Genomic DNA, 57671 nt, shown 5'->3' with positions numbered 1-57671 from the left:
GGCCTTGTCATGGACGATGCGCACCGGCGCCTGGCCTTCGTCTTCCACTAACGCTTGGCTCAGTTCATCACAGACTCGAATCACTTCACTAATGGAGCCTTCGAGTTCAAGCCGCCCTTCAACAAACGCAGTGCCCAAGAGGTCAAGGCTGGGATGCGTAAACTCAGACACGATTTGTGGGTCCTTGACCACAATGGTGACACTGGGTGAAGGACCGAGATTGAACTCAAGTCCGTCCCAAAGCTTTAGGCGTAATGGAAGCTGAAGTTTCTGTAAGGCTGGTGGCAGTTGCGCGAGCATCAGTGAGTCCTCCTTCATTCAGGCATTGAAATTATAGGGTAGCCGAAGAACTGTAACTGTCAGTGTCATGTAGCCTAAAGCCGTATGTTAGAGCCTGCGTTTAGTCCGCTTGCTTCATTAACAGCTGTGCCATCGCGTCAAATGCTGGAATGGTCACCGGGTCGTTTGCTGAGTTGCTGGCGATAGGATTGGAGGCATAACGCACGATGACCATCTCGGCTTTGGGGTCGATGTACGTGCGTTGTCCGTAAACGCCGCGGGCCATAAAAGCACCATCGGGGTTATGAGTGACCCACCACATATCGCGATAACTGCCACCTTTGAGCAAGTCATAACCGGCTTTGGCGAAGGCCGCTTTATCGCCACCGGCACGAATATCATCCACCACAGCCTTGGGCACGATTTGCTGACCAAGGTACTGGCCGTTATTGCGGATCATCTCGCCAAATCGGGCCATGTCTCGCAGCCCGGTATTCAACCCACCTCCAGCGAAAGGCGTGCCAATCGAGTCAACGGTGAAATAGGCAGACTGCTCAGCCCCCAGCCGCTGCCAAATTTTTTCTGACAACAACTGCGCAACATTCCGGCCAGTTACTCGGGCAATCACCCAACCCAGCACATCCGTGTTAACCGTTTTATAGGCAAAGGCTTTGCCGTGCTCACCCAATGGTTGGACGGTTTGCAAATACTCCATATAGGTTTGCGGGCCGGTGTAATCCTTGGGCTTTGGCAACGGGTTGCCGGCCATAGAGTGTTTCCAAACCTCAGCATCCGGGTCGGCATAATCTTCGCTGTAATCAAGGCCTGTGGTCATGTCCAGCACCTGACGAACAGTCGCATTACCAAACGCAGACTGAGCCAACTCGGGTACATAGTCCGCAATATGTTTATTGGCATCCAGCGTGCCATCGGCGACCAGCATGGCACCCATAGTTCCCACGACTGATTTGGTCATCGACATTGCCGCGTGTTGACCTTCCGGGTTGAGTACACCGAAATAACGTTCGTAAACAATTTTTCCGCGATGCAACACCACGATGCCATCGGTGTAATTGGCTGCGAGCGATTGCTCCCATGTCATGGATTGCTTGCTGCCTAAGGGAGTGAACGTCAATTGATCAATATCGGTGCGTAACGCCTGCGCTAACGGTTCCGGAGCTCCCAGACCTCGTGAAACATTTGTAGTGGGCATTAATTGACGGAAATTTGAAACGCTCCACCTCATAGCCGGGAACTTGAAATAACTACCATCGGCAAAACGAATGATACGATCCGGCGGTGGTGGCGCACCGACCATCCACCCCATCGTCGCAGGGTTGCTGGCAGCAGCATCTGGATACGTCGTGTTATCGGCGGCGTTAGCCACTGATGCGGCAAGGCATGAGATTAAAAAAATAGCACTGGAGCGTGCCTGCTTAACACTTTTTATGAACATACGAATGCCTCTGCATGGAAACTAAACGCAGGCGAATCACTGAAATGAGCCATCCTTTTCAGTTAGTCGGTTCGCCCTAATCGAAGTAGCGTAGACGAATTTTTTCAGAGGCCAGAAAGACTGACTACGTAACTGAATTATTTCAGTCAATTCTGATACCAAAAACCTGCGTCATAGGCAATCGTTATGCAGGTAGTATCTGCATATTCAGGAAGACTGATTAAGCGTTGAGCAACAGAAACACATGCCGCTGCGGTATAGCCAATATAAATTCCGGTTAGCTGGTGAAACCATCCTTGTGCGGTCAGCATTTCGGTATGTTCCACCTGACTCCGCCGATCAACTAATGACCAATCCAAAAAGGGCGGTGAAACTCCGACTGCCATACCCTCAAACCGGTGATCTGTGAATAACCCCTCTTTAGAATCGCATCCAAAAGGTTCCACTAGAACAGTCGATACATCGAAGCCATATTCTTTGAGCCCTAAAGTAATACCTGTGAAACTCGCGCCCGTGCCCGCACAGCCAACAAACAGCAATTTATTGCCTACCCCCGCGTCTATAAGTTGGCAGGCCAACTCAGAAGCCGTCTGATAACGATGAGCATCAATACCTATTGGATTATTAAACTGGTCGGTGTAATAGTAGCTTTTACCCAACTGAACCTGATTTTCCAAGTGAACGCTAACCACGTCTTTTGGAGAAACGCCAGACAGTAAAAGGTGTTTGCCGATGAGCTGAGCACCTACGCATTCAAGGAGATCTCTTTTAGCTTGGCTGAAGCCTAAACCAACAACCAGCTCTACTGGGATTCCATATGGATGACAAGCGGCTATTAAACCAAACCCAAAGTTACCACCGGTTTTTTCTATCACCGTAGTGACACCTGGAATAATGCTACCTTTACGAAGTGCATCTTCAATAATTAAACAGGCAGCCCGGTATTTGTGACTACTGCCAAGGTTATTAATTTCTAACTTGGTGAACAGTCGATCAATTACTTTAATAATCGTGTTCATTTGCCGCCCTGCTCTACAGCGCTCAGGTCACGTGTTTTTTTATTTAATAGAACACAAATAAGCACCAACAGTATTGTGCATAAAACCATGCAAATTGCATTAGTACCTTTCCAACCAACCGTTCCAAGTAATAAGGATGGGGTAAAAGCTCCAATGGTTGCAAATATAGCAATAACTAAATCATTTCTACCTTGCATCTGGATAGCAACAGGATTGTTCTGAAGGGATTGCGCAAGTAATGCCCCTCCCCCAACATAAGTGAGATTCCAACCAAGCCCCAGAAGGATTAGTGACAACGACAAAACACTATAGTTATTTGCCCCTATGTTTAGAACGGTGCAGACCAGCAAAATAATCAGTCCCGTGCAGATTGTATTTTTCATGCCGATTTTTTGAATAATATTACCGGTAAAGAAAGACGGAGCAAACATGGCAAACACATGCCATTGAATAGCGAGACGGACGTCAGAAAAGCTTTCGTGCATGTGTTTCATGTGCATCGAAGCCTGGATCATCAGTACGTTCATGACGCCATAACCCAATGCAGCTACCGCCATAGCAATCACAACAGGTGTGGTATATAAAGATTTGTCTTGGGCGGAGACTTTATTTATATTTATTTCTGCTTTAGTAACAATAAAGTCGTGCGGCAGACAAATAGCAATCAAAAAAGAAATAGCGGCCAATCCAATAAATGAGGCATAGCACAGTGAAAAAAGCGCGAAACCGCCCAAGTCTCTGAGGATTTCGGTGAGTGTGGGACCAACTGCTGCGGCTATGACGCCACCAGCAACCACCAACGAGATGGCTTTAGGTTTTAATGTTTGATCGACATTGTCGGTGGCGGCAAACCGGTTAAAGTTCGCAAATGAAATATAGATCCCCAGTGCAGAGTGACTAATGATTAACATCAAAAAGCTCTGCTTTTCGACTGCCAAAAAACCTATACAGCCAGAGAGCGCAAGAGGCAAAGATCCGAGCATAAACGATTTTTTTCTACCGATTATGCTCATTAACCTGGAAGCCGGATAAGTAGCCAGCATCACGAAAAGAAACTGGAAGCCATAGGGCACTGTGGACAACATGGTTGTAGGCGCCAATGCAGAGCCAACAATAGCTGACATCGTGACAGACATCACGGCGGTTGTTAAGTTGATGGATTGAGCTGTGAAATAAAGGTAAGTGCGTCGAGGAAGTTTGCTCATCGTAGATCACATTCGTGGTAGCGGGATACGTCTATTACAGCGTTGGGAAATTCGCATATAAGCCGTTCTTTTGCTTTCCCTAATCGTTTTCTTCTAACCTTCAGATGGCCAATTAATAAGGGGCTCTCCAGATGAGTACCACCACAAGGAATATTGATTCCTTGGTATGTCCACATCCGCGCGTCCTCGACCTCTTGAACCGCCGTGTGTTTAATGACCTCATTACAAGTAATCAACACATTGGCTCTTCGTTCTATTTCGACAATCTCATCAGAACTAAGAGGATCTTCGACAAGAAAATCAAAGCGTGAAGAATCTTCTTTAATATGGCAGCCAAGGGTCCATTGTTTAAGCTCTTCGCGCAGACTGATGGCTGCGGCATATAAGAAATGACTAGCCGTGTGTGACAAGGTCAACCGTTGACGACGGAAGATGTCAATAGTAACTCGAACATTCATACCTTCCATTACTTGATCAAGGAAATATAAATCATCTGGATGAATAACATGCAGAATGACTCCACCCAATGTCCCCCCTTTGAATCCATCTAGTCTGATAGGTGTCCCGTACAGTTTTTTTACCCAAATAAACCGCATTGTACCGATTGGAAATTCGATGGATCCAAAATCCGCCTCTTGTCCGCCTCCTTCTGGGTATGCAATCGTACTATATAATTCAACGGACTCTGAATTAACACGCACTACTTTTGTATGCGTGGACCTTAAATACTGGTCTTTGTAATAGAGTTTATGGGTACTGCGTAAAATGCTGTTAGTCGGAGTATTCATTTTCTCAATACCACCTGTAATGATGTCTTAACCTGTACCCGAGCACCTGGAGGAATATCTTGAGTAACGATGCAGCCAGGTCCGATTAAGACATCATCGCCAATATCAATGAAGCCTAAAACGCTCGCAAATGCACCGATCTGAACACGGTTTCCAATTTTGGGATGACGTTGAACGGAGGGATTACTACTGATCCCTCTAGCGCCTAAAGTAACCCCTCCGAGTAAGTAGCAATCATCTCCAATAATTGACGTTTCACCAATCACTGTACCGACGCCATGATCAATTATAAATCTGGCACCTATATGGCAACGATAATTAATTTCCGCGCCAGAAAGTAATTTCCCTCGCCTGGAAATGATAGCAGCAAGACATTGTTCAAACGAAGCGAGATATATCCTTGAATTAATATAAACCCAGTTTGCTAAACGATAATGCAGGACTGCAGCGAAGGAGGTGTATGTTTTTGCAATAAGCATAGGGTCGCCGGAAGCGGCAGGGTCCTTGCCCGCAAATGCCATTAAATCTTCAAATACTTGCCTCGTGACATATGCAAGCATTGAGGTATTTCTAAGATGACCAAATTCTTCATGCGAGCAACATTCGAGTAATGCAGCAAGGATAAGATTATGCACCAGCTTAATGGGTTCCTGATCAGATGTTGCTAGGCATTTAGAAGTTGTTACAAACTGTATATCCATAAACGGCCTCTACTCAATATCCAGATTCTGAGTTCCGAGGGCTAGCGCAGACTTTCCCCCTACCATCGTGTGTGCAGGTAACTACATCCTCGCATTAACGTAGCTCCCATAAACACACAGTCGACACGCTTTTCGATTAACTGTTAGGCTGCATTTCCTATCAGTTGGTTAGAGCGATCATGAGTAAAGATGCCCTATATCAATCGCTTAAACAGCGTATAAATGACGGTGAATGGCCAGCTGGACAACGCATGCCGTCGATCAGAAAACTAGCTTTAGAGGCCACGTTCACTTATCACGTTATCGTATCTGCCTATATGCGCTTGGTGAGCGAAGGGATATTGTCTGCCTCTCCAGGAAGAGGTTATTTTGTTGCCAGCAGGATAGGAAAAAACGCTAACAGTCCTGAAACCGAATGTATGGCGGGGGATTCATTATTCAGGCTCTTACAAGGCGGTCCGCAATACACCAAGCTGGGTTGCGGCTGGCTCCCACCTGCTTGGCGAGATACGCAAATGCTGGCCAAGGCTATTCGGCGTACAGCTAGGTTGGAGCAGAGCTCATTAGCAGAATATGGCGACATATCTGGCTATCTCCCCATGCGTAAGCAGCTATGCGTACACATAAAACGCATGACCCGTGTTGACCTTCAGCCTAATCAGATACTGACTACCCTGGGTGCGACCCAAGGTTTGGATTTAGTAACGCGGTTACTGATCAAACCTGGAGATCATGTATTTGTGGACGAGCCCGGTAATGGAAATTTGATTCGGTTGATCCAATTAGCAGGAGGGACCGTTATCGGCATCCGACGTACACAAGATGGGCCGGATATTAATGAAATGGAAAGCCATCTAGCTCAGCACAGCGTTAAAGCTTTTTTCTGCAATAGCACCTTTCACAATCCAACAGGCGGCAATATAAGCCCGCATAACGCATTCAAGGTTCTACGCTTAGCAGTACAGCACGACTTTTTTGTAGTAGAGGACGACGTGTACGGTGATTTCAGTCCTGCCGTTCGCCAAACGTTTGCTGAGCTCGACAATATCGAGAGAGTTATTTATATAGGGAGTTTTTCAAAATGTTTATCTGCTTCCTTGCGCGTAGGCTACATTGCCTGCTCGCAGGAACTGATAGAATCTCTAACCCGCCTGAAAATGTTAACGTGTGTTGCGGTACCAGCTTTTTGCGAACGCTTCGTTAACACCATTCTTACGGATGGTACGTATGCACGACACATGAAAGACGTACAGCAGCGCTTGATTAAACAACAAGTTCTTACACAACAATTATTGCTTGAACGGGGTTGGCAGTTTGATATCACGCCACAAGGCGGAATGTTCATTTGGGCCTATCACACAGAACTTCCGTGTTTACAGCCTTTGATGGATAAACTTGAAAAAGAGAAAGTTTTGTTGATGCCGGGTTCTGCATTTTCAGTGACACGCAATTATCAGAATTATGCACGTATCAACTGCGCACACTTTTCTGAACAACTTGGCCACTATTTTTCGATTTAATTAAGTGTATTTACAATATAAATCAGTCGTTACGCTTATTACGTTTTCACCTTTAATAGTGAAGAATGAAAACAAACAGGAGCCCATAGATGAAAAACTTCCTTAACCGCTATCAAGCATAGAGATCCTAAGGGATCTCTATGCTGCGGCAGTTTTGAAGCTACGAAATAAAGTCTGTCGGAAATAAATAAAGTCTGTCGCTGCTACTGACTGCTACCAGAACAGCCCCCCGGAGACGGTTAGATCGACTAGCCGCTCGCGGCTGTTCTACTGGTGAAATCGTACAGGGACGCTTGGGCGAGTATAGAAATGATCCACATCTTGGAAGATGAGGCGATTGACTGCTTTGCGTATCGTCTACGGCTCGTCTCACCTGAGTTGTTTCGTACTGGTCCATGGAGCGGGCTGAATGAGAGACACTCTGATGGTCTGAAGCTCATCTCCGCTGGGTTGGGGTGGAGAGGCTGCTATGGTTTCAATAAATTGCTGCACATGCATACGAATCACTCCGTTGGCTGGTTGTTGCACCAGCCAACGGATTTTTCGTTTTCAGGAGATCTCTACCATCGCTCGAGCGTGATGATTAAACATGCTGAATTTTGGAGCATAGCGTTGTGTTATGGGTGCATCCTTGAGGATACCAATATGCTCGGGTTCATATATTGGAGGCGCAGTCATCAATGGGGCGGTACTGTTTGTGCTCGCCATGAAATGAAGCTTGTTAAACATTGCTTTACGTGCGGGCAGAATTTTTATCTTGAAAGTCTAAAGTTGGGGCTTTGGCAGCCTTGCGTATGTAAAGAATGGATATCAAAGGATGTAAACTATCTAGATTTTTCCATCTCCGATCTTAGCTACGCGCGTTTGTGGAATGACTTTTCGAAATTTAATTTCCAAATTCCTGTTCATTATGTATCCCGCGCGCTCAAGGAGAGGCTCAAGTTCATGAGCGAGAAGTCACGATGTTGGTCTGATCATGTTACTGACTTAGGCGCCGGGTCAGATACTTGCTCCTTGCACAGCTTATTTATTGGAATGAGTGAATGGTGGAAATACAGTGGTAATGATTTACTGAATAGCGTTCCATTAATTTATCTAGTTCATATGATGTTTAACTCTTTCGATGATTTTTTGAAATCAGTTAACTGCCCGCCCGATGAGCTAGTGTCAATCTCGACTAAATGGTCTAATCATTTGACCGATGTTTAAGTTATGGGGCATGTCATATTTTTTACTAACTGAATTCGATCTGAACCGTTGGAGGCGCTGCTGATTGATATCAAGCATTGAAGCAAGTGCTCCGTGCTGGAGAGTGGCACGATGAGTCGTAGATCAGAGCTCACCTTCATGTTCTCTCTCGTTAAACGTACGGTGGTAGTCGACCGGCTTCACATCCGTGCCAAAGAAAGCTAGCCGCCAACCCAAACCTGAACCGGTGATGGAGTCACCTCCCCGGCATATGCAGACGGAATAAGCTTTGTGAGATATTGGTGCCTAGTAACGGTTGAGCCGGCACCTGAGCAATTGCACCGCCTGCTTGCGGTGAGTGCGCAAAATAGGCCTGTAGTCACATATAAACGCCGTACTCAATCCTTAGAAGTACAGCTAAAACCTCAGCGTAGCCATTAGATTTGGTCAGGAGTCTGCAAGGGCTATCGCGGTTAAGCGCTCGTACGAGGGAGATAAGCAGCTTTGCGCGTGCTGGTGATTACCTAGAGTATGGGTCGCTTGGATCAAGATCTGCTCTTTTCTAAGCTCGTAGCATCGATGCAGGCTGCTCCAGCACGCGGGGCGGCTCAACGGGGCAGCTCCATAGATTTTTGCTGTGTTCATGTATTTTCACCCCCGCCTAGCTTGTGGTTGTAATCCATTGAGCCTGATTGTCCCAGCACTGTGAATAAGTATGCTCTGGAGATTGGATAGCGGTCCCGATTTTCTAAGCAAGACGAGAGTATGGGAACCCTGGCGTACAGCTCGATCTTAGTCACCGGACCGCGCTGCAGTGCTGCGATCGCCTCACAGGCCGTTCGTAACATGCTAAGCAGCCGAGAATCCCGGGCCTCCCAGTCAATGGGGTGCTTTTGCGCGTGGGCAGGTTTTACGAAGGTTTGCTTTTCGCCCATCAGCCATGCTCTGTCGTTTCTATAAAGCCAAGCATAGAGAGAAGGGATTACGTTTCTCAAAGCTTGGACTCCCAGCTCAGGATGCAAGCCGTGCAGGTATTGCCATTGTGCTCTGTGCTCCGATATTTCTCGGGCGCACCTAGCTTCAATAGCCTGGGCATTGATAGCTGGATGGGTACGCAACAGCTTGTTGATCGTCGAAACAGTGATCTGAAACTCTTCACAAAGCTCTTGTTTAGAAACGCCTTTGCCCAGTTTTAACAGCAGATCCTCTTTGAGCTGGCCTTTTAGTCGTTTGGGCCTGAGAGTGCTTTTGGTTGGAGACGCAGCGCTTGAAAGCGAGCCTAGCTCATCAGTTTCTCGCGATGGAGTGCTTGCGACTTGCTGGGCTGGCCTGGCCACTTCAGCGTTGTAGGCCTCTATAAACGAGTGCAGGTCATCAAATAGCCAATCAATCAGCAATAGATGCTTCAGAGGATGAATACTTCTTCGGGGGGGGCGGATAAGCTGGTTCACAAATGATTCGGCGCTTTTCTCGACTGCGGGCAATGATTCGAACAGATGAAAGCGGCGAATAGGTTCGATGCGGTTGAGCAGTGATGCAGATTCGCCCCTTTGAAGTACTGCTGTTCGATAGACCGCAGCGACGGCGCAAGACTCGAAGGACTTTATTCGGCCGATGGACGCAAGATCGATGACATTGTTTGCCAAGGCCAAAAAAGCCGGGCGTGACCAAAGTTTCTGAGATGAGGCCTGTTTGATCAAGGAGTCCTCGGTAGGTAGCGACCATTCAAACCTACCCGACCACCGTCTACTTTTGGTGGATGCCATGAGCCAAGCTTGGTGGCGTGGACAGATCAGCACACCTGGATATTGGTGTGTGAGGTGCCAGTACGCTATGCCATGGGCGTACACATCCTCACGCATGCAGTACGGGCATGCTTTCAAGGGGTGTTCAGCGCCAAAGCCACCTGATACCAAGCCAAGTCGATATTTGAGTGAATCAATGCGATCGCCTTTTATAGTTTTTATCGCATCTTCAATTTTAATTTTATTTTGAAACGGAACAAATACTGAAAATATTGTGTGTTGAAGGAGAATCGACTCCGCACTTCCCCAATAAAGAAATCCAGTTTGCTCCAAGGCCGCGATACCACAGGGAATATCATGTTTTATAAATTTTTCAGATAGGCCAAGCACGGCAGTCGATGTGGTCGCAGGGGCTAGGTTACCCATTACTAGATGCTGGCGACTGCACAAGCTGAATAGTGTTTCGTCGGGGAGCCAGTCCAGCCGAGGGAATGGACCTATCACCCTTTTCTGAACTGAAGCGGCGCTCATGAAGCCTCCGAACCGAAACAGGTGATATAAGGATAGCGACCGACTAGTCGTGCTACGGATCAATTTGACCTAAACAGGCGGACGATTATTCGCTAATAATAGGTCTTATATATGGTGGGATTTACCAAAAGTTTTTTATTACCTGGCTATATAGGAGTGCCGATTTTTGGCCCTCCAAGCACCGGAAACACTGGAAAGTCAGTAAAAAACCGCCGGCGGAGGCGGAATTTAGCTGTTTTATTCCAGTTGTCAATCGCCATTTTTCGGCGGTACCATGCAGCATAAAGTGACGTTTACTAATGGCAGTATTGGAAACTGAAGATACATTAAAAATAACTAATTTAACTTTTGTTTGATTAACGCAGAGATTGCTGAAAAAGCGCAGTTAGCTGGAAAGATAAAGTTTGCTGGCCTATTACTGAGACCTGAGGGAATAATATGGAATCTGGATAAAAAAACCAGGAGCCAGATAGACAAAGGCCCAAGTGTGACCTTGGGCCTCTGAGGATAAGTCAGATTTCGACTCCTGACGAATCCATTGTCCATTCACTCGCGTAGGGCGTCAAGTCCTGCACGGCTCCGCTCATCCCGAGAAAAGTAAATTGTGCTAGGCGTTGTTATCGGTGTGCCAGAGCGCTATTGGACAACTTATTCATCTGATGCAGCTGGACTGTTAGTCATTACCTGCTAAAGATTGAATGGACGATGGATAACATTGTGGATCTTAAAAAATCGTTACTCCGAATTATATATCGACAAGGCCGCTTCAAGTGGGGAGATAAGTACTTGCCCGGAATTTATGCAGTCCCTGGCGAAGCTCCGAAGGGCTCTCGTATTTGCCGTCTTAATAGCAGGAAGCTTGGCCGAGCATTGCATCTTCTTTCTACGCCTGAAAGGGTCTTCGCCCAACTGGCCCTTTATAATCCCGATGTATTCGAGTTGCACGAGCAGAAAATGCTCAGCCCAATTCCACATGTTCATCCACTTCAAGGGCACCCCATAGCTGCTGGACTGGAACTTCTGCCTGTGAAGGGAACATCACTGGTAGCAGAGGAAATTGGGCTTAAGCACGCGACTGTAGTCGTTACCTATGGTGATGGTGAACGCCAGAGGGTTCCCCACCCCTACTTGGGCGATCTGCTTCTATATATTCAACCGCAGGGCTCGGTCCCCTACGCTGTGAACTGGACAGTTAAGTTGAGTGCGATGGATTTTGATGAGGTCGCTCGGGGAAGCTTGAAAAGTTTAGCGAAACAGAAGGTAGACCGCGAAAAAGCTTGCTTGCGGCATACCTTAGAAGAGATTTACTACCACAGTGCAGGCATCAGAACTGTGAGGGTTTCCAGGGATCTGCTGAATCCAGTCCTAGTGGCCAACTTGGATCTTCTGTATGGCTACCATGATCGCGAGATAAGCCTCGAATCAAATCTTCTCGAGGATTTCTCACACCACATCGAAGACTGTGTCATTCATGGGAGACCAGTAGCGTCCGTTGCCTTGATGTACGGACAGCGGTGGGGGCGGCGTGATCTGTTTCTGACGAAGATCTACAAAGACATATGGGAGCGCAAGCTTCCGGTCAGTTTGTTTGACCCTATCCTTATTGATCATCCATTGGTGACGGATGCGCCGGATGTCCTGCAGGTCTATAGCTCACTTTTTGCAGGACTGCCCGAATGATCACTGGTTCGAGGCTGAGAGCGCCTGAAGGGTTCAAAGGGCTGACGAAGGATGTCGAATACTATTTCCTCGCTAGTGACGGCATGGCAAACAGGGCACGCCTTGTATTTTTTGATGAAGAAGGCACCACTGCGAGTTTGCTAACATTTTCCCGGCCTGAATTTGATCTGGCCCTAACCAATGGTGATCTTGTGGAGTGCGGTAGTGACGCTACACCTCCTTGGTTAACGGCCATCCGGGGCATTTCAGTGGATCAATTGGAAAAAGATCGGGTAAGGGCAACGAAAAGCTATGATGAAATGGTTAACAAGCGTTACCTCGCCATAGCGGATTTGGTAGCCCATGCCGAAGAGATCCTGTCTAGCGACAATCCCGAATCGATCATCAACGCCCATGCTGCCAATCAGTCACCTTCTCAGAATGCAGCCCGGTTGAGGTTTTGGTTTTTTAGCTATCTGGTGTTCGGCCGCTCGAAGTGGGCGCTTATGCCCAAGTTCGACCGCTGCGGCAGAGGCAAAAGGGAACAGACCGCAGACGGGAAAATGTTGGGAAGGCCGCCAAAGTCAGGCCGCAAATCCCGATCTCCTGCTACGCCCGAAATGCAGACTTCTATCCTGGACGGATTCATCAAATACAATGATAAAAGTAAATCTGACGCTGAAATCTTTGGTGCCGTGCTGGTGGGTGAATTTGGTTGTATTCCTTTTACAACATCGACAGGAAATAAGAAGTTCTATCACCCCGAAGGTAAGCCTTTCCCCACAAAAGGACAGTACGATTACTACCTTGGTCAGGCGATAAGCACCAAGGCATATAGGAAGGCACGTAGAGGTACCAGTGGGGCTCGAGCTAAGTCCGGGTTTGTTGGAAGCTTTTCCCATGACTTGGTCAATGTAAACCAACTTGTTGAATTTGACGGCTATAACCCCAAAGGCAAGATATCTGGCTTGCTCGAAGGATCCGCTATGGATTCGGCCTGTATAGTTCGAGGGGTGTGTGGCCAGTCTGGTGCTGTAGTCGCCTTGGGTTTCTCCGAAAACAAAGAAAACATGGAAGCCTACCGCATGGCCCTGTTCTCGATGGCCATTAGCAAGGTCAAATTTGCCTCGTTGTTCGGCCTAACGATCAGAAAAGAAGCCTGGCCCACTTACGGTCTGCCGCAGAACATCGTCTTCGACCGTGGGCCAGGCTCTACTATGGGCGTACCGATCCGTTCAGAAACATTGGCCCGTGGCGAAATGATGAGTTGGTTATCCAGACTTGAGCTGACTCCTACCCACTCGGGTCAGTCGAAAGCAACGGTTGAATCGTCACACCCTCGGACCAAGTCTAACAATGATCAGCCAACACATTTTCATAGTTCACTCAACTTTGTGGATATATGCAAGCGGCATATTCTACAAGCTATTTACGATAACGATTCTTCAGGTTCTGAAGGGAAGATGACACCGGAGATGCTGGATGTGGGCTTCAGCCCAACCCCACATAACATTTACAAGTTCTATAGTGATCTTGGTTATGATTCCGGCACGGAGGTAAGTTTTGACTTCGCTGTGAGAGAATTCCTGACACTTCACCCGGCGCACATCAAAAGGGGTGGGGTTTATTTTTATGGTCGTAAGTACAATTCATCGAAGCTAATTGACTCCGAGGTTTTTGACCGCATTGCGCTCAATGGCCAGATACCGGTCACAGCTTATGTGATGACCATGTGTGTCAGACATATCTGGATCGAATTAGAAGGCGTTTTGTACGAGCTGGACTTTGTAAAGCCAGCGAGCGTCCATCCCAGCAGCGTCGACATTTCGCTGTCGGATCTTCAGGCTCTCAATGAGAATCGGCTGCGCGGCAATGCGCAGCTTCGTGAAGAGCAGCCCGCAATCCTTCAGGATCGCAATGCCCAATTTCTTCATGCCACAGGTAAAGCTTGGGACAGTGGTACCCGCAAGCCTGGGCGTCCTGCGAAGGACGGAGCGGCTGAGCGTGATGTCGCTGACCAGCAGCGGTTGATGGGGAAAGGCCATGATTAACATCTTTTCTGCGCGCTTTGATGGATTGGACGCGCTGGCTGATATCCGGCGTTTGATTACAGTGCAACCTGATCCGGTGACCGGACTTGAGGATTTGAGTCCAGCGTTGGCTGCTGAGCGCTTGTCAGAGGTACTGAAGGCGATTTTCCTTCCTAACCAGTTTTCTTTGGACTTCATCAAAGACTGCGTTGATCGTGCACGCAGCTTTTCAACTGAGTGTTTCTCGACGGACCAGCAATATCAGCGGCGGCTGTATCACCCCCCTGAGAACGAGACGTTTCCTATCTGCCTCACCGGCCTTGCAGGTGTTGGGAAGAGCCAAACTATCAGTGCGCTGATGAAGGTGATGCCTGGTCCTGCACCTTATGCATCCGCTCATTACCACGAACCTCATATATTAATCTCGTACTGGTATGCCAGCGCCAGGGGTAAGGCTGGCGGCAGGCAGCTATTGGAAGACTTCCTCGGTGGCGACGCGACGGGAGTTAGAGCGAATACATCAAAGCTACTGACGGAGTGTCGACGTAGGGTTAATCGTGATGGAGTATCGCTAATGATGCTCGAAGAGATGCAGCATCAGAGCACTGGTCAAGGGGTGGCCCGCGTTACTGATATTCTCCTCACCATGGCCGGGCTCGGGGTTCCGATGATCTATGTGGCCAACTACAGCCTGGGTCACAAATTGCTGACAAGGAACAGTGAGGACAAGCAACGGCTTCTCTCTGAACCCCGTGTCATGCTACCGGACCATCCTGACTCGAAGGCCTGGAAGGAATATGTTCTAGAATGCATACGGGTGAGCGGGGGGCGCGTATCTGCAGATCCAAGTGCCCTTGTACATGAGCTGTATCGCTGGACGTTCGGTATAAAGCGTCTAGCGGTTCAACTGATCAAGGTGGCGTATCTTGAAGCTCGTGAAGCCCGTCGCCATGCGATTACTTTGGAGGACGTCAACAAGGCATATCTTTCAGCCGCTTACTCCAGCAGTAGGGACGACGTCGAGGAGCTAATTCGCCTCAGCGTTCATAAGAGCAAAACCGGGGGCAGGCCAGACCTTCGTTGCCCGTTCCCGGTGCCGATGCCTTCAAACGTCTTGAGCTTTGCCAAGGACGATCGTGCTTCACGTGTGAGCGAGAAGGTTTTTGTTTCATCCCTTACAGCCGAGGAGCGCAAGACTTTCGAGCAGCTCCATCCAGCTGGCTCACCCTCTAACCCATCGTTGAAGCCCAAACGCGAAAAGAAACCAGCTTTACCTGAGCAAACTCGGGAAGGCTTGGAGGATGCGTATAGCCGGCTGCTCTTTGAGTCCAAAGGGTCGCCAAAGCAGCGAGGTCCCGTAAAATAAGCGCTATATTGGCTTGCCCAGGTTATTGCAGAATTATCCGCGTCGCGTTAGCTCAAAGTCTACCAACCCTTACACCTACCGATTTTGGATATCCTGACTTGGAGCCATTATCGTAAGCGTCCGGCCAATTTACCTACCGAACTCCAGCATTAAGGGCGATGGTGTCCGCGTATTTTTAAGCGAACGCGATCACCCTTATCGTTAGGATTTCCATGCGCCAACGTAGCTCTTATCCCAAACCGTTCAAAGTCCAGGTCGTCCAGAAAGCGCAGTGCGGCAAGGTGTGGTTGCGCGGCCATTTTCGGTTAATATTTTCTGAGTGTTCGGCGCACATTTTAAGAAAATCTTGGCGCGGTTAAGAAAATCTAGCCAACGACAAGGGAAAAATGGGAAATCTAATGAGGTTACGCCCATTAGATCAATGCGATGGAGCTACCCACTGGTGCGGCAGCAACCGTCCTATTTCACGGGCCCTCTGTGTCGGCAGCCTGGTAATGCCCTGAGAGCGTTGGTGTGAAATGCAGTTAGCCGCACACGTCTGCCTACTCAGCGAGCGAGTGGAATTGATTAGTTGCTTCCGCATAAATCAGCCAATTCAATCACGCAAGGAGTGATACCCAAACGCATACGATTGTCGGACGCTTACGATTAGTTGACCACTACATCAATTCAAAAATTAATCTGGCCGTAAGGAAAAGAAATCCTTCCTTTAGTGGCTTAAAACAGTGTTAAAAGAAAGAAAACCTTCCCTTGCGCGACCAGTGCACCGCGAGTGAAGGCTGTATGACGGTAAGAGGATGGCGAACTCACCTACTGAATCGTCCTCATGGCTGGGATCAGGTAGGTGAGTTCGCCGGATGGTTACGTTTGTCTTCATCTACAAAAGGCTTCACTTGCAGTTCGTCATGCCCTTGGCTGGTTTGCGGCCCAAGCCTTGGCCAGCAATGATCCAGGACTGTTAAAGATCTACCGGCAGCATTTCGTTACGCACCCGATGCAGGAATTTGCGGAGCCTCATAAACGCGAACAACGCAAGGCCGACAAAGCAAAGGTCAGGTGAAAGCGCTGTCTGTTGAGCCCCCTCCGCCCCCTGCAAGCCCTCCAGCATCTGAGGTGTATGCGGGATTCATGCATGCCTAGCTACCCCCAAAGCGAATAGCCCCCTCAACCACTTCCGCTAGGTACAGAAATGTCTAAACCAGAAGTGCTGATGCAGATGTGGAATCCACACCGAGAATTTCTGATACAGCAGCATCGTTTCTACGTAAATGAAGCCCGTACGCGGCTCATGGGCCAGTTCGAGAATATCAATGCTGATGCTGACGAGGCAGCAGAGGAATGGCTTGAGCGCCGGGGTAAGTTTTTTGACCCGGACCGAGACGATGAAGGCTCCATCTATGAAGAAGCTGAAGGTGTTGCTATCGAGTTCTACCGCCAACTGGATGAGATGCGAGAACAAACAAGGCTTAGCGTCGTCGCGGGGATGTTTCATGCCTGGGAAAAAAACCTCCGAAAATGGATAACGGATGAATTGCGCCGCTGGCGACTCGGCCCCCGCACGATAGCAGCTGTATGGGGTGCAGACTTCCCGAAGCTCATGGAGCTATTGGCGAGCCTAGGCTGGTCGATACAGGATACAGATTACCTAGCTGTGTTAAATCAATGCCGCTGTGTCGTAAACGTTTTCAAGCATGGTGATGGTAAATCGCTCGATGAGCTAAAGCGCAGTTTCCCCAAATACCTAATAGACCCCGTTAATCCTAGATTTGGTCTAGATGCTACGGAAATAGCATGGCTGAACTACAGCCATCTGCATGTGACAGAAGCCCAGATACAGGAATTCTCGGAGGCCATAATAGAGTTCTGGGAGAGCGTACCTGAGAATATTTATAACCAAGAAGAAATAGAGCTCCCCTCCTGGTTCGTGAAGACCGTTGACCAAGACCGTAAGGCGGATCGCCGTTAAGCAATGTTTTAGAGGTTCTGTGGTGTGAGCGAATCTAGACCGTATAAAGCTGCGACGCCGTAGTAGACCAGTGAGGTTAGTATTGGTCTCGTAGCGAAGGATGGCTTTTTCGCGGACTCTAGCCACTGAGGTGGGAAATGAAAGGGCGCCGAAAAATCAAAACGGACAAGTGGCTGATTCAGGAGCGGATGATCAACGACGCCCGAGAAAAGCTGGTTTCTCGAGCGGGAGTAATCGGGCGCTATCTAGAAATTGCTGCCTATACCACTTTAGAAGAGCCTACCGGATTGCTCGCTGGAGGCCATGGCCCACCCACGCAATCAACTCCAAACATACGCAAGCGAAAAAGTCCGCCTGATTAATACGGAAGGCTGCGAAAGGCAGATGGCATTCACGGCGACAGTTTTTGCTTGAAATTAGGTGTGCGCAGGGAGCGATGGTTCCGTTAATAAATAACGTTCTGATGAGATCTCGCTTTTTGCTAGATGTACCTATGATGGTTGAAGGCGAATGGCTATTGCCACCGTGCTCTAGAGAACTAAACGGTGCGCCGCCGGCGGATTTTGTCATTACTCACAGATGACCTTCAGAAGGATACTGGTCGGTGAAAATCAGAAAGATCGTGGTCAACAACTTTCGCGGAGTAAAAGCGCTTGATTGGAACGTGCCAGCAGCTGACATTTTTTGCCTGATAGGGAAAGGTGACTCTTCTAAGTCCACTATCTTGGAAGCCATCCGATACGTATTTCATCCTCAATGGAACCTAGCCCTCAGCGACTCAGATTTCTACCAGTGCAAGATCGCTGATCCCATCACCATTGAGATCACGATTGGGTCATTGGCAGCAGACTTTTCGGCACTCAATAAGTATGGGCTTTACCTTCGGGGCTGGGATGCTGCAGCTCAGAAGCTGTTTGATGAGCCTGATGATCATCTGGAAAGCGTATTGACTGCCCGGCTAACCGTCGAGAAGGATTTGGAACCGAAATGGGCAGTGGTGTGCGATCGCAACCCAGACGGGGTGCCCTTTAAACAGGCAGATAGAAATAAGGTGGGGGTTGGCCTCATTGGCGTCTTCAGCGAACGAGAGCTTTCTTGGGCCAACGGAACTGCTCTTGCCAAGCTTACAGCGGCGCAGAGCTTGAGCGAGCTATTGGCCAATGCGTCGAGAACCGCCAGAAGCTCGCTCGATATCGACCGGGCTGTCACCCTGACAAATTTCGACACGGCAGCGACCAAATCGCAAGAGATAGCGAAACTCCTAGGTGTTCCTGTACTTGATGCCTATAAGGCCCATCTCGACTTGGCGTCCATCAACCTGAAAGTCGGCGGTCTTTCCCTGCATGACGGAGAAATCCCGTTACGGCAGTTAGGCCTAGGGTCTCGCCGCATGCTTCAGTGTGGAATCCAGAAAGCAGGTCTGGAGGAAGGCCATATCACCTTGTTCGATGAGTTGGAGTTCGGTCTGGAACCCCACCGAATCACACGGCTCATCAAGCACATCAAAGAGGATATGCGCGGGCAGTATTTTCTGACCACTCATTCTCCCATGGTGCTTCGCGAACTCACAGTGCAGGACCTTCATATTGTCCATAGCAAGGGCGGGGTGGTGACGATCGTCTCTGCTGCCGAGAAGGGCCTCGAAGAGCATAAGGTTCAGGGGAAAATTCGCTCAAGCGCTGAAGCGTTCTTGGCCAAAAAGGTCGTCGTATGTGAGGGCGCTACCGAGGTGGGATTTCTAAGGGGCTTTGATGATCACCAGCTCGAAGATGGGAAAGACCCATTGTCTTATCACGGTGTGGCGCTGTTGGACGCCAAAGGGGCTAGCAATGTGAAGGGCATAGCCATCGCCTTCAAAAAGCTTGGTTATGACGTGTCGGTGCTAGCTGATGGTGATGCCGAGAAACAGTTTTCAATCGCCGATGCTGCTGGGCTTTTGGCGATGGGAATTCCTACCTGTGTTTGGAGCGACAAACTTTCGCTTGAGGAGCGGGCTTTTGTGGATCTGCCCTGGGCTTACGTACTCGCCAGTTTAACGCTTGCTCAAGTCGAACTCCTCTACCCGGTATACGATCAAGTGCGCTCGCAGTTTCAGGAAGTTTTGGACCCAGATATCCGCAATTGGCCGGATGGTCCCAAGCTACGAACTGCTATCGGTGCTGCAGCAAAGAGCGCGGGGTGGTTCAAGGACACCACTAGAGGTGACCTATGGTTCAAGGCAGTTAGTGCAGCTTTCAATGATCCCTTGTTCGTAAAAACAAATCTTGCCGTAGAGTTGGGAAGGCTATGGGAGTGGGCGGAACATGTCTGAAGACCTTGCAATCAAGCTCAACGACTGTACCAGCAAGGGCTATGTTATCGCGCCTGCAGGGTTTGGAAAAACTCATCTCATCGCGATGGCGGTGCGAGCGTCCAGTGGCCGGCAGCTTATCCTGACGCACACTTTTGCCGGCGTGAACTCGATCAAAACAAAAATGGTTAACTTGGGAGTTCGTGCTTCCCAGTACCAGGTCGATACGATCGCTAGCTGGGCACTTCGACTCTGTCTGGCATACCCGAAGGCATCAGGGTGGAAAATTGAAAAACCGACCAGCAAACAGTGGAATAAATTGTACGAGTGCTGCTCCCGTTTGCTGGAGAAGAGGTTCATTCGCAAGGCCGTGTCGTCCAGCTACATAGGACTTTACGTCGACGAGTACCAGGACTGCTCGGACTTGCAGCATGACTTGATCTGTAGGTTGGCAGAATTTCTTCCAAGCCGACTCTTGGGCGACCCCCTACAAGCCATATTCGATTTTGACGACGGCAAGCCCGTTGATTGGGAAGCCAGCATCTACCCCGAATTTGATTGCTTAGGACAGCTGGAGGTCCCTTGGCGGTGGATCAATGCGAAGAGCCCGGCACTTGGCGAGTGGCTCAAAGAGGCGCGGCGAAAGATCGAACTAGGTCAGAAGATCGATCTGTCTGCTAATCTGCCACCGAGCGTTATTCGTGCCCATACCCAGCCCGACTATCTTGCAGCTAAACAATTCACGGTGCTCTGTGGCCTGTTGAGCCATGATGAGAGCGTCATTGCACTCCACGGCGGCGATCAGCAGTCCAAGAACAAAACTCACCGCTTGGCCAACCGCTTGGCGGGCCGTTTTTCCTCAATCGAGGAAATCGAAGGGAAGGATCTGCATTCATTCATCAAAAAGCTTGCGGCTGCAAAGACCGTTCAGGCTGGATTTTTATTTGCCTTGAAGTTTGCAACGAAGTGCTTCACTGGTGTAACCCGAACGCTGACGGCGGGCACCAAGCGGGGCGAGGTTACCAACCTTCGCAGAACCACGAAGTACCCACTGGTGCTACAAGCCGCGAATGACTATTTGGCTGACCCGTCGATTAGCTATCTCAAGGCATTCTTCCAAGCCTTGAAGAACAATCCTGAGACCTCAGCCTACCGCCGTGATTTACTCTATCGTTTCTTCAACGTGCTCAAGATTTATGTTGATGGCCAAGCTGCGACACTCGTGGAGGCCGGCAATTTATACCAGCGCGAGATGAGGCATTCGGGCCGGCCGATCAGCCATCGCAAGCTGATTGGAACCACTTTGTTGGTCAAAGGCCTTGAGTATGATCACGCCGTCATCCTCGATGCCGACTCGCTTGATGCGAAGGATTTGTACGTCGCGATGACCCGAGGAGCGAAATCTCTCACCATCATCGGGACATGTCGACACCTTCCTGCATAAGGCATAGCTTCGGGGTATCCGGTAGTAGTTGATGGGAATCGAATGGGGCCAACCAAGCTGCACTTGATTGGAGGTGCCGTAGTGAGTTCCGGTGGCCAACTTTCATCGTTTCGAGCGGAGCCAGTCCCCGTCTTACAGCGCCGGCGTAGCACGAAACGGTGGCCTGCAACCTTGCCCCCTATGATAGGGAGCATGTTCTAGGCTGGAATGCGATAGAAGCCCTACCTTTTATATGCCTTTTTTCAATACCAAGACACATAAAAAAAGCGTCGCCTTAATAATGTGGTTCACATTGTGAACCTCCCTGAATAGAAGCAGTGACTTTCTAATGAAACTCATGAATTGGGTTTCATGGTACTTCTCCCGGCTCATGCCTTCCTTGCTCGGATAATACGTGATGCATTGACTTGACTCCTTGTAGTCATACTTGTAGTGAGCGATCGCATTCCTAAGTTTGTTATCGATGGCTTCACGGTCTATTGAATAAAATGAGTTGTCTATGAAATCGATTTTATTACCTAGGTCGACGTTAGCAAACGCATCAAGGCTATCCAGGCCCGGCCTAGTGCCCTTTTTGGTGTGCTTCAAAGACGATTCGAACTGGTTGCAGTCACCACGTTTTAACAGGTTGTTGATACCGGCAATCAGTGTTATCTGGCGTGAGAATACTTCAGCAAGATCTTTGTAAAAGTTATTGCAAGTTTCAAAGTCTGCAGTAGACATCCTGGCCGGAATGTCACCCAACTCTTCTGTATCAGCGTAGTCATAAAAGAAAGCAGGCCGAAACGCGAGATCCATGGAAACTAATCTTGGATATAGAGACAGACAGTCATTGTGTAGATTCTTAAGGAAGTTATTGCTCAAAATACTGTCGATGAACTCAATGGTTTTGTCGCGGTGATTATCAAGTAGCCAATAATAGATTTTAGGAGCCACATCGCTTATCTCAGCATTATGCTCATGTATTGTAAATGGCGAGGACATGATTGAAGTCGCAGAATACAGTGCTGCCAACACATCTTCCTTCTTTCTCGATGTCAAACTGACTCCTGGAATTCTTGCGCAAACCTTTTCGAAACTATCAATATCACCTCTTTTGTACTGGGTAATGAGGCTGAACAGATCTCGTTGAACCGGATGGAGGTAATTCAGCATATGTAGCCGCTGATTAAGATGTGAGTACGCTCCCATACCTAGCTCTCGAGTCACACGAAGAAACGTAGTCATTGTAGTGGTCAACTCATCCCGGACACGGTTTTGAGTTTTTCTTCCGTTTTCGCTGGGGCCAATCCATCGTTAAATTGATGAGGTCGGATCCAGTTGTAGTGATGCATCAGGTACTGGCTAATATCTCTCTGAGCCTGGTGGCCGGTCATGTAGCCAGTGGTTGGTATCCACTCTGTTTTCAAGCTGCGAAAAACCCGCTCCATCGGCGCATTATCCCAGCAGTTTCCTCGGCGGCTCATACTCTGACGCATGCGATAACGCCACAGCCGCTGGCGAAAGTTGCGGCTGCCATATTGGGATCCCTGGTCTGAGTGAAATAGCAGGCCTTGCGGCTTGCCACGCTGCTCGTAAGCCACATCCAACGCCTTGATCACCAAGTCTGCATCCGGCTTTTCTGATAACGCCCAGCCCACCACTCGGCGAGCGTAAAGATCCATGACAACCGCAAGGTAGTGCCATTTCCCCTGTGCCCAGATGTAGGTGATGTCGCCGCACCAGACCTGGTTGGGCGCTTCGACATCAAATTCTCGGTTCAATATATTTGGGATATCCGGCCGCTCGACTGTCGCCTTTTTATAGGCGTGTGATCCTGGCTGCTTGCTGACCAACTCCAGCTCACGCATCAGCCTGCGTACCTTAAACCGTCCAATTTGCTCACCTTCTTCTTGCATCATCAACGTGATGCTTCGACTGCCGGGAGCACTTCGGCCCTGGGTGAACAACTCGCTCACTCGGCTACGCAGCCTGAGCCGCTCAACATCTGGTGTTCGCCGCCTTAGACGATGCGCGTAGTACCCCGAACGAGCGACCTCAAACGCCTCGCACAAGCAGTCAACAGGCTCATGGACGCTTAGCTGATTGATCAGCGCGTACGCTCGAGATCTTCCGACATCAAGAGCGCGGTAGCCTTTTTTAATATTGATTTCTCGCGCTCGAGGCGAGCAATCCGAGCTTCCAACTCCTGGATTTTTTGCTGCTCTGGTGTCAGGGCCTTGCTCTGGGGCGTGACGCCGGTGCGCTCTTGCTGAAGCTGGTCGACCCAGCGGCGCAGCGCCGACTCACCAACACTCAGTGAACGACTGGCTTCGATGAAGCTGTAGTTTTGCTTGAGCACGAGGTCGGCAGCCTCGCGTTTGAATTCAGCGGAAAAGGTACGGCGTTGTTTGGTCATCTGACACCTCGATCTGGCGAGCATTCTCGCCTAAAAGGGTGTCCGGTTTCATTAGACCACTACACATCCCCATCTTGTATTCCCCAACATAGACAGGAAAATCTAGGTGGAGGTCTACGAAAGGCTTATCGCCCTTGAATGGTGCCTCAAAACCCTCAACCTTTTCAGCCCCCAGCAACTCGGCGTCAGCTTGCCCGAACACAAATGAAATTCTTTCCTCGCAGTTGGGGCAGGCGAACTGGAAGGGTTGGACGTCACGATTTGACAGCCCAATCCGACAGTCGATTTCAGTTCCGCAGGTGATACACCTAAAACACTCGCAAAGATTCATCTTGGTTCCCTATTTATTCCCAAGACAAGATATACCTCATTCCTATTTGTACCTGGAATTGAAGCTTATACCGAAGAAGGGTGTAGCCGCAGGTAGGCCCAAAATACATTGAGCCGACTCATGGTTGGACATGATCATTATTTGACCAATGTCAGAAGTGGCTTCATACTTCTGACATACAAGTCGTGAGAGTTGCTTAAGGCCTATGAAGACCCTTCCCGAATCGATCCTGGAACACAGCAGGCTTTTGCCTGAGGGTGGCTTACTGAGTCCCAAGGAGTTTTTGCACCTAGGAAGCCGGGCCGCCGTAGATCAGGCTCTTTCACGATTGGCGAAAGGCGGGCGGCTCATCCGTGCGGCCCGTGGGCTCTATCTAGCCTCCATTACGGATCAGGGTAAGCAAGCAACGCCAGCGGTGGATAAGGTTGTCAGAGCCTTGGCTTCTAAGAATCAGGAAGAGATCGTCCTTGATGGGGCGCGCTCCGCAGAGATGCTTGGCCTGTCGGCGCAAGTCCCGGATGGGCATGTGTTTCTCACCAACGGACGTACTCGGACGCTTCAAGTGGGAGAAGTGACGGCGGAGATCAGGCACGCCCCTCGCTGGATGCTAGCTCTGGGTGCCACGACCGCCGGTGCTGTCATTCGAGCGTTGGCTTGGCTAGGAGAGCAGCGTATAGGTGAAGTGATGGAAGCGCTGCGTAAACAGCCGACGCCCATCGATTGGAAGGCGCTGACCTCGGTGCGGTCGCTACTGCCATCTTGGATGGCTCTGGCAATCGGTCGAGAGGTGGGATAACAGGTTGCAGCTCGGCGGAATTTTGGGGGTGGGGATTTGAGGTCACTACAATGTGCAATAGTCTATGCCGCCATGCCAGCTTCCTTGCTCCGATGTTAGTTTCATGTGTATAGAGATGTTTAATTGGGAAAGGAATGCCTGATTATGAAAATCAAAATGCGAGACAAGTTATTGGAAATAATGTAGGGCGACAGGGTTTGTCTAAATCTACATAAGTCTTATAAATCAATAACTTGAACGGTGGTGATTATGGCCAATGGAAAAATTCTACGTCAGCTGTTCCGCGCAGGTACTGCTGGCGATGCAGATGCGTTTCGTCTTGCCTCTAAAGCGGTTATCGAGGAAGAACGGCAAAAGCAGCATCATCTTCTGGCTAACGATCTGGAGCAGATCCTGTACGGCAGTGATTTGAATCTCAAGGCATCCAATAATGCGCCGCGAGTTCACTACGACGTTCCCGTAGACAAGGAGCGTGGTTTACCACTTCTTGATATAAGAACACCAAAGCGGTCCCTTGATGAAGTGATACTTCCCCCCAGCAGTTCCGATGCGCTGGAGGAGATCCTTGAGGAGAACCGGCGTGCTGATGTGTTGCGCAGCTACGGCATGAAGCCCGCAGGCAAGGTGATCTTCTTCGGCCCACCCGGCTGCGGAAAAACGCTGGCCGCAGAGGTCGTAGCCTTCGAGCTTGATCGGCCTTTAGCTATCGTACGCTTAGATGCATTGATGTCCTCTTTCCTGGGCGAAACGGCCGCGAACCTGCGCAAGGTCTTCGATTTTATTGCCCAACATCCGTTCGTTGTTCTCTTCGATGAGTTCGATGCCATCGGTAAGGAACGTGGTGATAGTGGCGACCATGGCGAACTGAGACGTGTTGTGAACGCGGTCCTTCAGATGATGGACTCATACGAAGGTCTTAGTTTGATCCTAGCGGCTACCAACCATGAGAAGATTTTAGACTCTGCCATTTGGCGTCGATTCGATGAGTCGATCGAGTTTCCGCTTCCTGATGAAAAGCAGTTGAAGGAAATCTTGTTGCTGAAACTGCGAGGAATCCGTCGTCAATTCGAGATTGACGACAAAGAAGTATTGAAGGAGTTTAAAGGTAAGAGCGGCGCGGATATCGAGCGGGTTATTCGCCGCGCCGCCAAACGGATGATCCTGCGAGAGCAAGAGTTTCTGACCATCAAGGAGCTTAAAAGCGCCCTTGTGCGGGAGGACCTCAGAAAGTCCTAAAACATAAATTTTCAAGGAAGAAGCAGTGGCAACCTACAAGCATCTGAGCATCACACGTGAAGTTCTGGATAACTCGCGTCGGACCAAAAGCCCCCCTCACTTCGTTACCCGCGAAGATCGGCTTGGTCACGGTCAAAAGCTCAACGGTTACTTCGCCACAGCTGAGGGCCTGGCCAAGAAGCAAATTGGCTCTTCAGACAAATCCCCCTACGTTCTAAAGCTGGAGTACGAGGGCGCATTGACCTTCGCCAACCTGAATACGCATGGGTTGGAGTTTATCAGCCAAGAAGGCAAGCAACTCTGCGTAGTGTTCGCGAGTGAAGAGGGTTTGGCAAAATTTACCGCCCATCTGCAAAAGCTGGGTGTCATGGACGCCAACTTGACCCATCGCCAGATTCTCGAGGCTATTGCAGGTGTAGATGCCTGGTCCGCAGAAGATCGGAAGAGTTGGGCCCTTAAGAATATAGGGTTGCCAGACACCCCCACCTTCAAGCTCGATGTCGAACTGTGGCCTATTCAGGTTGCGTATCACCCAAGTCGTGTTCAGCTCACGACCTCTTTCGAGACCTGGCTAGCCGCCGAGCACATCAAGAAGCTCGACAGAATCAATCTGGACAGTCTGCTTATGTATCGGGTCGAGGTCACCCCCGAGCAAGCACAGTTGCTGCTTAACCAGCGCGATGTTCGTATGGTGGACCTCATCCCAGCCACTGGCATTAGCATTCAACAGTTGAACCAAGACATCAATGAGTTGCCTCTCAACATCCCGCCACCACCTAATGACGCAGCCCGCGTTTGTATTCTAGACAGCGGCATTAACGGGAATCATCCCCTCCTGAAGCCTGCAATGGCTGAGAGCGCCTCGTTTGTCGATGAAGAGGGGGATGCAGATGAAGCAGGTCACGGAACCGCTGTGGCCGGCGTTGCTCTGTATGGCGACGTGGAGGGTTGTAACAACTCGAATTTCTGGAAGCCGGAGTTCTGGCTCTTCAATGGAAAAGTGATGAAGAAATGTCCGCATACAGGTAATGCGGTCTACGACGAACTCACACTCGAGGTATCGCTGACGAAGGCTGTAGAGCATTTCGTCGAGCTCGGATGCCGGATCTTCAACCTCTCGCTGGGCAACAATAATGCTCCCTACGATGGTACGCATGTCAGAGGGCTAGCTTATATCCTGGATGTCCTTTCCCGGCGGTACAACATCTTGTTCGTAGTCTCTACGGGCAATTTCTGTGGCTCCGAAAGCCCACCAGTCCCAACCAACAGTTGGCGCGACGAGTACCCGGAGTACCTAATCGCTGCCCAGAGCGCCATCATCGACCCCGCACCTGCAATGATGGTGTTGACGGTGGGGAGCATCTCCCGACACAACTCTACGATTGATAGCCAGAAGTATCCGGAGATTTACCACCTTTCACCTGCATCGGAAAACCAACCATCTCCTTTCACTCGGCACGGCCCTTCGGTAAAAGGGGCGATCAAGCCCGAGCTCGTTGCGCCCGGCGGCAATCTCGCCAGCCCTATGAGGCAAGCAAACGCACAATGGGCACCACACATGCGAGGTTTGGGCGTGTTAACGCTCAACCACCAGTGGAGGGGAAATACGGTTTTTAAGGAAGTAAGCGGGACCAGCTTGGCGGCGCCGTACATCACTCACCTAGCCGGGCGCCTGCTGAACGCTTACCCAACGGCGTCTGCGAACATGCTTCGCGCAATGCTGGTCAATCAGGCTTATCTGCCGGATACGGTCACCTCGACGTTTTCGAAGGAGTTTCGAAAGAGCTACAAGAAGGCGAAGGCCACCTGGAACCGTGACGTAGAAAGGGATGTGGCCGGCTATGGTGTGGTGAGTGAGGCTGATCTTTTCAGGTCTTCCGATAACGTCGTGGTGTTGATGTCAGAGGAAACCATCGAGAACGACGGATGCCAGTTCTTCGAACTGCCGTTGCCGGAGGACTATTTGCGCTCCGCTCGAGGGGTCCGAGAGCTTTCAATAACACTGGCTTACTCGCCAGTAGTCCGGACTACCCGGATTGAATATCTGGCTACCCAAATTTATTACCGCTTGGTCACGGGTAACTCGTTGGAGGAGGTACAGAAACACTTTAGCCAGGAGATGAAAAAGAAAACGGAGGTACTCAAAGAGGCCAGGGACACAAATCGCGATATTCCCGCTCAAATGAGAAACCATGGCACGGTTCAGTCTTCTCGTTGGACGTTCAAACAAGGGAAACCCGGCGAGAAGTGGTTTGTGGTCGTAGTCAGGCAGGATCGTGACTGGAATCCCACGGCTGCAGAAAAGGAACAGTATTCGCTGGTAGTTACGGTGGCCGACCGCGACAACGAGCGGGCTCAGCTCTATACCCAAATCCAGACGCGAATAGATCAGCAGGCAGTGGTCAAGGAGCAGCAAAGGGCTAAGATGACTGCTGTTCGATTGCAGAATTGAGGGTGATCAACATTCGATGTGATTCCTCTCCAGTCTGTATCTCTAAACCTGCGGGATAGTGCGATCTCCTACGGATTCGTACGGCCAGTTCCCCGGCTCGCTGGATGTATCTATGATGGGTAAGGCGAATGGCCACTCCCGCTGCGTTCCTTGCGAGCTAGGTGAGGCGCTACAAACGGATTTCGCCTTACTCATAGATGACGTTCAGAGGATACCTGTCGGTGAACATCAGAAAGATCGTGATCAAGAACTTTCGAGGGATGAAAGCGCTTGATTGGAACGTACCAACAGCCGACATTTTTTGCCTTATAGGCAAGGGCGACTCCTCAAAATCCACAATCCTGGAAGCCATCCGGTACACGCTCCATCCCCAGCGGAATCTTGCTATCAGCGACTCAGATTTTTACCAATGCAAGATCGCTGATTGAAAGGAATTCTTGGCAGTATCACGTCGCCTTCATGGAGGTGGCCGAAAGCTCGGCGGAGCACAAGCAGAGATACTGTGAAGAGCTGCTGGCAAGTAAGAAGTTAGGGCAAAACCGTTTTGTCCTGAACCATGCGGGCTACGTGACCGTGAACGCATTGCATCCGCGCCAATATTTCGCTCTGAAGATAGAGCTGTACGAGCTTTTGACACCGCTACATGCTTGTCGCATTAGGGCGGCAACTACTCGGCCTGAGCGTAGGGGTTGCTTGAGCCGGAGCCTCGCACGCTGCTTCGTCCGCACACGCCGGAATGGTTCACTTCGCTGCGCGAGTGGGACCCAAAGCAGGCCGCGATGACGGAAGCGGCCACCAATGACATTGGTTCACGTCCAATACACGTACTGTCGAATGGTATTTCAAACATCTAGACATGGACCCTGAGTGCTGCAAACTGCTGCCCTGAGAAGCTGTGTTCGAATACCGCACACCCTTCCTCAATTCGGATTGGGAAGATGATTACCTCGGCGCGTGAACGTTTTCTGTTAAGGATAAAAAGTGACAGGTATGGCAAAACCGCTTAGTGAAGCATCCCTGCGCAAGGTTGCCCGTGAAGAGCTGGATGTCCTTGAGGGGATTATTGATTACGCCGAGCAGATGATCCGTGCGGGCGATTTGGCTTACCGGAATCTTAAGCGCAACGCCTACGGCAAGGCGCTGGTTATCGAGCGTGAGAACGAGGGGGTTGCTACATTCCGGCTGGGTATGGACTCGCTGGTGTACCCCAAAGCCAGCTCGGGCTATGCCACTCCCCACTCACCAGTGGGCCGTCTTTGCGCTGTGGCAGGAGTCGGTTTTGAGAGCTTTTCCAAAGCCTGGGGTGATTACCGGGTCATTGAGGCCCGCCAGTTTCGTCGCCATGATCTGGAAGAACTAGAGCGTCATGCACGCAACTTTCTGGCGGTGGGCGTTGAGAATGCTAACGGCCAGGGAAAGGTCATGGATCTGCGAGCCTTTTTGACAACGGCTAATCCAGCAGGCCAGCAAATTGCCGGCAAGCAAACCACTGTGCCGAGTAAAAAGCCTGCAAAGTCCAAGAGTGTGGAGAAGCCTGTCGCTGTTGTGCCGCCCATTACCAAGGAGCTGCTCGAACCTGCGAAGCGAATAACTAACGAAGCCGGGCTGCCAAACACATCGGTGACAGAGGTTCTTGTTGTTACGCACCCACCAGAAGACAGGCAGCCAGCGGGCGAGCCGGTAAAGCTGACACCGTCCGTGCCTGCTGCACCGCGGTTGCAGATTCTCGATGATGACGTGGAAGAAGATTCGGCACTGGCGATTGCCGATCTTGATGATGTGGACGATGAAGTTGTTGGCGAGCTAGTTGAGCAGATGAGCCTGGATGAGCACTTTTTTCTGAATCGAACCCCGAATCAGGACAAGATCATTTCCCGGGAGCCGGTTGGGCCGATGTGGGTCGAGGGCGTTGCGGGCTCAGGCAAGACCTCGGCTGCGCTCGGGCGGACCAAGATGCTCTGTGACTTCAACTCGAATGAAGTTACGGATCGTGAGACATTCCGGTCCATTCTCGGCGACGACTTCGACTACTGGGAAGGCGAGTTTGCCGGCAAGTTCTCCCAGGACGGCAGCGTCGGCTTTGTGCGCACTGCCGAGCTGATCCAGTACCTCAAGCAAACCTGCAGCCGTCTAGGTATGTCCGGTTTGCAGGTGCTTGAGTATCACGAGTTGCGCTCCAAGCTGCGCAGCTATCGCCATCTGGAGTCTTCGGGCGGTTCTGGCAAGCGCTTCAAACACAGCAGCGACGAGGGGCATTCTATGACCACCACGCTGGCTTGGCTCAATGCCTCCCGGCTTGCGCTGGCGCGGGTGATTGCTGTCGACTTGCAGAAGCTGTTGGTTGAGGTTCCAACTGAGCAGCTGCAACGGTTTACTGCGCAGCAGCGCAGCCAGTTTGCCGCTGCCCGGCATGCGCTTGCAGCCAGCGTTGATGAACTGGTGCAAGAGCTGCTCTCGCCTTCGGCTGCGGAGCGAGCTTTGTATCGGTTGGCGGCCAGATTGTTGGAGAGGATTCAGGCGCTGGCTCAGCGCATTCTCGGCCCGGCAACTCTGAGTATTCATCTGGGGGGGCACATGGCCTATGGAGAAGGCATTCCGGAGCTGGCGCAAAGGCTGGCAAAGTTACCCGTCGATTTGTTCCAGCAACCTAATCAGGTTTTGGTGCTGTACAGGGCGGGTGTTGCTAAGGGGACCGAGGCATTGCCCTGCGTGTCGAGCAGTCGTTATCAGTACCTCTCGACGGATAATCAGCCCTTGTCCTTCAATGATGCGGTACAGGCCTCACTCACGGGCAAAAGCGTCCGCGTTCTACTGCCATCGTTAGTGAGTGATGACGGGTATGAGACCAAATTCATGCCAGTCAATGAGCTGTTCATTGCGCTTGGTACGCCCAAGTCCCTGCTCTACCTGGACGGGGAGGTGCTGAAGTGGTTGAAGGTCAGCACTGGCATCGGTAGTCAGGTGTTGCCTGGCGCGGGCGAACAGGCTCGCACTTCGGTGCTTAAGATATTCCAGCAATTGGCGTTGGATTATCTAGCCAAACCGCTGAAGAACTTCGCGGGGCTGTATGCAAAGGCGCTGTATGAATACGCCGATAGCTTCCCTGATGCGGCCATTGCATGGCAGGTACTGGAGCGTCTTGAAGAGCAACGCCTGTGCGATTCGGATATCGACTTGCTGCTGTGCCTAGCTCACGACCTGAGTGCCGGAGTAACAGCCAAGCTCCCTGCTAGCCTGCACGAGGCCGCTTTCTATCAGAGCGTGTTTGTCGATGAAGTGCAGGACTTCAGCGAGCAGCAGATCTACTTGATGACCTCCCAGGCTGATCCGAGTTACAGCGCGATCACGGTGGTAGGAGACCGCTCGCAGCAGTTGCTGCACAACGAGGAAGTCCACATCGCGGATTGCTTCCCGATTGGCAAACGCCCAGAGTTTGTGGCGTTGGATGAGAACCTGCGACAGAAAGGGCGGCCGGATCTAGCCGCGCTAAGTACGGTGCTGCGGCAGTTGTTCGCGCGTGGAGCCGAGACGGATGCACAGCAGTTGGACGCTGCCCTTTTGCATGATCAGGTCGGCGAGCAAGGCGCTTACACGCTGCGTGGCTTTACCCGGCGTGAAGAAGAGTTCAGGTATCTGTGCGAGGAGATCGCCGCTATCCCTGAAAATCATTCGGTTGCTGTGGTGGTGCCTGATCAGGAAACCGCCCGGTCCCTGCATGCTTTATGTGCGCAGGAGCTGGAGGGCAGCTTCCGCAAGATGAGCATATCGGAGCAGATCGACCTGTCGAAAAAGTACCTGGTGCACTTTACGTCGGTGCTTCATGTGAAGGGGCTGGAGTTCGATGTCGTGCTGTTGCCAATGATCGACCAGTACGACCTTGGTCAGCCTGTATTCCGCAATCGGTTGTATGTAGGTTGTACACGAGCGAGGCAGCGGTTGCTGATGAGTCGACTGCGCTAGTAGATAGGTAAGGAGTGAATGAACGATGGAAGCCAGCTGAACTACCCTGCACAGATTACTGGCTGGCGAGACGGGCAGAATCGACAATGCAGCCCTTATAGTTTGGACGGGAGTCGGCAGAAAGTGTAGATCGGTATATACGACTCCAGCAACGCTACGTCGAGCTATCGCCCTTGGTCTTCAATACGCCCAGTTGAGGTGATCCACATGCCATCGCCCAGGTAAGCGGGCCCACCTCCCCCATCGGAACAGGCGTCATAGATATCTTGCATCTCACTGTGCTGAGATTTTCTAGCGACACTCATCGCCTTCAACTCTTCCGTACGTTTATCCGAAGATCCAACTGGAACGAAATACCGCTCAAGGTCTCGCCCATTCGCAGCAAAGCTTCTGCAAAAACGCAATATGCCCTCAAAGAGATTAAAGCTGGTATGCGACAAGCTGTGGCGAACTGTTATGCCATCGGACAACGAGCATTGGCACAGGCTGTACGGCTTCAGCAATTCCTTGGAAACCTTTTCACTGATTTTGATATCTATGCCATTACGCCTGACGAATACGTATGCCGTACTTGTCTCATTGGTACTTCCTAAAACGTTCCGATATGTACGCTGGGAAGGTTTCAAGGGTATCCACCCCAAGCCTTTTGCCGCGAAAACGAATGCAGCGTGGGTAGTGATCCCCATGTTTATTGGGCTTCCATAGGGCAGCACGATATCACCAAGATGGTTTTCACTTGACTCAGAGGCTTTGCATTCAATCCTGCCTTTGCAGTCCCAGTTGAGGTACTTGATTGCTACAACAAGGGCATATCTCAATTGACCGTTCCCGAGCCGGACGACGATTTGGTCATGAGCCGCCAAGTCCGTTCGGAAGCATTCCACTGGAAATGGCTGATCTGAATCCAAAAATTTCACTAGCGCAATTATGTAGCTCACGACTTCTTCCTTGATCTAGCTCGCTTGCTTTCAGATTAGTATCGTACAGTCAGAAAAATACGAGCGTCAAAAGACGAACCTGACATTTACCGCGGATGGTTGAGAACGGACACTACATTGAGCTGAGTGTCGAGACGACATCGATATGCCCGAAAGCTTAAGGTTCTAGTTGAGAGTAGCTGTTCACATCGGCCAAAAAGAGTAGTCGGATGGCTTATTGGTTAGACTCTCCATCAGGCACTCGATTACGTGAGGCATTCTCGGCCGTCATAGCGTCATTGTGCTCGCGCGCGACGCATTTGTTGGTTTTTTTTTAAAACTATGTTTAATCAATAACTTGCATGTTCTCGACAGACTTTATTTAGTAGGTCGGGCTTCAAAACCTCAAAAACTGGCTCAGCGACAGACTTTATTTCTAATTAGCCCGCTGACTAGTCCTTGGAATTGCTGGGCTCGATCCGACAGACTTTATTCCGTAGGAACAGTTTTATTTTTTAGCGAAAGATTTTATTCCACCGTCACTGACTTAGCCAAGTTACGAGGCTGATCAACGTCTGTACCTTTAAGCACAGCGACGTAGTAGGACAACAATTGCAGCGGAATGGTATAGAGGATCGGCGCCAGCACATCGTTGATGTGCGGCATATTGATCACGTGAGTACCTTCGCCATCGCTCATGTTCGCTTGCTCATCGGCGAACACGACCAACTCCCCACCACGAGCACGAACTTCTTGAAGGTTGGACTTTAATTTTTCCAACAACTCATTGTTCGGTGCCACAGTTACCACTGGCATGTCGTTATCCACAAGCGCCAGAGGGCCGTGCTTCAACTCGCCTGCCGGATAGGCTTCAGCGTGAATGTACGAAATTTCTTTGAGCTTGAGAGCGCCTTCCATTGCCACTGGAAACTGAGCACCGCGGCCCAGGAACAGCGTGTGGTGTTTATCGGCAAACAATTCAGCCACTTTTTCGATGGTGGTATCCATTGCCAAGGCTTCACCCAGACGTGTTGGCAGGCGACGCAACTCTTCAACCAATTGCGCTTCAACACCGGCTTCCAACGTGCCGCGAACTTGACCCAAGGACAAGGTCAGCAGCAGTAAACCTACCAACTGTGTGGTGAACGCTTTGGTCGACGCCACGCCAATTTCACGACCGGCTTGGGTCAGCAGCGTCAGATCGGACTCACGCACCAATGAGCTAATGCCAACGTTACAGATGGCCAGGCTGCCCAGGAAACCCAATTCTTTGGCGTTACGCAGTGCGGCCAGGGTGTCGGCGGTTTCGCCCGATTGCGAGATAGAAACGAACAGCGTGTCCGGCTGAACTACCACTTTTCGGTAGCGGAACTCACTGGCCACTTCAACCTGGCAGGGAATACCGGCCAAGCTTTCCAGCCAATAACGGGCAACCATACCCGCGTGATAACTGGTACCGCAGGCAACGATTTGTACATTACGCACTTTGGCAAACAGTTCGGCCGCTTGTGGGCCAAATGCCTGAACCAATACGTGGTCGTGACCCAGACGGTTTTCAAGCGTACGTTGGACTACAGCAGGCTGCTCGTGAATTTCTTTAAGCATGTAGTGACGGTATTCGCCTTTGTCGGCGGCTTCGGCACCATCGCGGTACTGCACGGTTTCACGCTCTACGGTCTGCCCGTTAACATCCCAGATGTGAACACTGTCACGGCGAATTTCAGCAATATCGCCCTCTTCCAGATACATGAAGCGATCAGTGACCTGTCGCAGGGCCAATTGATCGGAGGCCAGGAAGTTCTCGCCCAACCCCAGTCCAATCACCAGCGGGCTACCACTGCGTGCAGCCACCAGACGGTCAGGTTGCTTGGCACTGATCACGGCCAACCCATAAGCGCCGTGCAATTCTTTGACCGTCGATTTTAACGCCGCGGTCAAATCGCTTTGCTCTTTGAGCTTGTGCTGCAGCAAGTGCGCAATCACTTCGGTATCAGTGTCTGAAGTAAACACATAGCCCAAGCCTTTAAGCTGCTCGCGCAAGGCTTCATGATTTTCGATAATGCCGTTGTGGACAACTGCCAGATCGGAACCCGAAAAGTGCGGGTGGGCATTTCTCTCACACGGCGCACCGTGGGTCGCCCAGCGGGTGTGAGCGATTCCCAAACGGCCTACCAACGGTTCGCCTGCTAACGCTTGTTCCAGCTCGGCCACTTTACCGTTACGGCGTACACGCTCAAGCGTGCCGTTATTTGAAAATACAGCAACACCGGCGCTGTCATAGCCGCGGTATTCGAGACGTTTCAGGCCTTCAAGCAGAATGGCCGTGATATTGCGTTCAGCGACTGCGCCAACGATGCCACACATAAAGTTCTCCTAGCTTAGGGCGGCACATAACACAGTTATGCCCCGGGCCTGAATTTGTTCGCGTGCCTCTGGCGGCAGACGATCATCAGTAATAAGGGTATGGAAGCTGCTCCAGGGCAGTTCCAGGTTGGGTATTTTTCGACCAATCTTGTCCGACTCAACCATCACAATCACTTCACGTGCGACTTCCGCCATGACCCGGCTCAGACCCAACAACTCATTAAAGGTTGTCGTACCGCGTTGTAGGTCAATGCCATCGGCACCGATGAATAATTGATCGAAGTCGTAGGAGCGCAACACCTGTTCTGCGACTTGGCCCTGAAAAGACTCGGAGTGTGGATCCCAAGTGCCACCCGTCATCAACAGTACGGGTTCATGCTCCAGTTCGCTGAGAGCGCTGGCAACGTGCAAGGAATTGGTCATCACGACCAAACCGGGTTGACGGCCCAGTTGGGGGATCATCGAAGCCGTGGTGCTGCCGCTGTCGATGATGATGCGAGCATGCTCTTTAATCAGCCCTACGGCTGCGCGGGCAATGGCTTGCTTATAGAAAGAAATCGGTTGAGGCGAATCGCTCACTAATTCTTGCGGCAGGGTGATTGCACCACCAAAGCGACGCAAAAGCAGCCCATTACTTTCGAGGGCAGCCAAGTCCTTGCGAATCGTAACTTCAGAGGTTTCAAAGCGCTTGGCCAGCTCATCCACACTGACTTCGCCCTGCTCTGCGAGCATGGCCAGGATGTTATGCCTGCGCTGTGGAGTATTGCGTTTAGACATAACCAGCCTAAGTTTCGTTTCGAAAGATAACGAAAGCAATGAGACCTCATCTCGGCTGACTCGTCAAGAATTTGTTGCAGGGCATTAACTGTGGGTAACTCAAATTTTCCCTGTGAACAGGGCCTGAATTTACCATTGGCGCGTGAGCAATCACGATTTATCCACAGAGCGCAGATAGAAATTAAGCTAACTTATTGATATATAACAGTTATACGATGACTTGTTTTTTCTGAGATGTAATGCAGTTGTGGATAACTTGAGCTCAGGAGCGAGCAAGCCCGCTCCTGCACTGATCAGGTTTTAGGTTGTTTGACCGGACGCTTCCAGCCATCAATATTGCGCTGACGCGCGCGACCCACCGCCAATTGTTCCGGGGCTACATTCTGGTTGATAGTTGAGCCGGCCGCGGTGGTTGCACCGTTGGAGATATCCACAGGCGCGACCAGTGAGTTGTTGGAACCGATAAATACATCAGCCCCAAGCACGGTCTTCCATTTGTTGGCGCCATCGTAGTTACACGTGATGGTACCCGCGCCGATATTAGTGCGTGGTCCGACTTCGGCATCACCTAAATACGTGAGATGCCCACATTTGGCATCTTCACCCAGGTGGGCATTTTTCAACTCGACAAAGTTACCCACATGGGCCCGGGCGTCGAGTACGCTGCCCGGACGCAAACGTGCAAACGGTCCGGCATCACTGCCCTCACCCATCACCGCACCGTCAAGGTGACTGTTGGCTTTGACCACCACGCCTTTACGCAAAATACTGTCTTTGATCACACAGTTCGGACCAATGACCACGTTGTCTTCAATGACCACGCGTCCTTCAAGAATCACATTGATATCGATGAGCACATCACGACCTACCGTTACCTCGCCACGCACATCAAACCTTGCGGGGTCACGCAGGGTCACACCCAATGCCATCAACCGACGACTTTCGCGCAGTTGGTAATGACGCTCCAGCTCACTGAGCTGTTTACGGTCATTAGCGCCCTGCACTTCCATCGGGTCCAAAGCATGTTCAGTGGCTACCACCAAGCCATCGTCAACCGCCATCGCGATCACGTCAGTCAGGTAATACTCACCTTGGGCATTGTTGTTCGACAGGCGACTCATCCAGTCGTCCAGACGTTTGGCAGGTAAGGCCAAAATGCCAGTATTGCCTTCGGTAATGGCACGCTGCTCTTCAGTGGCATCTTTATGTTCAACGATCGCGCATACCCTGTTCTGCTCATCGCGCACGATCCGGCCATAACCGGTCGGATCGGCCAAATTGACAGTCAGCAGTCCCAATTGCTCAGGCCCTGCTTGCTTGAGCAGGCGTTGCAAGGTTTCAACTTCGATCAGCGGAACATCGCCGTACAGAATCAGCACATTGTCGGCCGTTAGAAACGGCAGTGCCTGTGCCACGGCGTGGCCGGTACCCAATTGCTTATCTTGCAAAACGAAGTTCAGGTCGTCAGCCGCCAGACGCTCACGAACCAGCTCAGCACCATGACCAATCACCACATGAATGCCGGTCGGCTTGAGTTGTCGTGCGCTGTGGATAACATGGCCGAGCATAGAATTGCCGGCTACGGGGTGCAGCACTTTAGGCAAAGCCGAGCGCATACGAGTGCCTTGGCCTGCAGCAAGAATAACGATATCGAGAGACATAACTGGCTACCAATCCTGGGTGGTCAGCGGCTGCGACCAAAAGTAATTCGCGGAAAAAGAAAAAGGGTAGCCGAGGCTACCCTTTTTAATCAATCACGCAATAAGCAGGAGGCTTAGCCGCCAAACTTCTTGCGGATCTGCTGGACGGTGCGCAGCTGAGCTGCGGCCTCGGCCAGTCGTGCAGCAGCAGCTCCGTAATCGAAGTCTGCGCCTTTTTCATTCAGCGCCTTCTCAGCAGCCTTAACGGCTTCTTGAGCGGAGGCTTCATCCAGGTCGGCGGCGCGTTGCACGGTGTCGGCAAGAACCTTGACCATGTTCGGCTGAACCTCGAGGTAACCACCCGAGATGTAAAACACCTCGTCTTCCCCACCCTGTTTGATCAGGCGAATCGGACCTGGCTTGAGTTCAGTGATCAGCGGAGCGTGACCCAGAGCGATACCAAGATCGCCCAGGCTGCCGTGTGCAATCACCATCTCAACCAGACCGGAGAAGATTTCTCCTTCCGCGCTGACGATATCGCAATGGACTGTCATCATATTAGCCATCTGATTGCCTCAACCTGATTAGCGCCCGTTGCCGGGCGCTCGAATTACAGTTTCTTGGCTTTCTCGATCGCTTCTTCGATGCCGCCGACCATGTAGAACGCTTGTTCTGGCAGGTGGTCGTAGTCACCGTTGAGGATGCCTTTGAAGCCAGCAATGGTGTCTTTCAGGGAAACGTATTTACCCGAAGCGCCAGTGAAGACTTCAGCCACGAAGAACGGCTGAGACAAGAAACGCTGGATCTTACGAGCGCGGGATACCAACTGCTTGTCGGTTTCCGACAGCTCGTCCATACCCAGGATCGCAATGATGTCCTTCAGTTCTTTGTAACGCTGCAACACGTACTGAACGCCGCGAGCGGTGTCGTAGTGTTCCTGGCCGATAACGTTCGGGTCCAGCTGACGCGAAGTCGAATCCAGTGGATCTACTGCTGGGTAGATACCCAGGGAAGCGATGTCACGGGACAGAACGACAGTAGCGTCCAAGTGGGCAAACGTGGTCGCAGGCGACGGGTCAGTCAAGTCATCCGCAGGTACGTATACCGCTTGGATCGAAGTGATCGAACCGTTTTTGGTGGAAGTGATGCGCTCTTGCAGAGTACCCATCTCTTCAGCCAAAGTCGGCTGGTAACCTACTGCAGAAGGCATACGGCCCAGCAGTGCGGATACTTCAGTACCGGCCAAGGTGTAACGGTAGATGTTGTCAACGAACAACAGTACGTCGTTACCTTCGTCACGGAACTTCTCGGCCATGGTCAGACCAGTCAGTGCAACGCGCAGACGGTTACCCGGCGGCTCGTTCATCTGACCGTAAACCAGTGCCACTTTGTCCAGTACGCTGGAATCCTTCATCTCGTGGTAGAAGTCGTTACCCTCACGGGTACGCTCGCCCACACCAGCAAACACAGAGTAACCGCTGTGTTCCATGGCGATGTTACGGATCAGTTCCATCATGTTTACGGTTTTGCCTACACCGGCACCACCGAACAGACCAACCTTACCGCCTTTTGCAAACGGGCAGATCAGGTCGATAACCTTGATGCCAGTTTCCAGAAGGTCGTTGCCGCCCGCTTGTTCAGCGAAGGACGGTGCAGGACGGTGAATGCCCCAACGCTCTTCGGTTTCAATCGGGCCAGCTTCGTCGATCGGGTTGCCCAGAACGTCCATGATCCGGCCCAGGGTAGCTTTACCTACTGGTACGGAGATGGCTGCGCCAGTGTCGGTGACTTCCAGACCGCGCTTCAAGCCCTCGGTGGAACCCATCGCAATGGTACGAACCACGCCGTCGCCCAGCTGCTGCTGAACTTCCAGAGTGGTTCCGGCCGCGCTTTGTACTTTCAGCGCGTTGTAGATGCTCGGTACGTTTTCGCGTGGAAATTCCACGTCGATCACGGCGCCGATGATTTGAACGATACGTCCGCTACTCATAGCTGGATCCTCTGAATATTTGAACCGTTAAACCGCGGCAGCGCCGCCGACGATTTCCGAGATCTCTTGGGTGATCGCAGCCTGACGCGCCTTGTTGTAGATCAGCTGCAAATCGCTGATCAAATCACCGGCGTTATCAGTGGCGTTCTTCATTGCGATCATCCGCGCAGCTTGTTCAGCTGCACTGTTCTCGACCACCGCCTGGTACACCTGCGACTCCACGTAGCGCACCATCAAGCCGTCTAGCAGCTCTTTGGCATCTGGTTCGTAGAGGTAGTCCCAGTGGTGCTTGAGTTCTTGATCCGGGGTCGCCACCAGTGGAATCAATTGCTCCACAGTCGGCTGTTGCGTCATGGTGTTGATGAACTTGTTGGATACCACGGACAGGCGATCAATACGGCCTTCCAGGTATGCATCCAGCATCACCTTAACGCTGCCGATCAAGTCATTGATTGACGGTTCTTCACCCAGATGGCTGATTGCAGCGACGACGTTACCGCCGAAGTTACGGAAAAAAGCCGCACCTTTGCTGCCGACCACGCACAGATCAATCTCGACGCCGTTTTCGCGGTTTACCGCCATGTCCTTGACCAAAGCCTTGAACAGGTTGGTATTCAAACCACCGCACAATCCACGGTCACTGCTCACAACCACATAACCGGCACGCTTTACAGCGCGATCAATCATGAAGGGGTGGCGGTATTCCGGGTTGGCGTTGGCCAAATGCCCAATAACCTGGCGGATGCGCTCCGCATAAGGACGGCTAGCAGCCATGCGCATTTGTGCCTTGCGCATTTTGCTGACCGCCACTTTTTCCATGGCGCTGGTAATTTTTTGCGTGCTTTTGATGCTCGCAATCTTACTGCGAATCTCTTTTGCGCCTGCCATGTAACACCTATCAGGTTAGCAAGCGGGAGCCTTGCGACTCCCGCTGCGGCTTACCAGGTTTGGGTGGCCTTGAACTTCTCGATACCGGCTTTGATGCCAGAATCGATGTCGTCATTGAAGTCACCTTTAACGTTGATCTTCGCCATAAGCTCGGCGTGATCGCGGTTGAAGTAAGCAATCAGCGCTTGTTCAAAGCTACCGACCTTGGTGATTTCGACGTCAGTCAGGAACCCACGCTCAGCGGCATACAGCGACAGCGCCATGTCAGCGATCGACATTGGTGCGTATTGCTTCTGCTTCATCAGCTCGGTAACGCGCTGACCATGCTCAAGTTGCTTACGGGTCGCTTCGTCCAGGTCAGAAGCAAACTGGGCGAATGCCGCCAGTTCACGGTACTGAGCCAGAGCGGTACGGATACCACCGGACAGCTTCTTGATGATCTTGGTCTGAGCGGCACCACCCACACGGGATACCGAAACACCGGCGTTCACTGCAGGACGGATCCCGGAGTTGAACATGGCCGATTCCAGGAAGATCTGACCGTCAGTGATGGAAATCACGTTGGTCGGAACGAACGCGGAAACGTCGCCAGCTTGAGTTTCGATGATCGGCAGTGCGGTCAGGGAACCGGTTTTGCCGGTCACTGCGCCGTTGGTGAACTTCTCTACGTACTCTTCAGAAACGCGGGATGCGCGCTCCAGAAGACGGGAGTGGAGATAGAACACGTCGCCTGGGTAAGCTTCACGGCCTGGTGGACGGCGCAGCAGCAGGGAAATCTGGCGGTAAGCCACTGCTTGCTTGGACAGATCGTCATAAACGATCAGCGCGTCTTCACCGCGGTCGCGGAAGTATTCGCCCATGGTGCAACCGGAGTACGGTGCCAGGAACTGCAGCGCTGCGGATTCGGAAGCACTGGCAGCAACGACGATGGTGTTAGCCAACGCGCCGTTTTCTTCCAGCTTGCGAACCACGTTGGCGATAGTCGATTGCTTCTGACCGATCGCTACGTATACACAGAAAATGCCGCTGTTCTTTTGGTTGATGATCGCGTCGATCGCCAGAGCGGTTTTACCGATCTGACGGTCACCGATGATCAGCTCACGCTGGCCACGGCCGACAGGAATCATGGCATCGACAGCCTTGTAGCCAGTCTGTACAGGCTGGTCTACCGACTTACGCCAGATCACGCCTGGAGCAACTTTCTCGACTGCATCAGTCTCGGTGTTGTTCAGCGGACCTTTGCCGTCAACTGGGTTACCCAGTGCGTCGACAACGCGACCCAGCAGTTCCTTACCAACCGGAACTTCCAGGATGCGGCCAGTGCACTTGGCGCTCATGCCTTCAGCCAGAGTCGTGTACGCGCCCAATACTACGGCACCTACAGAGTCTTGCTCCAGGTTGAGAGCCATACCGAAGACGCTGCCTGGAAACTCGATCATCTCGCCGTACATTACGTCGGCCAGACCGTGAATCCGCACAATGCCGTCAGATACGCTGACGACAGTGCCTTCGTTACGGGCTTGGGAGGTCACATCGAGTTTTTCGATGCGGCCCTTGATAATTTCACTTATTTCGGAAGGATTGAGTTGCTGCATTGCTCTGCTGCCCCTTCAAACTCAAGATTTCAATGCTTCGGCAAGGTTTGCGAGTTTTCCGCGAACCGAGCCATCGATAACCAGGTCGCCGGCGCGGATGATGACACCACCTATAAGGCTGGCATCCTCCGCAACTTGCAGGCGCACTTCCCGGTTGAGTCGTGCACTGAGAACCTTGGCGAGTTTGTCTTGCTGTTCTTGGTTCAATGCAAAAGCACTGGTCACTTCTACGTCTACCGACTTCTCTTGTTCAGCCTTGTACAGGTCAAAAAGAGCGGCAATCTCCGGCAAAAGCGGGAGACGGTCGTTTTCGGCAACGACGTTAATGAAGTTCTGTACTTCTACAGTGAACTTGTCGCCGCACACGTCAATAAACGTGGCGGCCTTTTCTGCGCTCGTCAGTCGCGGGGCCTTGAGCACGCGCTGCATAGTGTCGTCTTGCGACACTGCTGCAGCCAGGCCGAGCATGGCTGACCAAGAGGCCAGTTGCTGGTGGGCCTGGGCGTGCTCGAAGGCTGCCTTAGCGTAAGGTCGGGCCAACGTGGTCAATTCTGCCATGATCGCCCTCGCTTAAATTTCAGCAGCCAGTTTATTAACCAGCTCCGCGTGCGCGTTTTGATCGATTGTGGCACCCAGGATCTTTTCAGCACCTTCAACAGCCAGGCCACCCAATTGGGCGCGCAGGGCGTCTTTGACGCTGTTCAGTTCCTGTTCGATCTCGGCCTGAGCCTGAGCCTTCACACGTTCAGCTTCAACGCGAGCCTGTTCACGGGCTTCGTCTACGATCTGAGTACCGCGTTTCTTGGCTTGCTCAATGATTTCAGCTGCTTGAGCCTTAGCTTCGCGCAGTTGCTGACCCGCTTTATCTTGGGCCAACTCCAGGTCGCGAGCTGCTCGGTTAGCAGCGTCCAGTCCAGCCGCAATCTTCTTCTGACGTTCTTGCAATGCCGCGATGACCGGAGGCCACACGAACTTCATGCAAAACAGTACAAAGATGAAGAACGCAACGGACTGGCCAATCAGGGTTGCATTAATGTTCACGCCAACACCTCGCTCGTTCGTTGTCTATCACTTCAATCAACTCGAATTATCGAGTGATTAGCCAGCGAGTTGACCAACGAAGGGATTAGCGAAGGTGAAGAACAGTGCGATACCAACACCGATCATGGTTACGGCGTCGAGCAGACCGGCAACGATGAACATTTTAACTTGCAGCATTGGAACCATTTCTGGTTGACGCGCTGCGCCTTCCAGGAACTTGCCACCCAACAGGCCGAAACCAATTGCGGTGCCCAGTGCGCCCAGGCCGATCAACAGTGCAACAGCGATAGCGGTTAGACCAACTACAGTTTCCATCTTTCCTCCCGACTTTTACGTCGTATGGTTTAGGTTTTTAGATTAAAGCGGTAAAACAAAATCATTTTGCGACGCCCTTCCGCAGGGGAGCGGAAGGACGCCAGACTCGCCGAGACGGGTCTTAGTGGTTCTCTTCGTGCGCCATCGACAAGTAAACGATGGTCAACATCATGAAGATGAACGCTTGCAAGGTGATGATCAGGATGTGGAATACAGCCCACGCCCATTGCAGCACCACGCCCAGACCGCTAAGCCAAAGCAGGCCGCTGCCGAACATTACGGCGATCAGGATAAATACCAGTTCGCCAGCGTACATGTTGCCGAACAGACGCAGTGCCAGCGAGATTGGCTTAGCAATCAGCGTCACGAATTCGAGCAGGAAGTTCACCGGAATCAGCAGCGCTTGAACAAAAATGTTCTTGCTACCGAAAGGATGCAGGGTCAATTCGCCAATGAAGCCGCCGATGCCCTTGATCTTGATGCTGTAGAAGATGATCAGAGCGAATACCGAAAGGGCCATGCCCAGGGTAGCGTTAGGATCAGTCGTCGGTACGGCACGGAACGGGAAGTGCTCATCGCCAGTGATCAGGATCGCCAACTGAGGAATCCAGTCAACCGGGATCAAGTCGATGGCGTTCATCAGGAACACCCAAACGAAAATTGTCAGTGCCAACGGAGCAATAACTGCACTGCGTCCGTGGAAACTGTCTTTAACACTGCCATCAACGAATTCCACCAGAACTTCTACGAAGTTCTGAAGTGCGCCTGGTTGACCGGAAGTTGCCTTCTTGGCCGCCATGCGGAATACGAGGACAAACAACAGGCCTACAAACACAGACCAGCCAAGTGTATCGACGTGGAATGCCCAAAAGCCCATTTGTTTAGCTTCTGCAACGGTGTGAGCAAAGCCCCAGCCGCCGTCAGGTAGCTGCCCGAAGGTCAGGTTCTGTAAGTGGTGCTGGATATAGCCCGAAGCGGTTGTTTCTGCCATGGTTGCCTCAAACGCCCTAAGGTCTCGAAAGTGTTGTTCTCATTAGCAGGGGAGCGAACCAACTGACCAGTTGGGTCAGCACGAATACGCCGAATACAGCGAGCGGCGCCAATGGCTTCACACCTGCAAACGTCAGCGCGAACAGCACTGCCGTCAAAATTAACTTGCCTGCCTCGCCAGCGTAAAACGACCGGACGATGGCTTGCGCTGCTCGAGCGCCGGTAAACCGGAATGCCCTGTGAGCAAAGTACACATTGGGTAGCAAAGCTATCAGGCCTCCGCAGAGTCCTGAATATCCGGCGACGACTCCATGCCATTGCCAGAGCCCCAGAGCAGCCAGCAATAAAACGACAAATTGAGCCAGCAAAACCGGAAAAACCGCCAAGCGATGGAACGGCAAGCGGTTTGGCGTGCGGGTTTCCATCACAATGCTCCTCAAAGGTCGGCTACCAAAAAGTATTAACTTGGCATAATTTGTGCCGACAAAATGCGCGCAGAGTATAGGGGCGACGAGGCCCCTATTCAACTGTCAGGTAGTGATTTCCGACTGCGCGCTACATAAGGAAATGTTTCAGCGGATGTGTGCAAGCACTCCCTGGAGCTCATCCAGAGAATTGTAACCAATTACTAATTGGCCTTTTCCCTTCTTTCCGTGGCGGATCTGCACCGCAGAGCCTAGGCGCTCAGCCAGTCGTTGTTCGAGCCGGGTGATATCCGGATCGGCTTTAACAGGTTCGACAGCTTCTTGTTTGCCGCTTAACCACTGACGAACAAGGGCTTCGGTCTGACGCACTGTCAGGCCGCGTGCGACAACATGTCGCGCCCCCTCAACTTGCTGAGATTCAGGCAAACCGAGCAAAGCCCGCGCATGACCCATTTCCAGGTCACCGTGAGACAACATGGTCTTGATCACTTCCGGCAAGGAAATCAGCCGCAACAAATTCGCCACAGAGACTCGGGACTTGCCCACAGCATCGGCAACTTGTTGCTGAGTGAGCTGGAACTCTTGCTGCAAGCGCTGCAAGGCCACAGCTTCTTCAATGGGATTGAGGTCTTCACGCTGGATGTTTTCGATCAACGCCATAGCAATGGCGGTTTCATCCGGCACGTCTTTGACCATCGCCGGAATAGTCTCTTTGCCGGCTTGCTGACTCGCACGCCAGCGACGCTCACCGGCAATGATCTCAAAACGATTATCAGCGATCGGGCGAACCACGATCGGCTGCATCACCCCTTGGCTTTTGATCGAATTGGCAAGCTCTTCGAGGGCTTGCGGATCCATATCACGGCGCGGCTGGTATTTGCCGCGCTGAATCAGATCCAGCGGCAGATGCTGCAACTCGCTTTGATCAACCTTGACCGCTTGCTCTTCCAGCGAGCTGACTGTTGGACCACTCAGAAGTGCATCCAGTCCGCGTCCGAGACCTCGTTTCTTGACGGCCATGGAATTTCCTTAAGTGGGCTGAGCAGTGCGGGAGGAGCGGCGTTGACGTCGAACCAACTCGCCAGCCAAGGCAAGGTAGGCAATCGCGCCACGGGAATTTTTGTCATACGCCAGCGCCGGCATACCGTAGCTTGGCGCTTCGGCCAAACGGATATTACGCGGGATTACCGTCTCGTAGAGTTGTTCACCGAAGTGTTCTTTGAGCTGTGCCGACACATCGTTCATCAGGCTCAGGCGCGGATCAAACATGGTCCGCAGCAAACCTTCGATTTTCAGGTTTGGGTTGAGCAGCTCAGCGATTCGCTTGATGTTATCCACAAGGTCGCTCAAACCTTCCAGCGCAAAGTATTCACACTGCATCGGAATGATGACCCCGTCGGCTGCCACCAGCGCATTCAAGGTCAGCATCGACAGTGAGGGTGGGCAGTCAATCAAGATGAAATCGTAGCTCTCGCGAACCGGAGCCAGTGCTGTGCGCAGACGGCTTTCTTTCATCTGCATTTCGAGCAGCACGACTTCAGCAGCGGTTAGATCGCGGTTAGCGGGCAACAGTTGGTAGCCACCGTGCTCGGAAACGTGCATGGCTTGAGCCAGGTCACATTCACCAATCAACAGGTCGTACACCGAATTTTCAAGACCGTGTTTATCCACACCGCTACCCATGGTGGCGTTGCCTTGTGGATCGAGGTCGATGAGCAGCACGCGTCGCTTGGTCGCGACCAGCGATGCTGCGAGGTTGATACAGGTGGTGGTTTTACCCACACCACCCTTTTGGTTCGCTATTGCGAATACCTTAGCCATTCTTGCTTGCGTTCCCAATCATGCCGTGCGGCGCAGTATCAGCAGATGGCGTTGGCCTTGGCAACCCGGAACGGTCAAGGCGTGTTCGCCATCGAGACGAAAATCAGTCGGCAATGCTACCAGCTCATCGGTCGGATGGACGCCCTTCATTGCCAACCAGCGTGTTTCACCGTCGCCCAAGTGGCGCGTCCAGTTTGTGAAGTTCTCCATGCTGCTGAAAGCCCTGGACACAATACCTGTGAACGGCTGCTCCGGCTGGAACTCCTCAACACGGCTGTGGATAACTTGAAGGTTATCCAGCTTCAACTCGAGTTTAACTTGGGTCAGGAAGCGGGTTTTCTTGCCGTTGCTGTCCAGACAAGTCACCTGCGATTCAGGAAACAGGATCGCCAAAGGTATGCCAGGCATCCCGCCACCACTGCCGACATCCAACCAACGGCCGTTTTCGATGAACGGCATCACACTCAGACTATCGAGCAAATGACGCGACACCATTTCGTCCGGGTTACGCACAGCCGTCAGGTTGTAGGCCTTGTTCCATTTGATCAACAGGGCCAGATAACCCAGCAATTGCTCATGCTGGTTTTCGGTCAGCGCAACGCCCAACTGGCGTGCACCTGTGGATAACTCTTCGGCGTTTTGTGCAGTGACCAGCGAACTCAAGCGTTTTGCTCCAACGTGCGGCCAGCGCCGCGTTTTTTCAGATGAATCATCAACAGGGAAATTGCTGCCGGAGTCACGCCCGGAATGCGCGAAGCCTGACCCAGGGTCTCGGGACGCGTGGCCCCCAGCTTGCTCTGGATCTCTTTGGACAGTCCGGAAATGTTTGTGTAGTCGATATCCACAGGCAGTTTGGTGTTTTCACTGGCGCGTAAACGGGCAATTTCGTCTTGCTGACGATCAATGTATCCCGCGTATTTGGTTTTAATCTCAACCTGCTCAGCGACCAGCGGATCTTCAGCGCCCTGCCCGGTCACTTCGACCAGTCCGGCGTAGTCGATTTCTGGGCGGGTCAGCAGATTCAGCAAATTGTATTCGTGGGTCAGTGGTGTACCGAATTTGGCGGCAATAGCATCGCCCTGTTCAGTACCCGGCCGGACCCAAGTGGATTTCAAACGCTGTTCTTCGAGAGCGATGCTTTCGCGCTTGGTGCAGAAAGCGGCCCAACGGGCATCGTCGACCAGACCCAATTCGCGGCCTTTTTCGGTCAAGCGCATGTCAGCGTTGTCTTCGCGCAGGATCAAACGGTATTCCGCACGTGAGGTGAACATACGATACGGTTCTTGAGTCCCCAACGTAATCAGGTCATCAACCAATACCCCGATATACGCCTCATCGCGACGTGGACACCAACTTTCTTTGCCTTGCGAAAGCAGCGCTGCGTTAGCACCGGCAAGCAAACCTTGAGCGCCAGCTTCTTCGTAACCAGTGGTGCCGTTGATTTGTCCTGCAAAGAACAAACCGCCAATCACTTTGGTTTCGAGGCTGTATTTCAGATCGCGCGGATCGAAATAATCGTATTCGATCGCGTAACCAGGTCGAACAATATGGGCGTTTTCCATGCCGCGAATCGATTGCACGATCTGAATTTGCACGTCGAACGGCAAGGAGGTTGAAATCCCGTTCGGGTACAGCTCGTGTGTCGTCAAACCTTCCGGTTCGATAAAGACCTGATGGCTCTCCTTGTCGGCAAAGCGATGAATCTTGTCTTCAATCGAGGGGCAATAACGCGGGCCGATGCCTTCGATCACGCCCGAGTACATGGGCGAACGATCAAGGTTGGACGCGATGATCTCGTGGGTTCGGGCATTGGTATGGGTAATCCAGCAACTGACCTGAGCCGGGTGTTGTTCCTTGTTGCCCATGAACGACATGACCGGGATAGGTGTATCACCGGGTTGTTCTGTCATCACGGAGAAATCAACCGACCGGCCGTCAATACGAGGAGGTGTGCCCGTTTTCAGGCGGCCCACTCGCAGAGGCAGTTCACGCAGGCGCTGTGCCAAGGCAATCGAAGGTGGATCGCCGGCTCGGCCACCCGAGTAATTCTGCATCCCGATGTGGATAAGTCCACCCAGGAAGGTGCCTGTGGTCAAAACCACGGCATCGGCCATGAATCGCAGGCCCATCTGGGTCACTACGCCACGCACTTGATCATTTTCAACAATCAGGTCATCCGCTGCTTGTTGAAATATCCACAGGTTGGGTTGGTTTTCCAGAATTTCTCGAACCGCTGCCTTGTACAGAATACGGTCGGCCTGCGCACGAGTTGCCCGCACCGCCGGGCCTTTACGGCCATTGAGTACGCGGAACTGAATGCCGCCTTTATCGGTGGCAATCGCCATCGCGCCGCCGATGGCATCAATTTCTTTAACCAGATGGCTTTTACCAATCCCGCCAATTGCAGGATTGCAGCTCATTTGCCCGAGGGTTTCCACGTTATGGGTCAACAGCAGGGTTTTTACGCCCATACGTGCTGAAGCAAGTGCAGCCTCGGTTCCGGCGTGACCGCCGCCGATGACGATCACTGCAAAACGGGAAGGGAAATTCACCACGCACCTCGTGCCTGTTACTAGGGGTTTTTGGATAGACCGCGAAGTATAGGGACTTCGCCCTTCTTAAAGAACCCTTTGCACAAAATTTAACCAGCTGTGGATAAGGGTCAGATAGATAAATAAATAGAGAAGAAATTTATAAAGCTTTGTTTTTATGTTTATTTCTACTGGAGCATGTTTCTGTGGATAGAACTCTACAAGCCAGTATTCACGTACTGTACAGAGATCTTAAAGTCTGTGGTCATGTGCCTATAAGGGGCGTGAATAAGTGGTTTAAGCCTGTGGGTAAAACAGGTCCTTATCCACAGGGGTGGTTATCTTCAGTTTTCAGGCCTACTTACCCACTGAGCTGAGGGGCAGTTATGCACAGATCTTATTCCAGGGTTTTCGCTCATTTTCCTGAAAAACAGGCAGCCGAATGCACCTCGGTGGATGAATCCATCAAGCGCATAGAAGGTGGACAGGAATAGAACAGATGAACGGTTGAGTTCAGGGGGGTTGAAGCCGTGAGATTAATTGCGTGTAGTCGCCGTCATCTGAGCGATGGGCTGCTACGCAGCCCTTTTAATCAACGCGCTATTTACCGATACAAAAACTGGAGAAGATTCGTCCCAGTAGATCATCCGAGCTGAATGCCCCGGTAATCTCGCCCAGTGAATGCTGCGCCTGGCGTAAATCCTCAGCCAGCAACTCTCCTGCTCCCGCCAGCGTCAACTGCGCTCGACCATGCTCCAACGCTTTGCTGGCGTGTTGCAATGCCTCCAGGTGACGCCTGCGTGCGCTGAAGCTGCTTTCAGAGGTCTGCTCGTAGCCCATGCACGCTTTCAAGTGCTCGCGTAGCAGGTCGAGGCCTTCGGTCGATCGTGCGCTCAGGTTGATAGTCACATGGCCATCGCCACTGATTTCCAGCGCTACAGGCTCGCCACTCAAGTCAGATTTGTTACGGATCAACGTCACTTTCGCCGGATCAGGGCGCTGTTCGAGAAACTCCGGCCACAGGGCGAATGGGTCATCAGCCTCCGGTGCGGTAGCATCGACTACAAGCAGTACGCGATCAGCCTCACCAATAGCTTTGAGCGCACGCTGTACGCCGATCTTTTCCACATGATCGTCCGTATCTCGCAACCCGGCAGTATCGACCACATGCAACGGCATGCCATCGATGTGGATATGTTCGCGCAGTACATCACGGGTAGTGCCCGCAATTTCGGTAACGATGGCAGCTTCGCGTCCGGCCAGGGCATTGAGCAAGCTCGATTTACCGGCATTCGGACGGCCAGCAATGACCACGGTCATGCCATCACGCAGCAAAGCACCTTGACCGGCTTCACGCTGAACAGTGGATAACTCTTCGCGCACCTTGTCGAGCATGCCCAGTACATGGCCATCGGCTAAGAAGTCGATTTCCTCTTCCGGGAAATCAATTGCGGCTTCGACATAGATGCGCAGACCGATCAATTGCTCGGTCAAGTTATGCACACGCTGCGAGAAAGCACCCTGCAGGGAACGCAATGCGTTACGAGCGGCCTGTGCAGAACTCGCCTCAATGAGGTCGGCAATCGCTTCGGCCTGAGCCAGGTCGAGCTTGTCATTCAAAAATGCCCGCTCGCTGAATTCCCCAGGGCGAGCCAAACGGCAGCCCAGTTGAATGCAGCGCTGGAGCAGCATATCCAGAACAATCGGACCTCCGTGCCCCTGCAGCTCCAAAACGTCCTCGCCGGTAAACGAGTTGGGACCGGGGAAATACAGCGCAATCCCTTCGTCCAATACTTCCCGGTTTTCACCATAAAAAGGGCCGTAATGGGCATAGCGTGGTTTTAACTCGCGCTCACTGAACGCTTTGGCCGCCACACTGGCCAGCGGCCCGGAAATACGTACGATCCCCACGCCACCTCGGCCTTGGGCAGTCGCTACAGCGGCAATGGTCTCAGCCGGAACACTCATAAAGAGGCCTCAAAACAAAAGTGACAGATAGCAAAACGCCCCACTAGGGGGCGTTTTGAGTGGTGCTTATCAGAGTAAGTTACTCAGCGACTTTTTTGGTAGCCGCTTCAACTTTACGCGTGATGTACCACTGTTGAGCGATGGACAAGCAGTTGTTCACAACCCAGTACAGCACCAGACCTGCTGGGAACCACAGGAAGAAGAAGGTGAAGATGATTGGCATCAGCTTCATCACCTTGGCCTGCATCGGGTCCGGCGGAGTCGGGTTAAGACGCTGCTGGATGAACATGGTTGCGCCCATGATGATCGGCAGAATGAAGAACGGGTCTTTGATCGACAGGTCGGTAATCCAGAGCATGAACGGCGCTTGGCGCATTTCAACGCTTTCCAGAAGTACCCAATACAAGGACAGGAAGACCGGCATCTGCACCAGAATCGGCAAGCAGCCGCCCAGTGGATTAATCTTCTCTTTCTTGTACAGCTCCATCATCGCTTGCGACATTTTTTGGCGGTCATCACCAAACTGCTCTTTCAGAGCAGCCAGTTTTGGTGCCACGGCGCGCATGCGAGCCATCGACTTGTAGCTGGCCGCCGACAGAGGGAAGAAGATCCCTTTGATCAGCATGGTCAAGAAGATGATTGACCAGCCCCAGTTACCCACAATGCTGTGGATTTGTTGCAGCAGCCAGAAGATAGGCTGAGCAATGAACCACAGGAAGCCATAGTCAACGGTCAGTTCCAGGCCTGGGGATAACTCTTTGAGTACCGCCTGGCTTTTTGGACCTGCGTACAGAACTGTGCTGGTTTCGCCGGTTTTACCTGGTTCAACGGTCAACGTTGGGCCAGTGAAACCGATGATGTAATTGCCTTGGCTGTCTTTGCGGGTCTGAACGACGTTGTTATCGCCCTTCTGAGGAATCCACGCAGTCACAAAGTAGTGTTGCAACCAAGCTACCCAGCCACCCTGAACGGTTTCTTTCAGCTGGCCCTTGTCGATATCTTTCATCGACACTTTTTTGTACGGCTCAGAACTTGTCCACAGGGCAGCGCCCAGATAAGTCGCTGTACCGGTAGCGGTGCTGGAAGAAGGATCTGAGCTGGCGTCACGTTTCAATTGCGCGAACAGGTTGCCGTTCCACGGCTTGCCGCTCTCGTTATCAATCAAATAGGTGACTTGTACATCGTAAAGGCCGCGCTTGAGTGTGAAGCGCTTGATGTAGTTAACGCCGTTTTCGCTGAATTTGAGATCAACAACCATCTGATCCTGGCCTGGAGCCAGTTCATAGGTCTTTTTCTCAGTGCTGAAAACCGGTCGACCACCTGCACGTGCATCCGGACCATCAGTACCTGTCAGGCCACTTTGGGCCAGATAAGTACGTTCGTTACCGTTGTCGAACAGCTGGAATGGAACATCCGGGCGATCCTGGCGACGCGGGTAAAGCGGCAGTCGCAACTGGGCAATGTCACCACCCTGTGGATCAATTGCGATATCCAGAACATCCGTTTTTACATGGATGAGGTCTTTGCTTGCAGCTGCAACCGGTGTTTCGGTTGGCGTGCTGGTATCAGCATTGGCGCTCGGGACATCGGCACTGTTAGCAGCATTGTTACCTGTAGCCGTGTCGGGCAAAGCCGGCGCGGAGGTGCTGCTGGCGGCAACATTCTGAGTCGGCAGGGCAGCTTGACCGTAGTCCTGGTTCCATTTGAGAACCATAACGTAGGACACGACTGCGAGAGCGACGATCAGGATCGTGCGTTTAATATCCATGATTACTCGGCCATCGAAGAAGAACGGGAGGTAGGGATAGGTGGAACCGGGTCGTAACCACCGGGATTCCACGGGTGACAGCGACCTAAACGACGAAAGGTCAGCCAGCCGCCGCGAAGAACGCCATGATTTTCGATGGCTTCCAACGCGTAGCAGGAACAACTGGGGTAGAAACGGCAGTGGCTGGCCATCAAAGGACTAATGGCATAACGATAAAACTGGATCGGAACGAGTGCCAGTTTACGCATCAGGACTGCCTACCCCTACAGTTTCGGATTTCACCGCTGGAACTGGCGTGTTACGGGCCAGACGCTTCCAGAGCTTGCCAAAATGCTGAATCAATTCGGGGTTCTCTACGTCACCCAAACCTTTGCGCGCGACGATAACGATATCCCAACCAACCAGTAAATCCTGGTGGAGACGAAACGATTCACGCATCAAACGCTTAAGGCGATTGCGCTCAACGGAGAGCTTTACGCTCTTTTTACCGATCACTAACCCCAAGCGGGGGTGATCCAGTTCGTTGCTACGCGCAAGGAGCAGGAGATTTTTCCCCGGAACCTTGCCGGTGGGGGAGTCAAAGACTGCCTTGAAGTGTCGGGGAGTGAGTAACCGCTTTTCCCGACTGAAGTCCTGACTCACCACCATTGTCTGATTATCAAACTGCCAGACGTGCACGGCCTTTGGCGCGGCGACGCGACAGGACTGCACGGCCGTTTTTAGTTGCCATGCGAGCACGGAAACCGTGAGTGCGGGCGCGTTTGATAGTGCTTGGTTGGAAAGTACGTTTCATGTCGTGCTACCTGGTTCGTCCACAACGGGCCGGAATGGCCCCCGTTTTAAGAGACCGGCGATTCTAGAGAATGCAGGCCCATAGGTCAATTTCCAACCAACCTTTCCTGCTAAATAGATGTCGCCCCTGTTCAGCCAAACCAATGGCCGTCCAGTTATAGAAATAAAAAAATGAAGTATTTAAAGCTTTTTTAAAGATGTAACTACTCTTAGGGGCGCCATCTTCTGTGGATAACTCACTGTAGGCCTGAAAAGACAAGGCTTTCAGGGGATGACAAAGTTGTCCACAAGCCGTGCTCTGCCTGTGCTGCGCCCTCGGAAAAGCTGTGTATGAAAGGCAGGTTTATCCACAGGCGAGTTACGCACAGACTTTCAACCCTACTTGTGCAACGGGCTTAGCCCTGCTTATCCACAGAGCTTATGCACATACCATTTGTCGCTTTTTTACTCAGAAAAAATAGGTGTTCTTCTTATAGAGGCTCAACCTACATGTGGATAAGTGCGCGAGTGATCGCTACAATGGCGCCTGTTTTTGCCTCACCGGCTTTCAACTTAGGGGATATCCGTGTCAGTGGAACTTTGGCAGCAGTGCGTAGAGCTTTTGCGCGATGAGCTGCCTGCCCAGCAATTCAACACCTGGATCCGTCCACTACAAGTCGAAGCCGAAGGCGACGAGTTGCGTGTGTATGCACCCAATCGGTTTGTACTCGACTGGGTTAATGAGAAGTACTTGAGCCGTTTGCTTGAGTTGCTGAACGAGCACAGCAACGGCATGGCGCCAGCGCTGTCCTTATTAATAGGCAGCAAACGCAGCTCGGCACCTCGTGCAGCACCCAATGCGCCACTGGCCGCCGCCGCCTCTCAACAGGCGCCAGCTCCGGTTCCAGCGCCAAGTGCTCCGGTCAACACAACGGCTGCTCCCGCTTCTGCCGCTAAACCGGTAGCGCCAGCGAGCGAAGAACCTTCACGTGCCAGCTTTGATCCAATGGCGGGTGCCAGTTCGCAACAGGCACCTGTTCGCGCCGAGCAACGGACCGTTCAGGTTGAAGGTGCGCTGAAGCACACCAGCTATCTGAATCGTACGTTTACCTTCGAAAACTTCGTGGAAGGTAAATCCAACCAACTGGCTCGCGCTGCGGCGTGGCAAGTCGCGGATAACCCTAAACACGGGTACAACCCGCTCTTCCTCTATGGCGGCGTTGGTCTGGGTAAAACTCACTTGATGCACGCGGTGGGTAATCACCTGTTAAAGAAGAATCCGAATGCCAAGGTGGTGTACCTGCACTCGGAGCGTTTTGTAGCGGACATGGTCAAGGCCTTGCAGCTCAACGCTATCAACGAGTTCAAGCGTTTCTACCGTTCGGTGGATGCACTGCTGATCGATGACATTCAATTCTTTGCCCGTAAAGAACGGTCTCAGGAGGAGTTTTTCCACACCTTCAACGCCTTGCTTGAAGGCGGTCAGCAAGTGATTCTGACCAGTGACCGTTACCCCAAAGAGATCGAAGGCCTCGAAGAGCGCTTAAAATCACGCTTTGGTTGGGGCTTGACCGTAGCGGTTGAACCCCCTGAGCTTGAAACACGTGTGGCGATCCTGATGAAAAAGGCCGATCAGGCCAAAGTCGACTTGCCTCACGATGCCGCCTTCTTTATCGCACAGCGCATCCGTTCCAACGTGCGCGAGCTTGAAGGCGCGCTCAAACGCGTGATTGCTCACTCGCACTTCATGGGCCGTGACATCACCATCGAGCTGATTCGCGAATCCCTTAAAGACTTGCTGGCGCTGCAAGACAAGCTGGTGTCTGTGGATAACATCCAGCGCACAGTGGCTGAGTACTACAAGATCAAAATTTCGGACTTGCTCTCCAAGCGCCGCTCGCGCTCGGTGGCGCGTCCTCGACAGGTCGCGATGGCTCTGTCCAAAGAACTGACCAACCACAGCCTGCCGGAAATCGGCGATGTGTTTGGCGGTCGTGATCACACCACGGTTTTGCACGCATGCCGCAAGATCAACGAACTCAAGGAGTCCGACGCGGACATCCGTGAGGACTACAAGAACCTGCTGCGTACACTGACAACCTGATGACAACACCGCAGCTTATTAAGGCAAGGGACTAGACCATGCATTTCACCATTCAACGCGAAGCCCTGTTGAAACCCCTGCAACTGGTCGCAGGCGTCGTTGAACGCCGCCAGACCTTGCCGGTATTGTCCAACGTGCTGTTGGTTGTCGAAGGCCAGCAACTGTCGCTGACCGGTACCGATCTTGAAGTCGAACTGGTGGGTCGCGTACAGCTTGAAGAGCCGGCTGAACCTGGCGAAATCACCGTACCTGCGCGCAAGCTGATGGACATCTGTAAAAGCTTGCCCAACGATGCGCTGATCGACATCAAGCTTGATGATCAGAAGCTGGTCGTTAAAGCAGGTCGTAGCCGTTTTACACTGTCGACATTGCCAGCCAATGATTTCCCGACTGTTGAAGAAGGCCCAGGCTCGCTGACCTGCAATCTGCAGCAAAGCAAACTACGTCGCCTGATTGAACGTACCAGCTTCGCCATGGCTCAGCAGGATGTCCGTTACTACCTCAACGGCATGTTGCTGGAAGTCTCTGCCGGCATCATTCGCGCAGTGGCAACTGATGGTCACCGTTTGGCCATGTGCTCGATGAAAGCCGATATTGGTCAACCAGACCGTCACCAAGTGATTGTCCCGCGCAAGGGTATTCTTGAGCTGGCGCGTTTACTGACTGAGCCTGATGGCGAAGTGAGCATTGTGCTGGGCGCTCACCACATTCGTGCGACCACCGGTGAATTCACGTTCACCTCTAAACTGGTTGACGGCAAGTTCCCGGATTACGAACGCGTCCTGCCTAAAGGCGGCGACAAGATTGTGATTGGTGACCGTCAGGCATTGCGCGAAGCGTTTAGTCGTACTGCGATTCTGTCTAACGAAAAGTACCGCGGTATTCGTCTGCAATTGGCCAATGGCCAATTGAAAATCCAGGCCAACAACCCGGAGCAGGAAGAAGCTGAAGAAGAAGTTGGCGTGGACTACAACGGCGGCTCGCTGGAAATCGGCTTTAACGTGAGCTACTTGCTGGACGTGTTGGGCGTAATGACCACAGAACAAGTGCGTTTGATTCTGTCTGACTCCAACAGCAGTGCCTTGGTGCAAGAGTCTGATAACGACGATTCGGCATATGTCGTTATGCCGATGCGCCTGTAACTTATGCACAGCCTGCGCTAGATGTCCCTCAGTCGTGTCACAGTCACCGCGGTGCGTAACCTGCACCCGGTGACCTTCTCACCCTCCCCCCGCATCAATATTTTGTACGGCGCCAACGGCAGCGGAAAAACCAGCGTGCTGGAAGCTATCCACTTGCTGGGATTGGCGCGCTCCTTTCGCAGTGTGCGGCTTAACCCTGTGATTCAACACGAACAGCAGGCATGCACCGTGTTTGGTCAGGTTGAGCTGGCGGAAGGTGGACAC

At 51.9% G+C, this 57671-nt stretch carries 47 protein-coding genes (2 of these 47 cut by a window edge); 16 read left to right on the top strand and 31 right to left on the bottom strand.

Features of this window, described 5'->3' with window-relative positions:
- The 6 genes from cfaB to GHN86_RS03265 form a co-directional block, all read right to left on the bottom strand.
- Positions 1–300, bottom strand: the start of a protein-coding gene (gene cfaB / locus GHN86_RS03290) for a C17 cyclopropane fatty acid synthase CfaB (RefSeq protein ID WP_153377615.1). 882 nt of this gene lie to the left of the window's left edge; only the first 300 of its 1182 coding nucleotides appear in the window; it begins with the start codon at positions 298–300; the stop codon falls past the left edge of the window.
- A 100-nt stretch (positions 301–400) separates the two neighbouring features.
- Complete coding sequence (locus GHN86_RS03285) at positions 401–1735, bottom strand: serine hydrolase domain-containing protein (RefSeq protein ID WP_153377614.1); 1335 nt, start codon at positions 1733–1735, stop codon at positions 401–403.
- A gap of 146 nt (positions 1736–1881) precedes the next feature.
- Positions 1882–2754, bottom strand: a complete 873-nt coding sequence (locus GHN86_RS03280) for a pyridoxal-phosphate dependent enzyme (protein ID WP_153377613.1) — start codon at positions 2752–2754, stop codon at positions 1882–1884.
- Entirely contained in the window at positions 2751–3959 is a 1209-nt protein-coding gene (locus GHN86_RS03275; RefSeq protein ID WP_153377612.1) for an MFS transporter, read from the bottom strand. Before GHN86_RS03275 ends, GHN86_RS03280 begins: the two co-directional genes overlap by 4 nt.
- Entirely contained in the window at positions 3956–4747 is a 792-nt protein-coding gene (locus GHN86_RS03270; protein WP_153377611.1) for an alanyl-tRNA editing protein, read from the bottom strand. The genes GHN86_RS03275 and GHN86_RS03270 overlap by 4 nt, the downstream gene beginning before the upstream one ends.
- The gene (locus tag GHN86_RS03265; protein ID WP_153377610.1) at positions 4744–5448 is read right to left on the bottom strand and encodes a serine O-acetyltransferase; all 705 of its coding nucleotides are present in this window, start codon (positions 5446–5448) and stop codon (positions 4744–4746) included. The genes GHN86_RS03270 and GHN86_RS03265 overlap by 4 nt, the downstream gene beginning before the upstream one ends.
- 179 nt (positions 5449–5627) lie before the next feature.
- Here GHN86_RS03265 and GHN86_RS03260 point away from each other — a divergent pair, with 179 nt between their 5' ends.
- The gene (locus tag GHN86_RS03260) at positions 5628–6968 is read left to right on the top strand and encodes a PLP-dependent aminotransferase family protein (RefSeq protein ID WP_153386118.1); all 1341 of its coding nucleotides are present in this window, start codon (positions 5628–5630) and stop codon (positions 6966–6968) included.
- 309 nt (positions 6969–7277) lie between these two features.
- Entirely contained in the window at positions 7278–8177 is a 900-nt protein-coding gene (locus GHN86_RS03255) for a hypothetical protein (RefSeq protein ID WP_153386116.1), read from the top strand.
- Between the two features lie 620 nt (positions 8178–8797).
- Here the strand turns inward: GHN86_RS03255 and GHN86_RS03250 are convergent.
- Complete coding sequence (locus tag GHN86_RS03250) at positions 8798–10432, bottom strand: TnsD family Tn7-like transposition protein (protein WP_153386114.1); 1635 nt, start codon at positions 10430–10432, stop codon at positions 8798–8800.
- 705 nt (positions 10433–11137) lie between these two features.
- Here GHN86_RS03250 and GHN86_RS03245 point away from each other — a divergent pair.
- The 7 genes from GHN86_RS03245 (at position 11138) to GHN86_RS03215 (ending at position 21187) form a co-directional block, all read left to right on the top strand.
- On the top strand, positions 11138–12112 hold the full coding sequence (locus tag GHN86_RS03245) for a hypothetical protein (RefSeq protein WP_228389595.1): 975 nt from the start codon (positions 11138–11140) through the stop codon (positions 12110–12112).
- Positions 12109–14142, top strand: coding sequence for a transposase (locus GHN86_RS03240; RefSeq protein WP_153386112.1), 2034 nt, complete (start codon positions 12109–12111; stop codon positions 14140–14142). Before GHN86_RS03245 ends, GHN86_RS03240 begins: the two co-directional genes overlap by 4 nt.
- Positions 14135–15487: a transposase gene (locus GHN86_RS03235; RefSeq protein ID WP_153386110.1), complete on the top strand. Its 1353-nt coding sequence runs from the start codon at positions 14135–14137 to the stop codon at positions 15485–15487. The genes GHN86_RS03240 and GHN86_RS03235 overlap by 8 nt, the downstream gene beginning before the upstream one ends.
- A gap of 844 nt (positions 15488–16331) precedes the next feature.
- Positions 16332–16547 carry a hypothetical protein gene (locus tag GHN86_RS03230; protein ID WP_153386108.1) on the top strand — a complete coding sequence of 72 codons (216 nt, stop codon included), beginning with the start codon at positions 16332–16334 and terminating at the stop codon, positions 16545–16547.
- Positions 16548–16676: 129 nt separating this feature from the next.
- Positions 16677–17453 (top strand): hypothetical protein, encoded by a 777-nt coding sequence (locus tag GHN86_RS03225; RefSeq protein WP_153386106.1) that lies wholly within the window; start codon positions 16677–16679, stop codon positions 17451–17453.
- A gap of 604 nt (positions 17454–18057) precedes the next feature.
- Entirely contained in the window at positions 18058–19764 is a 1707-nt protein-coding gene (locus tag GHN86_RS23930) for an ATP-dependent nuclease (RefSeq protein ID WP_323369952.1), read from the top strand.
- Positions 19757–21187, top strand: a complete 1431-nt coding sequence (locus GHN86_RS03215; RefSeq protein WP_153386104.1) for a UvrD-helicase domain-containing protein — start codon at positions 19757–19759, stop codon at positions 21185–21187. Before GHN86_RS23930 ends, GHN86_RS03215 begins: the two co-directional genes overlap by 8 nt.
- 228 nt (positions 21188–21415) lie before the next feature.
- Here the strand turns inward: GHN86_RS03215 and GHN86_RS03210 are convergent, their stop codons facing one another.
- A complete protein-coding gene (locus GHN86_RS03210) occupies positions 21416–22342 on the bottom strand; it encodes a hypothetical protein (RefSeq protein WP_228389594.1) in 927 nt (308 codons plus the stop codon).
- Between the two features lie 80 nt (positions 22343–22422).
- Positions 22423–23585 (bottom strand): IS3 family transposase gene (locus GHN86_RS03205; protein WP_095019831.1). Its coding sequence is split into 2 segments (ribosomal slippage): positions 22423–23330 and positions 23330–23585, totalling 1164 coding nucleotides; the frame shifts between segments, so codons are not numbered across the junction.
- Positions 23586–24121: 536 nt separating this feature from the next.
- Here GHN86_RS03205 and GHN86_RS03200 point away from each other — a divergent pair.
- The 4 genes from GHN86_RS03200 to GHN86_RS03185 all read left to right on the top strand — a co-directional run bounded on the left by GHN86_RS03200 (position 24122) and on the right by GHN86_RS03185 (position 32360).
- Positions 24122–24712: a DUF6088 family protein gene (locus tag GHN86_RS03200; RefSeq protein WP_153386100.1), complete on the top strand. Its 591-nt coding sequence runs from the start codon at positions 24122–24124 to the stop codon at positions 24710–24712.
- Positions 24713–24961: 249 nt separating this feature from the next.
- Positions 24962–25948 carry an AAA family ATPase gene (locus tag GHN86_RS03195; RefSeq protein WP_153386098.1) on the top strand — a complete coding sequence of 329 codons (987 nt, stop codon included), beginning with the start codon at positions 24962–24964 and terminating at the stop codon, positions 25946–25948.
- Between the two features lie 25 nt (positions 25949–25973).
- Positions 25974–28400, top strand: a complete 2427-nt coding sequence (locus tag GHN86_RS03190; protein WP_323369951.1) for a S8 family peptidase — start codon at positions 25974–25976, stop codon at positions 28398–28400.
- A 990-nt stretch (positions 28401–29390) separates the two neighbouring features.
- Positions 29391–32360 carry an ATP-binding domain-containing protein gene (locus GHN86_RS03185; RefSeq protein ID WP_153386096.1) on the top strand — a complete coding sequence of 990 codons (2970 nt, stop codon included), beginning with the start codon at positions 29391–29393 and terminating at the stop codon, positions 32358–32360.
- A 164-nt stretch (positions 32361–32524) separates the two neighbouring features.
- Here GHN86_RS03185 and GHN86_RS03180 read toward each other — a convergent pair whose 3' ends face one another.
- The 22 genes from GHN86_RS03180 to rpmH form a co-directional block, all read right to left on the bottom strand.
- Positions 32525–33298, bottom strand: coding sequence for a hypothetical protein (locus GHN86_RS03180; protein WP_169839990.1), 774 nt, complete (start codon positions 33296–33298; stop codon positions 32525–32527).
- Between the two features lie 507 nt (positions 33299–33805).
- Positions 33806–35641 carry a glutamine--fructose-6-phosphate transaminase (isomerizing) gene (gene glmS, locus GHN86_RS03175; RefSeq protein ID WP_153377608.1) on the bottom strand — a complete coding sequence of 612 codons (1836 nt, stop codon included), beginning with the start codon at positions 35639–35641 and terminating at the stop codon, positions 33806–33808.
- A 9-nt stretch (positions 35642–35650) separates the two neighbouring features.
- Complete coding sequence (locus tag GHN86_RS03170) at positions 35651–36418, bottom strand: DeoR/GlpR family DNA-binding transcription regulator (RefSeq protein ID WP_153377607.1); 768 nt, start codon at positions 36416–36418, stop codon at positions 35651–35653.
- Between the two features lie 293 nt (positions 36419–36711).
- Positions 36712–38079, bottom strand: a complete 1368-nt coding sequence (glmU, locus tag GHN86_RS03165; protein ID WP_153377606.1) for a bifunctional UDP-N-acetylglucosamine diphosphorylase/glucosamine-1-phosphate N-acetyltransferase GlmU — start codon at positions 38077–38079, stop codon at positions 36712–36714.
- Positions 38080–38192: 113 nt separating this feature from the next.
- Positions 38193–38612, bottom strand: coding sequence for a F0F1 ATP synthase subunit epsilon (locus GHN86_RS03160; RefSeq protein WP_122783577.1), 420 nt, complete (start codon positions 38610–38612; stop codon positions 38193–38195).
- A gap of 56 nt (positions 38613–38668) precedes the next feature.
- Positions 38669–40048, bottom strand: coding sequence for a F0F1 ATP synthase subunit beta (gene atpD / locus GHN86_RS03155; protein ID WP_122783513.1), 1380 nt, complete (start codon positions 40046–40048; stop codon positions 38669–38671).
- A gap of 27 nt (positions 40049–40075) precedes the next feature.
- Positions 40076–40936 (bottom strand): F0F1 ATP synthase subunit gamma, encoded by an 861-nt coding sequence (gene atpG / locus GHN86_RS03150; protein ID WP_122783512.1) that lies wholly within the window; start codon positions 40934–40936, stop codon positions 40076–40078.
- A gap of 50 nt (positions 40937–40986) precedes the next feature.
- Positions 40987–42531: a F0F1 ATP synthase subunit alpha gene (gene atpA, locus GHN86_RS03145; protein WP_122783511.1), complete on the bottom strand. Its 1545-nt coding sequence runs from the start codon at positions 42529–42531 to the stop codon at positions 40987–40989.
- 21 nt (positions 42532–42552) lie between these two features.
- Positions 42553–43089, bottom strand: coding sequence for a F0F1 ATP synthase subunit delta (locus tag GHN86_RS03140; protein ID WP_153377605.1), 537 nt, complete (start codon positions 43087–43089; stop codon positions 42553–42555).
- Positions 43090–43101: 12 nt separating this feature from the next.
- Positions 43102–43572 carry a F0F1 ATP synthase subunit B gene (locus GHN86_RS03135; RefSeq protein WP_323369157.1) on the bottom strand — a complete coding sequence of 157 codons (471 nt, stop codon included), beginning with the start codon at positions 43570–43572 and terminating at the stop codon, positions 43102–43104.
- Between the two features lie 57 nt (positions 43573–43629).
- Positions 43630–43887, bottom strand: coding sequence for a F0F1 ATP synthase subunit C (gene atpE, locus GHN86_RS03130; RefSeq protein ID WP_002555987.1), 258 nt, complete (start codon positions 43885–43887; stop codon positions 43630–43632).
- Positions 43888–44008: 121 nt separating this feature from the next.
- Positions 44009–44878: a F0F1 ATP synthase subunit A gene (atpB, locus tag GHN86_RS03125; protein ID WP_122783509.1), complete on the bottom strand. Its 870-nt coding sequence runs from the start codon at positions 44876–44878 to the stop codon at positions 44009–44011.
- Positions 44879–44894: 16 nt separating this feature from the next.
- The gene (locus GHN86_RS03120; RefSeq protein ID WP_048373565.1) at positions 44895–45302 is read right to left on the bottom strand and encodes a F0F1 ATP synthase subunit I; all 408 of its coding nucleotides are present in this window, start codon (positions 45300–45302) and stop codon (positions 44895–44897) included.
- A 147-nt stretch (positions 45303–45449) separates the two neighbouring features.
- On the bottom strand, positions 45450–46322 hold the full coding sequence (locus tag GHN86_RS03115) for a ParB/RepB/Spo0J family partition protein (RefSeq protein WP_153377604.1): 873 nt from the start codon (positions 46320–46322) through the stop codon (positions 45450–45452).
- A 9-nt stretch (positions 46323–46331) separates the two neighbouring features.
- Entirely contained in the window at positions 46332–47123 is a 792-nt protein-coding gene (locus GHN86_RS03110; protein ID WP_153377603.1) for a ParA family protein, read from the bottom strand.
- Positions 47124–47141: 18 nt separating this feature from the next.
- Complete coding sequence (gene rsmG, locus GHN86_RS03105) at positions 47142–47786, bottom strand: 16S rRNA (guanine(527)-N(7))-methyltransferase RsmG (RefSeq protein ID WP_153377602.1); 645 nt, start codon at positions 47784–47786, stop codon at positions 47142–47144.
- Positions 47783–49675 carry a tRNA uridine-5-carboxymethylaminomethyl(34) synthesis enzyme MnmG gene (mnmG, locus tag GHN86_RS03100; protein ID WP_323369949.1) on the bottom strand — a complete coding sequence of 631 codons (1893 nt, stop codon included), beginning with the start codon at positions 49673–49675 and terminating at the stop codon, positions 47783–47785. Before mnmG ends, rsmG begins: the two co-directional genes overlap by 4 nt.
- Before the next feature lie 579 nt (positions 49676–50254).
- Entirely contained in the window at positions 50255–51622 is a 1368-nt protein-coding gene (mnmE, locus tag GHN86_RS03095; protein WP_153377601.1) for a tRNA uridine-5-carboxymethylaminomethyl(34) synthesis GTPase MnmE, read from the bottom strand.
- 79 nt (positions 51623–51701) lie between these two features.
- Entirely contained in the window at positions 51702–53390 is a 1689-nt protein-coding gene (yidC, locus tag GHN86_RS03090; RefSeq protein ID WP_153377600.1) for a membrane protein insertase YidC, read from the bottom strand.
- A 2-nt stretch (positions 53391–53392) separates the two neighbouring features.
- Complete coding sequence (gene yidD / locus GHN86_RS03085; RefSeq protein ID WP_048402126.1) at positions 53393–53638, bottom strand: membrane protein insertion efficiency factor YidD; 246 nt, start codon at positions 53636–53638, stop codon at positions 53393–53395.
- The gene (gene rnpA / locus GHN86_RS03080) at positions 53631–54032 is read right to left on the bottom strand and encodes a ribonuclease P protein component (RefSeq protein WP_199750893.1); all 402 of its coding nucleotides are present in this window, start codon (positions 54030–54032) and stop codon (positions 53631–53633) included. Before rnpA ends, yidD begins: the two co-directional genes overlap by 8 nt.
- 16 nt (positions 54033–54048) lie before the next feature.
- The gene (gene rpmH / locus GHN86_RS03075; RefSeq protein ID WP_003213577.1) at positions 54049–54183 is read right to left on the bottom strand and encodes a 50S ribosomal protein L34; all 135 of its coding nucleotides are present in this window, start codon (positions 54181–54183) and stop codon (positions 54049–54051) included.
- Positions 54184–54747: 564 nt separating this feature from the next.
- On the opposite strand from rpmH, the gene dnaA reads away from it, so the two are divergent.
- The 3 genes in view from dnaA to recF are tightly spaced (at most 38 nt apart) and all read left to right on the top strand, a layout consistent with a single transcriptional unit that may run on beyond the window.
- Complete coding sequence (dnaA, locus tag GHN86_RS03070; RefSeq protein ID WP_323369155.1) at positions 54748–56265, top strand: chromosomal replication initiator protein DnaA; 1518 nt, start codon at positions 54748–54750, stop codon at positions 56263–56265.
- 38 nt (positions 56266–56303) lie between these two features.
- Positions 56304–57407, top strand: coding sequence for a DNA polymerase III subunit beta (gene dnaN / locus GHN86_RS03065; protein ID WP_153377599.1), 1104 nt, complete (start codon positions 56304–56306; stop codon positions 57405–57407).
- A gap of 21 nt (positions 57408–57428) precedes the next feature.
- Positions 57429–57671, top strand: partial view of a DNA replication/repair protein RecF gene (gene recF, locus GHN86_RS03060; protein ID WP_153377598.1) — the 5' portion only. It continues 861 nt past the right edge of the window; only the first 243 of its 1104 coding nucleotides appear in the window; it begins with the start codon at positions 57429–57431; its stop codon lies off the right edge, out of view.

Origin of the sequence: Pseudomonas helleri, assembly GCF_009600315.1 — a bacterium.
GTDB lineage: Bacteria > Pseudomonadota > Gammaproteobacteria > Pseudomonadales > Pseudomonadaceae > Aquipseudomonas > Aquipseudomonas helleri_A.
The sequence above is the reverse complement of the archived record's forward strand: the minus strand, read 5'-3'. Positions and strand labels throughout refer to the sequence as shown.

Bases quoted from the DNA above. Each gene is read 5' to 3' on its own strand.
- GHN86_RS03285 (WP_153377614.1), bottom strand. From the start codon at position 1,735: ATGTTCATAAAAAGTGTTAAGCAGGCACGCTCCAGTGCTATTTTTTTA.
- GHN86_RS03280 (WP_153377613.1), bottom strand. From the start codon at position 2,754: ATGAACACGATTATTAAAGTAATTGATCGACTGTTCACCAAGTTAGAA.
- GHN86_RS03275 (WP_153377612.1), bottom strand. From the start codon at position 3,959: ATGAGCAAACTTCCTCGACGCACTTACCTTTATTTCACAGCTCAATCC.
- GHN86_RS03270 (WP_153377611.1), bottom strand. From the start codon at position 4,747: ATGAATACTCCGACTAACAGCATTTTACGCAGTACCCATAAACTCTAT.
- GHN86_RS03265 (WP_153377610.1), bottom strand. From the start codon at position 5,448: ATGGATATACAGTTTGTAACAACTTCTAAATGCCTAGCAACATCTGAT.
- GHN86_RS03260 (WP_153386118.1), top strand. From the start codon at position 5,628: ATGAGTAAAGATGCCCTATATCAATCGCTTAAACAGCGTATAAATGAC.
- GHN86_RS03255 (WP_153386116.1), top strand. From the start codon at position 7,278: ATGATCCACATCTTGGAAGATGAGGCGATTGACTGCTTTGCGTATCGT.
- GHN86_RS03250 (WP_153386114.1), bottom strand. From the start codon at position 10,432: ATGAGCGCCGCTTCAGTTCAGAAAAGGGTGATAGGTCCATTCCCTCGG.
- GHN86_RS03245 (WP_228389595.1), top strand. From the start codon at position 11,138: ATGGATAACATTGTGGATCTTAAAAAATCGTTACTCCGAATTATATAT.
- GHN86_RS03240 (WP_153386112.1), top strand. From the start codon at position 12,109: ATGATCACTGGTTCGAGGCTGAGAGCGCCTGAAGGGTTCAAAGGGCTG.
- GHN86_RS03235 (WP_153386110.1), top strand. From the start codon at position 14,135: ATGATTAACATCTTTTCTGCGCGCTTTGATGGATTGGACGCGCTGGCT.
- GHN86_RS03225 (WP_153386106.1), top strand. From the start codon at position 16,677: ATGTCTAAACCAGAAGTGCTGATGCAGATGTGGAATCCACACCGAGAA.
- GHN86_RS03215 (WP_153386104.1), top strand. From the start codon at position 19,757: ATGTCTGAAGACCTTGCAATCAAGCTCAACGACTGTACCAGCAAGGGC.
- GHN86_RS03210 (WP_228389594.1), bottom strand. From the start codon at position 22,342: ATGCTGAATTACCTCCATCCGGTTCAACGAGATCTGTTCAGCCTCATT.
- GHN86_RS03200 (WP_153386100.1), top strand. From the start codon at position 24,122: ATGAAGACCCTTCCCGAATCGATCCTGGAACACAGCAGGCTTTTGCCT.
- GHN86_RS03195 (WP_153386098.1), top strand. From the start codon at position 24,962: ATGGCCAATGGAAAAATTCTACGTCAGCTGTTCCGCGCAGGTACTGCT.
- GHN86_RS03185 (WP_153386096.1), top strand. From the start codon at position 29,391: ATGGCAAAACCGCTTAGTGAAGCATCCCTGCGCAAGGTTGCCCGTGAA.
- glmS (WP_153377608.1), bottom strand. From the start codon at position 35,641: ATGTGTGGCATCGTTGGCGCAGTCGCTGAACGCAATATCACGGCCATT.
- GHN86_RS03170 (WP_153377607.1), bottom strand. From the start codon at position 36,418: ATGTCTAAACGCAATACTCCACAGCGCAGGCATAACATCCTGGCCATG.
- glmU (WP_153377606.1), bottom strand. From the start codon at position 38,079: ATGTCTCTCGATATCGTTATTCTTGCTGCAGGCCAAGGCACTCGTATG.
- GHN86_RS03160 (WP_122783577.1), bottom strand. From the start codon at position 38,612: ATGACAGTCCATTGCGATATCGTCAGCGCGGAAGGAGAAATCTTCTCC.
- atpD (WP_122783513.1), bottom strand. From the start codon at position 40,048: ATGAGTAGCGGACGTATCGTTCAAATCATCGGCGCCGTGATCGACGTG.
- atpG (WP_122783512.1), bottom strand. From the start codon at position 40,936: ATGGCAGGCGCAAAAGAGATTCGCAGTAAGATTGCGAGCATCAAAAGC.
- atpA (WP_122783511.1), bottom strand. From the start codon at position 42,531: ATGCAGCAACTCAATCCTTCCGAAATAAGTGAAATTATCAAGGGCCGC.
- GHN86_RS03140 (WP_153377605.1), bottom strand. From the start codon at position 43,089: ATGGCAGAATTGACCACGTTGGCCCGACCTTACGCTAAGGCAGCCTTC.
- atpE (WP_002555987.1), bottom strand. From the start codon at position 43,887: ATGGAAACTGTAGTTGGTCTAACCGCTATCGCTGTTGCACTGTTGATC.
- atpB (WP_122783509.1), bottom strand. From the start codon at position 44,878: ATGGCAGAAACAACCGCTTCGGGCTATATCCAGCACCACTTACAGAAC.
- GHN86_RS03120 (WP_048373565.1), bottom strand. From the start codon at position 45,302: ATGGAAACCCGCACGCCAAACCGCTTGCCGTTCCATCGCTTGGCGGTT.
- GHN86_RS03115 (WP_153377604.1), bottom strand. From the start codon at position 46,322: ATGGCCGTCAAGAAACGAGGTCTCGGACGCGGACTGGATGCACTTCTG.
- GHN86_RS03110 (WP_153377603.1), bottom strand. From the start codon at position 47,123: ATGGCTAAGGTATTCGCAATAGCGAACCAAAAGGGTGGTGTGGGTAAA.
- mnmE (WP_153377601.1), bottom strand. From the start codon at position 51,622: ATGAGTGTTCCGGCTGAGACCATTGCCGCTGTAGCGACTGCCCAAGGC.
- yidC (WP_153377600.1), bottom strand. From the start codon at position 53,390: ATGGATATTAAACGCACGATCCTGATCGTCGCTCTCGCAGTCGTGTCC.
- yidD (WP_048402126.1), bottom strand. From the start codon at position 53,638: ATGCGTAAACTGGCACTCGTTCCGATCCAGTTTTATCGTTATGCCATT.
- rpmH (WP_003213577.1), bottom strand. From the start codon at position 54,183: ATGAAACGTACTTTCCAACCAAGCACTATCAAACGCGCCCGCACTCAC.
- dnaN (WP_153377599.1), top strand. From the start codon at position 56,304: ATGCATTTCACCATTCAACGCGAAGCCCTGTTGAAACCCCTGCAACTG.